At 55.9% G+C, this 49,935-nt stretch carries 65 protein-coding genes; 56 read left to right on the forward strand and 9 right to left on the reverse strand.

Annotated features, from left to right (window positions below; genetic code table 11):
- From Q0650_RS06485 to Q0650_RS06695, 43 genes are all read left to right on the forward strand, one after another.
- On the forward strand, positions 1 to 78 hold a 78-nt coding region (locus tag Q0650_RS06485), incomplete at its 5' end, for a hypothetical protein (protein ID WP_156525324.1).
- Between the two features lie 65 nt (positions 79 to 143).
- Entirely contained in the window at positions 144 to 452 is a 309-nt protein-coding gene (rpsJ, locus tag Q0650_RS06490) for a 30S ribosomal protein S10 (RefSeq protein WP_012258230.1), read from the forward strand.
- Positions 453 to 564: 112 nt separating this feature from the next.
- Positions 565 to 1,197 (forward strand): 50S ribosomal protein L3, encoded by a 633-nt coding sequence (gene rplC / locus Q0650_RS06495; protein ID WP_298817097.1) that lies wholly within the window; start codon positions 565 to 567, stop codon positions 1,195 to 1,197.
- Between the two features lie 12 nt (positions 1,198 to 1,209).
- Positions 1,210 to 1,878, forward strand: coding sequence for a 50S ribosomal protein L4 (rplD, locus tag Q0650_RS06500; protein WP_298817099.1), 669 nt, complete (start codon positions 1,210 to 1,212; stop codon positions 1,876 to 1,878).
- A 3-nt stretch (positions 1,879 to 1,881) separates the two neighbouring features.
- Complete coding sequence (rplW, locus tag Q0650_RS06505; RefSeq protein WP_298817101.1) at positions 1,882 to 2,166, forward strand: 50S ribosomal protein L23; 285 nt, start codon at positions 1,882 to 1,884, stop codon at positions 2,164 to 2,166.
- A 76-nt stretch (positions 2,167 to 2,242) separates the two neighbouring features.
- Complete coding sequence (gene rplB, locus Q0650_RS06510) at positions 2,243 to 3,067, forward strand: 50S ribosomal protein L2 (protein ID WP_298817103.1); 825 nt, start codon at positions 2,243 to 2,245, stop codon at positions 3,065 to 3,067.
- A gap of 54 nt (positions 3,068 to 3,121) precedes the next feature.
- Entirely contained in the window at positions 3,122 to 3,409 is a 288-nt protein-coding gene (rpsS, locus tag Q0650_RS06515; RefSeq protein ID WP_015909214.1) for a 30S ribosomal protein S19, read from the forward strand.
- A gap of 89 nt (positions 3,410 to 3,498) precedes the next feature.
- A complete protein-coding gene (gene rplV, locus Q0650_RS06520; protein ID WP_298817109.1) occupies positions 3,499 to 3,840 on the forward strand; it encodes a 50S ribosomal protein L22 in 342 nt (113 codons plus the stop codon).
- A gap of 15 nt (positions 3,841 to 3,855) precedes the next feature.
- Positions 3,856 to 4,584 carry a 30S ribosomal protein S3 gene (gene rpsC, locus Q0650_RS06525; protein WP_298817111.1) on the forward strand — a complete coding sequence of 243 codons (729 nt, stop codon included), beginning with the start codon at positions 3,856 to 3,858 and terminating at the stop codon, positions 4,582 to 4,584.
- A complete protein-coding gene (gene rplP / locus Q0650_RS06530) occupies positions 4,571 to 5,029 on the forward strand; it encodes a 50S ribosomal protein L16 (RefSeq protein ID WP_298817113.1) in 459 nt (152 codons plus the stop codon). Before rpsC ends, rplP begins: the two co-directional genes overlap by 14 nt.
- Positions 5,016 to 5,222 carry a 50S ribosomal protein L29 gene (rpmC, locus tag Q0650_RS06535; RefSeq protein WP_298817114.1) on the forward strand — a complete coding sequence of 69 codons (207 nt, stop codon included), beginning with the start codon at positions 5,016 to 5,018 and terminating at the stop codon, positions 5,220 to 5,222. The genes rplP and rpmC overlap by 14 nt, the downstream gene beginning before the upstream one ends.
- An 18-nt stretch (positions 5,223 to 5,240) precedes the next feature.
- Complete coding sequence (gene rpsQ / locus Q0650_RS06540; protein ID WP_367280798.1) at positions 5,241 to 5,510, forward strand: 30S ribosomal protein S17; 270 nt, start codon at positions 5,241 to 5,243, stop codon at positions 5,508 to 5,510.
- 2 nt (positions 5,511 to 5,512) lie between these two features.
- On the forward strand, positions 5,513 to 5,881 hold the full coding sequence (rplN, locus tag Q0650_RS06545; RefSeq protein WP_015941728.1) for a 50S ribosomal protein L14: 369 nt from the start codon (positions 5,513 to 5,515) through the stop codon (positions 5,879 to 5,881).
- Positions 5,881 to 6,213 carry a 50S ribosomal protein L24 gene (rplX, locus tag Q0650_RS06550; RefSeq protein WP_298817118.1) on the forward strand — a complete coding sequence of 111 codons (333 nt, stop codon included), beginning with the start codon at positions 5,881 to 5,883 and terminating at the stop codon, positions 6,211 to 6,213. The genes rplN and rplX overlap by 1 nt, the downstream gene beginning before the upstream one ends.
- 54 nt (positions 6,214 to 6,267) lie before the next feature.
- Positions 6,268 to 6,810 (forward strand): 50S ribosomal protein L5, encoded by a 543-nt coding sequence (gene rplE / locus Q0650_RS06555; protein WP_066789250.1) that lies wholly within the window; start codon positions 6,268 to 6,270, stop codon positions 6,808 to 6,810.
- Positions 6,811 to 6,867: 57 nt separating this feature from the next.
- Positions 6,868 to 7,053, forward strand: a complete 186-nt coding sequence (locus tag Q0650_RS06560; protein ID WP_298817123.1) for a type Z 30S ribosomal protein S14 — start codon at positions 6,868 to 6,870, stop codon at positions 7,051 to 7,053.
- A 55-nt stretch (positions 7,054 to 7,108) separates the two neighbouring features.
- Entirely contained in the window at positions 7,109 to 7,510 is a 402-nt protein-coding gene (gene rpsH, locus Q0650_RS06565; protein ID WP_298817125.1) for a 30S ribosomal protein S8, read from the forward strand.
- Between the two features lie 18 nt (positions 7,511 to 7,528).
- Positions 7,529 to 8,092, forward strand: a complete 564-nt coding sequence (gene rplF / locus Q0650_RS06570; RefSeq protein ID WP_298817127.1) for a 50S ribosomal protein L6 — start codon at positions 7,529 to 7,531, stop codon at positions 8,090 to 8,092.
- 236 nt (positions 8,093 to 8,328) lie between these two features.
- Positions 8,329 to 8,691 (forward strand): 50S ribosomal protein L18, encoded by a 363-nt coding sequence (rplR, locus tag Q0650_RS06575; protein WP_298817128.1) that lies wholly within the window; start codon positions 8,329 to 8,331, stop codon positions 8,689 to 8,691.
- A 29-nt stretch (positions 8,692 to 8,720) separates the two neighbouring features.
- On the forward strand, positions 8,721 to 9,257 hold the full coding sequence (gene rpsE, locus Q0650_RS06580; protein WP_298817129.1) for a 30S ribosomal protein S5: 537 nt from the start codon (positions 8,721 to 8,723) through the stop codon (positions 9,255 to 9,257).
- Positions 9,257 to 9,454 (forward strand): 50S ribosomal protein L30, encoded by a 198-nt coding sequence (rpmD, locus tag Q0650_RS06585; protein WP_298817130.1) that lies wholly within the window; start codon positions 9,257 to 9,259, stop codon positions 9,452 to 9,454. The genes rpsE and rpmD overlap by 1 nt, the downstream gene beginning before the upstream one ends.
- Positions 9,451 to 9,966: a 50S ribosomal protein L15 gene (rplO, locus tag Q0650_RS06590; RefSeq protein ID WP_298817131.1), complete on the forward strand. Its 516-nt coding sequence runs from the start codon at positions 9,451 to 9,453 to the stop codon at positions 9,964 to 9,966. The genes rpmD and rplO overlap by 4 nt, the downstream gene beginning before the upstream one ends.
- A gap of 54 nt (positions 9,967 to 10,020) precedes the next feature.
- Entirely contained in the window at positions 10,021 to 11,373 is a 1,353-nt protein-coding gene (gene secY, locus Q0650_RS06595; RefSeq protein ID WP_298817132.1) for a preprotein translocase subunit SecY, read from the forward strand.
- 145 nt (positions 11,374 to 11,518) lie between these two features.
- Positions 11,519 to 12,187, forward strand: a complete 669-nt coding sequence (locus tag Q0650_RS06600; protein ID WP_298817133.1) for an adenylate kinase — start codon at positions 11,519 to 11,521, stop codon at positions 12,185 to 12,187.
- Between the two features lie 12 nt (positions 12,188 to 12,199).
- Positions 12,200 to 12,421 carry a translation initiation factor IF-1 gene (infA, locus tag Q0650_RS06605; protein WP_012258253.1) on the forward strand — a complete coding sequence of 74 codons (222 nt, stop codon included), beginning with the start codon at positions 12,200 to 12,202 and terminating at the stop codon, positions 12,419 to 12,421.
- A 48-nt stretch (positions 12,422 to 12,469) separates the two neighbouring features.
- Positions 12,470 to 12,586, forward strand: a complete 117-nt coding sequence (rpmJ, locus tag Q0650_RS06610; RefSeq protein ID WP_012258254.1) for a 50S ribosomal protein L36 — start codon at positions 12,470 to 12,472, stop codon at positions 12,584 to 12,586.
- A 96-nt stretch (positions 12,587 to 12,682) separates the two neighbouring features.
- Positions 12,683 to 13,063 carry a 30S ribosomal protein S13 gene (gene rpsM / locus Q0650_RS06615; RefSeq protein ID WP_298817134.1) on the forward strand — a complete coding sequence of 127 codons (381 nt, stop codon included), beginning with the start codon at positions 12,683 to 12,685 and terminating at the stop codon, positions 13,061 to 13,063.
- A gap of 19 nt (positions 13,064 to 13,082) precedes the next feature.
- Positions 13,083 to 13,496: a 30S ribosomal protein S11 gene (rpsK, locus tag Q0650_RS06620; RefSeq protein WP_298817136.1), complete on the forward strand. Its 414-nt coding sequence runs from the start codon at positions 13,083 to 13,085 to the stop codon at positions 13,494 to 13,496.
- A gap of 191 nt (positions 13,497 to 13,687) precedes the next feature.
- Positions 13,688 to 14,308 (forward strand): 30S ribosomal protein S4, encoded by a 621-nt coding sequence (gene rpsD / locus Q0650_RS06625; RefSeq protein ID WP_298817138.1) that lies wholly within the window; start codon positions 13,688 to 13,690, stop codon positions 14,306 to 14,308.
- A gap of 44 nt (positions 14,309 to 14,352) precedes the next feature.
- Positions 14,353 to 15,306 carry a DNA-directed RNA polymerase subunit alpha gene (locus Q0650_RS06630; protein WP_298817140.1) on the forward strand — a complete coding sequence of 318 codons (954 nt, stop codon included), beginning with the start codon at positions 14,353 to 14,355 and terminating at the stop codon, positions 15,304 to 15,306.
- A gap of 12 nt (positions 15,307 to 15,318) precedes the next feature.
- Entirely contained in the window at positions 15,319 to 15,669 is a 351-nt protein-coding gene (gene rplQ, locus Q0650_RS06635) for a 50S ribosomal protein L17 (RefSeq protein WP_298817142.1), read from the forward strand.
- On the forward strand, positions 15,669 to 16,505 hold the full coding sequence (truA, locus tag Q0650_RS06640; protein ID WP_298817143.1) for a tRNA pseudouridine(38-40) synthase TruA: 837 nt from the start codon (positions 15,669 to 15,671) through the stop codon (positions 16,503 to 16,505). The genes rplQ and truA overlap by 1 nt, the downstream gene beginning before the upstream one ends.
- Before the next feature lie 5 nt (positions 16,506 to 16,510).
- Entirely contained in the window at positions 16,511 to 16,942 is a 432-nt protein-coding gene (gene rplM / locus Q0650_RS06645; protein ID WP_298817145.1) for a 50S ribosomal protein L13, read from the forward strand.
- Between the two features lie 92 nt (positions 16,943 to 17,034).
- Positions 17,035 to 17,433 (forward strand): 30S ribosomal protein S9, encoded by a 399-nt coding sequence (rpsI, locus tag Q0650_RS06650; protein WP_298817148.1) that lies wholly within the window; start codon positions 17,035 to 17,037, stop codon positions 17,431 to 17,433.
- An 85-nt stretch (positions 17,434 to 17,518) separates the two neighbouring features.
- Positions 17,519 to 18,097 (forward strand): 16S rRNA (guanine(966)-N(2))-methyltransferase RsmD, encoded by a 579-nt coding sequence (rsmD, locus tag Q0650_RS06655; protein WP_298817149.1) that lies wholly within the window; start codon positions 17,519 to 17,521, stop codon positions 18,095 to 18,097.
- A 3-nt stretch (positions 18,098 to 18,100) separates the two neighbouring features.
- Entirely contained in the window at positions 18,101 to 18,586 is a 486-nt protein-coding gene (coaD, locus tag Q0650_RS06660) for a pantetheine-phosphate adenylyltransferase (RefSeq protein ID WP_298817151.1), read from the forward strand.
- Positions 18,583 to 19,020, forward strand: coding sequence for a hypothetical protein (locus Q0650_RS06665; protein WP_298817153.1), 438 nt, complete (start codon positions 18,583 to 18,585; stop codon positions 19,018 to 19,020). Before coaD ends, Q0650_RS06665 begins: the two co-directional genes overlap by 4 nt.
- Positions 19,021 to 19,090: 70 nt before the next feature.
- A complete protein-coding gene (locus Q0650_RS06670; RefSeq protein ID WP_298817155.1) occupies positions 19,091 to 19,624 on the forward strand; it encodes a DUF177 domain-containing protein in 534 nt (177 codons plus the stop codon).
- Between the two features lie 12 nt (positions 19,625 to 19,636).
- Positions 19,637 to 19,822: a 50S ribosomal protein L32 gene (rpmF, locus tag Q0650_RS06675; protein WP_298817157.1), complete on the forward strand. Its 186-nt coding sequence runs from the start codon at positions 19,637 to 19,639 to the stop codon at positions 19,820 to 19,822.
- 113 nt (positions 19,823 to 19,935) lie between these two features.
- Positions 19,936 to 20,940, forward strand: coding sequence for a beta-ketoacyl-ACP synthase III (locus Q0650_RS06680; RefSeq protein ID WP_298817159.1), 1,005 nt, complete (start codon positions 19,936 to 19,938; stop codon positions 20,938 to 20,940).
- A gap of 106 nt (positions 20,941 to 21,046) precedes the next feature.
- Positions 21,047 to 22,009 carry an ACP S-malonyltransferase gene (fabD, locus tag Q0650_RS06685; RefSeq protein ID WP_298817161.1) on the forward strand — a complete coding sequence of 321 codons (963 nt, stop codon included), beginning with the start codon at positions 21,047 to 21,049 and terminating at the stop codon, positions 22,007 to 22,009.
- Positions 22,010 to 22,017: 8 nt separating this feature from the next.
- Entirely contained in the window at positions 22,018 to 22,764 is a 747-nt protein-coding gene (locus Q0650_RS06690) for a 3-oxoacyl-ACP reductase family protein (protein ID WP_298817163.1), read from the forward strand.
- 129 nt (positions 22,765 to 22,893) lie between these two features.
- Entirely contained in the window at positions 22,894 to 23,643 is a 750-nt protein-coding gene (locus tag Q0650_RS06695; RefSeq protein ID WP_298817166.1) for a 3-oxoacyl-ACP reductase family protein, read from the forward strand.
- Between the two features lie 687 nt (positions 23,644 to 24,330).
- Here the strand turns inward: Q0650_RS06695 and Q0650_RS06700 are convergent.
- From Q0650_RS06700 to Q0650_RS06725, 6 genes are all read right to left on the reverse strand, one after another.
- On the reverse strand, positions 24,331 to 25,809 hold the full coding sequence (locus tag Q0650_RS06700) for an NAD(P)/FAD-dependent oxidoreductase (RefSeq protein WP_298817167.1): 1,479 nt from the start codon (positions 25,807 to 25,809) through the stop codon (positions 24,331 to 24,333).
- A gap of 132 nt (positions 25,810 to 25,941) precedes the next feature.
- Positions 25,942 to 27,405 carry a CpaF family protein gene (locus Q0650_RS06705; RefSeq protein WP_298817169.1) on the reverse strand — a complete coding sequence of 488 codons (1,464 nt, stop codon included), beginning with the start codon at positions 27,403 to 27,405 and terminating at the stop codon, positions 25,942 to 25,944.
- Between the two features lie 15 nt (positions 27,406 to 27,420).
- On the reverse strand, positions 27,421 to 28,800 hold the full coding sequence (locus tag Q0650_RS06710) for an AAA family ATPase (protein ID WP_298817171.1): 1,380 nt from the start codon (positions 28,798 to 28,800) through the stop codon (positions 27,421 to 27,423).
- 287 nt (positions 28,801 to 29,087) lie between these two features.
- Positions 29,088 to 29,936 (reverse strand): tetratricopeptide repeat protein, encoded by an 849-nt coding sequence (locus Q0650_RS06715; protein WP_298817173.1) that lies wholly within the window; start codon positions 29,934 to 29,936, stop codon positions 29,088 to 29,090.
- Positions 29,933 to 31,315, reverse strand: coding sequence for a tRNA (N6-isopentenyl adenosine(37)-C2)-methylthiotransferase MiaB (gene miaB, locus Q0650_RS06720; RefSeq protein ID WP_367280799.1), 1,383 nt, complete (start codon positions 31,313 to 31,315; stop codon positions 29,933 to 29,935). Before miaB ends, Q0650_RS06715 begins: the two co-directional genes overlap by 4 nt.
- Positions 31,316 to 31,322: 7 nt before the next feature.
- Complete coding sequence (locus tag Q0650_RS06725) at positions 31,323 to 31,943, reverse strand: hypothetical protein (protein ID WP_298817175.1); 621 nt, start codon at positions 31,941 to 31,943, stop codon at positions 31,323 to 31,325.
- A gap of 160 nt (positions 31,944 to 32,103) precedes the next feature.
- Between Q0650_RS06725 and Q0650_RS06730 the strand changes: the two genes are divergently transcribed.
- Complete coding sequence (locus Q0650_RS06730; protein ID WP_298817177.1) at positions 32,104 to 33,345, forward strand: hypothetical protein; 1,242 nt, start codon at positions 32,104 to 32,106, stop codon at positions 33,343 to 33,345.
- A gap of 70 nt (positions 33,346 to 33,415) precedes the next feature.
- Here the strand turns inward: Q0650_RS06730 and Q0650_RS06735 are convergent, their stop codons facing one another.
- A complete protein-coding gene (locus Q0650_RS06735; protein ID WP_298817179.1) occupies positions 33,416 to 33,739 on the reverse strand; it encodes a DUF4342 domain-containing protein in 324 nt (107 codons plus the stop codon).
- 291 nt (positions 33,740 to 34,030) lie between these two features.
- On the opposite strand from Q0650_RS06735, the gene Q0650_RS06740 reads away from it, so the two are divergent.
- From Q0650_RS06740 to holA, 3 genes are read left to right on the forward strand one after another with little or no spacing between them, the layout of a single operon-like run.
- Complete coding sequence (locus Q0650_RS06740) at positions 34,031 to 35,497, forward strand: NEW3 domain-containing protein (RefSeq protein WP_298817181.1); 1,467 nt, start codon at positions 34,031 to 34,033, stop codon at positions 35,495 to 35,497.
- 15 nt (positions 35,498 to 35,512) lie between these two features.
- A complete protein-coding gene (locus Q0650_RS06745) occupies positions 35,513 to 36,667 on the forward strand; it encodes a hypothetical protein (protein ID WP_298817183.1) in 1,155 nt (384 codons plus the stop codon).
- Positions 36,639 to 37,610 carry a DNA polymerase III subunit delta gene (holA, locus tag Q0650_RS06750; protein WP_298817185.1) on the forward strand — a complete coding sequence of 324 codons (972 nt, stop codon included), beginning with the start codon at positions 36,639 to 36,641 and terminating at the stop codon, positions 37,608 to 37,610. Before Q0650_RS06745 ends, holA begins: the two co-directional genes overlap by 29 nt.
- A 93-nt stretch (positions 37,611 to 37,703) precedes the next feature.
- On the opposite strand, the gene rpsT is transcribed toward holA, so the two are convergent.
- A complete protein-coding gene (gene rpsT, locus Q0650_RS06755; RefSeq protein WP_298817187.1) occupies positions 37,704 to 37,994 on the reverse strand; it encodes a 30S ribosomal protein S20 in 291 nt (96 codons plus the stop codon).
- Positions 37,995 to 38,093: 99 nt separating this feature from the next.
- Here rpsT and murJ point away from each other — a divergent pair, with 99 nt between their 5' ends.
- Positions 38,094 to 39,677: a murein biosynthesis integral membrane protein MurJ gene (gene murJ / locus Q0650_RS06760; protein WP_298817189.1), complete on the forward strand. Its 1,584-nt coding sequence runs from the start codon at positions 38,094 to 38,096 to the stop codon at positions 39,675 to 39,677.
- Between the two features lie 30 nt (positions 39,678 to 39,707).
- On the opposite strand, the gene Q0650_RS06765 is transcribed toward murJ, so the two are convergent.
- The gene (locus tag Q0650_RS06765) at positions 39,708 to 41,189 is read right to left on the reverse strand and encodes a phytoene desaturase (RefSeq protein ID WP_298817191.1); all 1,482 of its coding nucleotides are present in this window, start codon (positions 41,187 to 41,189) and stop codon (positions 39,708 to 39,710) included.
- Positions 41,190 to 41,676: 487 nt separating this feature from the next.
- Here Q0650_RS06765 and Q0650_RS06770 point away from each other — a divergent pair, with 487 nt between their 5' ends.
- From Q0650_RS06770 to Q0650_RS06805, 8 genes are all read left to right on the forward strand, one after another.
- Positions 41,677 to 42,402 carry an SCO family protein gene (locus tag Q0650_RS06770; RefSeq protein WP_298817193.1) on the forward strand — a complete coding sequence of 242 codons (726 nt, stop codon included), beginning with the start codon at positions 41,677 to 41,679 and terminating at the stop codon, positions 42,400 to 42,402.
- A gap of 18 nt (positions 42,403 to 42,420) precedes the next feature.
- Positions 42,421 to 42,588, forward strand: a complete 168-nt coding sequence (locus Q0650_RS06775) for a hypothetical protein (protein WP_298817195.1) — start codon at positions 42,421 to 42,423, stop codon at positions 42,586 to 42,588.
- Positions 42,585 to 43,073, forward strand: coding sequence for a cytochrome c oxidase subunit II (locus Q0650_RS06780; RefSeq protein WP_298817197.1), 489 nt, complete (start codon positions 42,585 to 42,587; stop codon positions 43,071 to 43,073). Before Q0650_RS06775 ends, Q0650_RS06780 begins: the two co-directional genes overlap by 4 nt.
- 37 nt (positions 43,074 to 43,110) lie before the next feature.
- Entirely contained in the window at positions 43,111 to 44,790 is a 1,680-nt protein-coding gene (locus Q0650_RS06785) for a cbb3-type cytochrome c oxidase subunit I (RefSeq protein WP_298817199.1), read from the forward strand.
- Between the two features lie 411 nt (positions 44,791 to 45,201).
- Positions 45,202 to 46,218, forward strand: a complete 1,017-nt coding sequence (locus Q0650_RS06790; RefSeq protein ID WP_298817200.1) for an ABC transporter ATP-binding protein — start codon at positions 45,202 to 45,204, stop codon at positions 46,216 to 46,218.
- 17 nt (positions 46,219 to 46,235) lie between these two features.
- A complete protein-coding gene (locus Q0650_RS06795; protein ID WP_298817202.1) occupies positions 46,236 to 47,336 on the forward strand; it encodes an ABC transporter ATP-binding protein in 1,101 nt (366 codons plus the stop codon).
- A gap of 256 nt (positions 47,337 to 47,592) precedes the next feature.
- A complete protein-coding gene (locus Q0650_RS06800) occupies positions 47,593 to 48,453 on the forward strand; it encodes a DNA adenine methylase (RefSeq protein ID WP_298817204.1) in 861 nt (286 codons plus the stop codon).
- Positions 48,454 to 48,462: 9 nt separating this feature from the next.
- Positions 48,463 to 49,587 (forward strand): DNA methyltransferase, encoded by a 1,125-nt coding sequence (locus Q0650_RS06805; protein WP_298817206.1) that lies wholly within the window; start codon positions 48,463 to 48,465, stop codon positions 49,585 to 49,587.
- The last annotated feature ends 348 nt before the right edge of the window (positions 49,588 to 49,935 follow it).

Consider the following 49,935-nt stretch of genomic DNA (forward strand, 5'->3'; position numbering starts at 1 on the left):
GAAGAAGGCTTGCGCTTCGCCATCCGCGAGGGTGGTCGCACCGTCGGCGCCGGTGTTGTGACCAAGATCCTTGATTAGGCAGCATATAAGCCAGGAACGGGGACGTGGCCTTTCCCCACGTCCCCGTTGATTGGAGAAAAAAGATGGCAAAGCAAAAGGTTCGTATTCGCCTCAAGGCGTATGATCACAAGATCCTCGATCAGTCTGCGCGTCAGATTGTCGAGGCTGCTGAGCGGACGGGCGCGCTCGTCGCCGGTCCGGTTCCGCTCCCGACCAAGATTGAGCGCTACAGCGTCATTCGATCGGGATTCATCGATAAAGATTCGCAAGAGCAGTTTGAGATCCGAACTCATAAGCGATTGATCGATGTGCTCGACCCGAGCCAGCAAACGATTAACGCCTTGATGAAACTCAATCTGCCGGCTGGTGTCGATATTGAGATAAAGCTGTAGAAGAAAACCAGGCGCGCCGCTTCACTGAGACAACTTCGTTCTTGGTCAGCAGTGATCGCGCGTGCCAGAAAGGCAGCCGCTGCGCTCTGACGCATGCTGCGGAGGTGCATCAATGATTCACGGTTTATTAGGACGCAAAATCGGGATGATGCAGTACTTCACCGAGAAGGGAATGGCCATTCCGGTGACGGTCATTTCTGCCGGCCCCTGCATCGTCACCCAGGTTCGCACACCTGAACGCGATGGCTACAGCGCGGTGCAGCTCGGTTACGAAGAGGTTGAACCGCGCAAGCTGACAAAACCACAGCAGGGTCATCTGAAAGCGGCAGGTGGGGCTATGCTGCGCTATCTGCGCGAGTTTAGCGCCGATAATCCGCTGGAACACAAACCCGGCGAGGTCGTGACGGTTGAACTGTTTAAGCCCGGTCAGAAGATCGACATTTCGGGCACATCGAAAGGTCGCGGTTTCGCCGGCGTTGTCAAGCGACACGGCTTCCGTGGCGGGCCAAAGACCCACGGTCAGAGTGACCGCCACCGCGCGCCTGGCTCGATCGGCGCTGGCACAACGCCCGGTCGAGTGTGGAAGGGCCAGCGCATGGCCGGTCGTATGGGCGGGAAACGAGTCACCATCCAGAACCTGGAGGTGGTCGAAGTGCTGCCCGAACAGAATTTGCTACTGGTAAAGGGCTCCGTTCCCGGCGCCCGCAATGGCCTGCTTCAGATCCGCAAAGCGGTGAAGGGCTAGAGGAGTAAAACGATGCAGGCAACACTCTACAATCAGGCCGGCGAACAGGTGGGCGCCATTGAGGTGAGTGATTACATCTTCGGCATTGAGCCAAATGTGCCGGTGATGCATCAATATGTGTTGATGCAACATGCGAATGCCCGCCTCGGCACACACAATACCCGCGGTCGCGGTGAAGTGAAAGGTTCGACGCGCAAACTCTACCGCCAGAAAGGCACCGGTCGCGCGCGCCAGGGTTCGATCCGCGCGCCGCATCACAAGGGCGGTGGTGTTGCTCACGGCCCACATCCGCGCTCGTATCGCGTCGCCATGCCGCGCAAGATGCGTCGGCTCGGTGTGCGCTCGGCGTTGTCGGCAAAGTTTGCGGCTGGTCAGATTCGCTTCATCGATCAACTGACTTTCGCCCAGCCGCGCACCAAAGATTTTGTCGCCTTTCTCAAGGCCCACGGTCTCGCCGACAAGAAGACATTGGTCGTGATTGATAGCAAAAGCCCGGCGAACGAAAATGTTCGCCGATCGGCCAATAATCTGCCACAGGTAAAGACCCTGCTGGCCCACTATCTCAACGTGCGCGATCTGCTGGTCTACGACCACATCGTGATGCCCAAAGCAGCCGTTGAGGTGGTGGAAGGTTATCTCGGCGAACGCTCTCGTCTGGCGGCGCCGGCGCAGGAGGATTAAACCATGCTGACGCCGTATGATATTTTGATCCGCCCGCTGATCACCGAGAAAAATACCAATCTGATGGAACTCAACAAGTATACGTTTGAGGTCCATCGTGAGGCGACCAAGCCGCAGATTAAGCGCGCGGTTGAGACCATCTTTAATGTGAAGGTCACCAAGGTGCATACCATGAACGTGCGCGGCAAACGCCGCCGCCGTGGTCAGTCGGTCGGCTATACCCGCGATTGGAAAAAGGCGATTGTGACGTTGGCCGAAGGCGATCGGATTGAGATCTTCGGCGCTTAACGTCGTTGCTGAACGGAAAGCAGCGACCAGCGCCGGTTCGCATTGAAGAGCCGGCGCTGCACAAGGGAGATAGTGTATGGGAGTACGTATCTACAAGCCAACCTCAGCCGGTCGCCGCAATATGTCGGTCTCGACCTTCGAGGAGATTACCAAGAAGCGGCCTGAGCCAGGCCTGATCGAACCGTTGCGCAAGAAGGCCGGACGCAACAATCAGGGCCGCATTACCGTGCGCCATCGCGGTGGTGGTCATAAGCGCTTCTACCGGATTATCGACTTCAAGCGCAATAAGTTCGGTATTCCGGCTAAAGTTCAGGCCATCGAGTACGATCCTAACCGGAGCGCCCGGATTGCCCTGCTCGCCTACGCTGATGGTGAGAAGCGCTATATCATCGCTCCGCTCGGCCTGAAGGTTGGCGATACCGTGATGAGCGGCCCCGACGCTGAAATTCGGGTTGGGAATGCGCTGCCTATCAGCGCGATCCCGCTCGGTACACAGATCCATAACATCGAGCTGGAAATCGGACGCGGTGGCGTACTGGTACGCTCTGCCGGCACTGCCGCACAGTTGATGGCAAAAGAAGGCGATTATGCCACCGTCCGCATGCCCTCTGGTGAGATGCGCCTGATCCACGTGCGCTGTATGGCCACTATCGGCCAGGTCGGCAATGTCGATCACCAGAACATTCGGATTGGCAAGGCTGGTCGCTCGCGCTGGCTCGGTCGCCGGCCACGAGTGCGTGGCGCCGCAATGAACCCCCGCGACCATCCCCACGGTGGTGGTGAGGGTCGCGCTCCGCGTGGAATGAGCACGCCGAAGACAAAGTGGGGGAAGCCGGCCCGCGGTGTCAAAACCCGCCACAATCCGCGCTTCGATCGCTTTATTGTCCGTCGGCGCAAGTAATGTTGCACCGCCGGGCGGCAACCGGTGTCGCCCGGCACCCTGTGAGGAGGAACTATGTCCCGCTCGTCAAAGAAGGGGCCATACGTCGATATTAAGTTGCTCGATAAGATCGAGGCGATGAACAAGGCCAATGAAAAACGGGTGATCCGCACCTGGTCGCGCGACTCGACCATCTTCCCGCAAATGATTGGCCACACCATCGCCGTTCACGATGGTCGCCGCCACGTGCCGGTCTACATTACTGAAAATATGGTGGGACACAAGCTAGGCGAATTCGCCCCCACCCGCTTCTTCCGCGGCCACGGCGGCAAGAAGGCCGATAAGCGCGGGAAAGTGAAGTAGCTCCCGCTTAGGTCCGATGGCATCATGCCAAAAACGTGGTAGAATAGCACGCTTGTAATGATGCGTCGGGTAGCAATACGAGAAGAGCAATGGAAGCAAAAGCTGTTACCCGCTATGTGCGAATCTCGCCGCTAAAGGTTCGCCTGGTGATGGATGTTGTGCGCGGAATGCCGGTTGACCGCGCGCTGGCGACTCTGCGCTATATGCCGCAAAAAGCGGCGCGTGAAGTGGCCCGCACGCTGAAGTCAGCGATCGCGAATGCCGAGCACAACTTTGATATGGATCGCGAAAACCTGTACATCAAGACCATTTATGCCGACCAGGGCCCGGTCTTGAAACGGTTTATGCCGCGGGCACGCGGAATGGCAAATCGCATCCGCAAACCGACCACCCACATCACTGTGGTGGTGGCCGATAAGTCGGAGTACTAGAAGAGGGAGGCTCGCTTGGGGCGCAAAGTACATCCGATTGGCTTCCGGCTCGGTTATATCAAGGATTGGCAGTCGAAGTGGTTCGCTACCGGCGAAGAGTATACCCGCCAACTCCACGAAGATATCGAGCTGCGCAAGCTGATTAGCAAAGAATTGCAGAGCGCTGGTGTGTCGCGGATCGAGATTGAGCGCTCGGCCAATAAGATCGAGATTTCGGTCTACACGGCCAAGCCCGGTATCGTTATCGGCAAGCGTGGTACGAATGTCGATACGCTGAAGAGCGCGCTGGAACGCAAGACGGGCAAGAAGATCAAGCTGAATATTAAAGAGATTAATCAGCCAGAACTTGATGCCCAGTTGGTGGCCGAGAGCATCGGTGAGCAGATCACCAGGCGCGTAAGCTATAAGCGCGCAATGAAACAGGCCGTCCAGCGCGCTATGCGGCTAGGGGCGCAAGGCGTGAAGGTGCGCTGTTCGGGTCGCCTCGGTGGCGCCGAGATGTCGCGCGTTCACGAAGAGGCCGAAGGCCGCGTGCCGCGCCATACGCTTCGCGCCGATATTGATTATGCGCAGGTGCATGCCCATACGACCTATGGCCGCATCGGGGTGAAGGTCTGGATTTACAAGGGTGATGTCTTCCCCAATCAGCCCTCCCGAGCACAGGTCGAACAGCCGGCGGCGGTAGCGCCCACACCTGAACGGCGTGAACGCCAGTCGAGGAGGAATAGCAATGCTTCTGCCTAAGCGCACGAAGTACCGCAAAATGCAGAAAGGGCGTAGCCCCGGCCTCTCGTACCGCGGCAATAATGTCGTGTTCGGTGAGTATGGCCTGATGGCGCTCGAACCGAGCTGGATCTCGAGCCGCCAGATTGAGGCCGCCCGTCGTGCCATCACAAATTATGTTAAGCGTGGTGGCAAGGTCTGGATCCGAATCTTTCCAGACAAACCGGTCACACGGAAACCAGCCGAAACCCGTATGGGTGGCGGTAAGGGTTCGGTCGATCACTGGGTCGCCGTGGTTAAACCCGGTCGGATTATGTTTGAACTGGCCGGCGTGCGCGAAGAGATCGCCCAAGAGGCACTGCGCCGCGCAGCCCAAAAGCTGCCCGTCAAGTGCAAGGTGATCGACCGCGAAGAGCAGGGAACAATGGCAGCAACTACCGGGGAGGTGAGCAGTGAAAGCGAGTGAACTGCGCGCCCTCGATGATGCGCAATTGCGCGCAAAGTTGGCCGAGTACAAGATCGAGTTGTTTAATCTGCGCTTTCAGAAGGCAACCGGTAAGCTGACCAATACCGCTCGGCCACATCAGGTCAGGAAGGAGATTGCTCGCATCCTGACTATTTTGCGCGAACGTGAACTGGCGCAGGCTGAGCTCGGCTAACGGATTATGGAGCAGAGCATGATGACCGTAGAGCAAAAGCGCAGGACGACTAAGGTTGGTCGTGTCGTCAGCGACAAGATGGATAAGACGGTGGTGGTGGCGGTTGATTACCTCAAGCCCCATCCGCTCTATCGCAAGATTATTCGACGGACGAAGAAGTTCCACGCCCACGATGAGGAGAATGCCTGCAAAGTGGGTGATGTGGTTCGGATCGAAGAGACCCGCCCGTTGAGCCGTACCAAACGCTGGCGGGTAGTGGAAATTGTTAAGCGTGGCGAGGAGGCGTAGCCATGATCCAGCCTCAAACTCGGCTAAAGGTCGCCGATAATACCGGGGCCAAAGAGATCATGTGCATCCGGGTCCTCGGTGGTTCGCGGGTGCGCTATGGTCGGGTCGGCGATATTATTGTCGCATCGGTGAAAGAAGCAACGCCCGGCGGTCAGGTTAAGAAGGGTGATGTCGTCAAGGCGGTTATTATCCGCACAGCTAAAGAGTATGGTCGGCCAGACGGCTCGCACATCCGCTTCGATGATAACGCTGCGGTGTTGATCGGGAAAGAGAATAACCCACGCGGCACCCGTATCTTTGGCCCGGTGGCCCGTGAGTTGCGCGAGAAGCAGTTTATGCGGATCGTGTCGCTCGCCCCGGAGGTGCTGTGATGCATGTCAAGACTGGTGATGAAGTGCTGGTGATCGCCGGCAAAGACAAGGGGCGCCGCGGTAAGATTAAGCGCGCGCTGCCTGCTGTAAACCGGGTGGTGGTGGAAGGCTTGAATATCGTCAAGCGCCACCAGAAACCCCGCGGTCCCGGTCGTCCCGGCGGTATTATCGAAATGGAAGCGCCAATCCACGCCTCAAATGTGATGCTGATTTGCCCCAGTTGCGGGCGGGCGTCACGCACCGGCAAGCGCTTCCTGGAAGAGACTGATCACAAGGGCCGCCCGCGCAAGGTGCGCTATTGCAAGGCCTGTGACGCCATTATCGATAAGTAGTCTGTTCAGGGCCGGCGCGGCGCGGGCTGACGCCAAGCCCCTGGAGAAAGAGCCATGACCGTTCGATTACGTGAAAAATATCAAAAAGAGGTCGTTCCTGCTCTGATGGAGGAGTTTAAGTTCAAGTCCATCATGCAGGTGCCGCGCCTTGTCAAGATTGTCGTCAATGTCGGCGTCGGCGAGGCTGTGCAGAATGCCAAGGCAATTGAAGCTGCTGTCAATGACCTCGCCACGATTACCGGCCAAAAGCCGGTGGTGACGCGGGCCAAAAAGTCGGTGGCTTCGTTCAAGCTCCGCGCCGGGATGCCGATCGGCGCAATGGTAACGCTGCGCGGTGATCGGATGTACGATTTCCTCGATCGGCTCTGTTCGCTGGCGCTGCCGCGCATTCGCGATTTTCGTGGCGTGAGCCGCAGCTCGTTTGATGGCCGCGGAAATTATAGCCTTGGCCTGCGTGAGCAGATTGTCTTCCCGGACATCGACTACGATAAGATTGATAAAATCCGTGGTTTAGAGGTGGCAATCGTCACCAGCGCGCCAAATGATGAGCAGGCTTATTCACTGCTCAAGCGACTCGGCATGCCATTTCGTGATTAGTTTGAACTAAGAGCGCGCATAGCGCTAACTGGTTCAACGCTTTGAGGAGGTATTCCGTTGGCAAAGAAGTCGTTGATCGTAAAAGCTCAGCGGCCACCAAAGTTTAAGGTGCGAGCTTATCATCGCTGCAAGATCTGCGGTCGACCGCGAGCTTATATCCGCAAGTTCGGGATGTGCCGTATCTGCTTCCGCGAGCATGCGTTGAAGGGCCTCATTCCGGGCGTCGTCAAGTCGAGCTGGTGAGTGCTGTGCGACAATCGGAATTCTTTTTGACGCCCGACTTGTGAGGAGGCATACCGTGAGTGTGAATGATCCTATCGGCGATATGCTGACACGCATCCGCAATGCGTGCATGGCCCGCCATACAACGGTGACAATACCGGCATCGAAGATGAAGATTGCGATTGCCGATATTCTCAAGCGCGAAGGCTTTATTCGCGATTACACAGTGATCGACGAAGGGAAACCAACGAAAACTATCTCGATCACCCTGAAGTATATGCCCGACCGCCGACCGGCCATTACCGGTCTGCGCCGGGTCAGCAAGCCAGGGCTGCGCATCTACACCAAGCGCGCTGACATTCCGCGGGTGCGCGGCGGCCTTGGGCTGAGTATTCTGTCGACGCCTAAGGGTGTGCTCGCCGATCACGAGGCCTGGCGCGAGCGCGTTGGCGGCGAAGTGCTCTGCTACGTTTGGTAACGCGCGCGGAGGAGTATCATGTCGCGAATTGGGAAACGACCGATTACCGTGCCAAAGGGCGTTCAGGTTACCATCAGCGAGCAGAACCTCGTGACGGTGAAAGGCCCTAAGGGTACGCTGTCTCAACAATTGCACCCCGATATGCTGATTAAGCAGGAAGGGGATGTCATTACCGTTCAACGCCCTTCAGATGAGAAGCTGCACCGCGCTCTCCACGGCCTGACCCGCACCCTGATCCATAACATGATCGTCGGCGTGACGCAGGGCTGGAAGCGGGATCTTGAGATCAATGGCGTCGGCTACCGCGCGCAGCTCGAAGGGAAGACGCTGGTGCTCAACCTTGGCTTTTCGCATCCGGTACGGATCGAACCGCCGCCAGACATTAGCTATGTCGTCGGTGAGCGTAAGTCGGCCAACGATCCGCTGGCGCTGTCGGTGCTCGGTATCGATAAGCAGAAGGTCGGCGAAGAAGCGGCTCGTATCCGTGGCCTCCGTCCACCAGAACCGTATAAGGGGAAGGGCATCAAGTACGTTGAAGAGAAGATTCGCCGCAAGGCCGGTAAGGCTGGTAAGGCGAAGTAGTCGAGTGGGCTGCGGTTGTAGCCGTCAGCCCTCTCGCCAGCACATCCGCAGACAGCGTGAGTTAGTATTGACGCCTGCGACCTCTCCAGGCATGAGTGTGTTTAACAATGCCATAGGTCAGTTGCGCAGGCGATGCCTGGTCAATGATTGGCTTCGGCTCGCGTCTGTCTGCTCCGAACGGAAACAAGCGAGCGACGGGGGATGGTATCTCCGTTGCGACAGTATTTGAGGATTGTATGGGAAAGCGAACACCACGTGAACTCCGGCTTCGCCGGCATAAGCGTATCCGTAAGCGCGTCTCGGGCACTCCCGAACGGCCGCGGTTGAATGTCTTCCGCAGCCATGCCCATATTTACGCGCAGGTGATTGATGATACCATTGGTCATACGCTCGTTGCTGCTTCCACCATTGAAAAAGGGTGGAGTGGTAGTCCAGAGCTGACTAAAACCCAGGAGGCCGCGCTGGTCGGTAAGCTGATCGCCGAACGAGCGTTGCAGGCCGGGATTACGAAGGTGGTCTTCGATCGCGGCGGCTATAAGTATCATGGACGGGTGAAAGCGCTGGCCGAAGCGGCCCGCGAAGCTGGTCTGAACTTCTAGTTGCCCAAGGGCAGCGTAGCGGAGGAACTGTGAAACGAGAACGTATCAACCCCGACACGCTGGAGCTCGAGGAGCGAGTCGTCCAGATCAACCGCGTGTCAAAGGTCGTGAAGGGCGGCCGCCGCTTCAGCTTCAGCACGGTCGTTGTGGTCGGTGATGGAAAAGGTCACGTCGGTATTGGGATGGGGAAGGCAGCCGAAGTGCCGGATGCCATCCGCAAAGGGGCTGAGGCTGCCAAGCGGAATCTGATTCGCGTCCCATTGGTGCACGCAACCGTTCCCCACGAAGTGGTGACGAAGTTTGGGGCCACTAAGGTGATGTTGCGACCTGCCGCGCCCGGTACTGGCGTTATCGCCGGACGTGGTGTGCGTCCGGTCGTCGAGGCTGCCGGGATCAAAGACTTGCTCTCGAAAGTTTATGGGAGCAACAACCCGGTAAATGTAGTCAAAGCAACGTTCAAGGCCCTGAGCGAGATGACCTCGCTGCAAGAGATGGCGCGCCGGCGTGATCTAACGCCGCAAGAGCTGATGGAACGCCGGACGCGGCGCGAAACGGAGGCAGCGTGATGGGTAAGCTGCGCGTCACATATGTCAAGAGCGCCATTGGCTATGCGCGTGACCAGAAAGCAACTCTGGCTGCGCTTGGCTTGCGCCGCTTGAATCAGAGTGTACTCAAACCAGATAATCCATCGGTGCGCGGGATGCTGTTTAAAATTCAGCACCTCGTAAAGGTGGAAGAGGTTGGGGACGAGGTGCAAGCATGAAACTTCACGATTTACGCCCCGCCGAGGGTTCGCGCCGCAAGCGAAAGCGGATCGGTCGCGGCCACGGTTCGGGTAAGGTCAAGACCGGCGGTAAAGGCATGATGGGGCAGAAAGCGCGAAGCGGCCCCGGTCCTTACCGCACCTTTGAAGGCGGACAGAACCGGCTGGTGAAGCGAATGCCGTTTAAGCGTGGCTTCACCAATAAGTTCCGTGTCGAATATGAAGTGGTGAATGTCGGCAGTCTGGTTGATTGGCCGGCTGAACTTGAAGTGACCCCCGAGTCACTGCTGGCGCGCCGGCTGGTGCGCCGCAAGCGCCTGCCGGTAAAGATCCTTGGTGATGGTGAACTGAACCAGCCGCTGGTGATCAAGGCGCATAAGTTTTCGGCCAGCGCCCGCCAAAAGATCGAGGCAGCCGGGGGTAAGGCGATCGATCTGACCTGGGTGGTTGAACGCCACTCGCGTTCGCGTGGGCCAAATCCGAGCATGCGCAACGCGCGCCAATCGTCGTAATTGGTCAGTGCGGCGAGAACGAATGTGTTCTCGCCGCTCATAGGAAGCATCAACATGCTGCAGGCTGTCCTTCGCGCTATTCAATTGCCCGATCTTCGGCGTCGCATCCTCTTTACCCTGGGGATGCTGTTCCTGTTTCGCCTGATCGCGCATATTCCGGTGCCAAATATCAATCCGGTAACCCTTGAACAGTTGCGCCAGGCCCTTGCTACAAATCAGTTGGCGCAATTGCTGAATCTGTTTGCCGGTGGCGCACTCGAGAATTTCTCGGTTGCGGCAATGGGAGTGTATCCATATATCACCGCTCAGATTATCATGCAGTTGCTGCAACCGCTGATTCCAGCCCTGCAAGAGCTGCAAAAAGAGGGTGAACAGGGGCGCTTGCGCCTTAATCGCTACCAGTTGTGGCTGACCGTTCCGCTGGCCTATTTGCAAGCCTACGGTCAGACCCTGACCCTCGAGCGTACTATCAATCCAAATAACGATCCGTTGCAATCGTTGTTCCGCACACCCTTCGATCTTGGCGCAAATTTCTTGCCTACCTTTACTGTGCTGACGACGATGGTCGCCGGCACAATGCTGTTGATCTGGCTCGGTGAACAGATCAACGAGCGCGGTATCGGCAACGGTATCTCTATCATTATCTTTGGCGGTATCGTCTCGCGGTTGCCCGGTTTGATCATTCAGGGCTTCCAGATCAGCCAGGCCGGTGACTTTAGCACCATTCTCGGCCTGATCGGTTTCATAGCAATTGCGCTGCTCACTATCGTCGGCATTGTCCTGATCCAGGAAGGTCAGCGCCGCATTCGGGTGCAGTATGCGCGTCGAGTGCGCGGCAATAAGGTCTACGGCGGTCAGAGCAGCTTCATTCCGCTGAAGGTTAATTCAGCCGGTATGATTCCGCTGATCTTTGCCCAAAGCATTATCATCTTCCCCGGCATCGTTGCGTCGTGGTTCTATCGACCGGGCGCCGAGGGTATTGGCAATGCTATCGCCGGCTTCTTTTATAACACGTTCAATCCAACCGGGCAGGGTGGCGGTATCGTCTATATGACCTTGCTGTTCCTGTTGACCGTTGGCTTCACCTACTTTTATACAGTCGTTATCTTTACGCAACAGGATCTGGCTGAGAATCTCCAACGCAATGGCGGGTTTATTCCCGGCATTCGTCCCGGCAAAAAGACGGAAGAGTATCTGATGAAGGTGCTTAACCGGATTACACTCGCTGGCGCCCTCTTCCTTGGCCTGATTGCAGTGTTGCCTTTCCTTACCCAGTCGATCACCGGTGTGCAGATTGGATTAGGTAGCACTGCCTTGTTGATTGTGGTCGGTGTTGCGGTTGATACGATGCGCCAACTCGAGGCACAGTTGATTATGCGCGACTACGAGGGCTTTTTGACCCGGTAGACGTTGCGCACAAACGCTGAAAGTTGTAGTACAATACAAGTCGTTGCTCGCCGGCATTGCCGGTTGGGCAGCGTCTTTGTGAGACAGGCAGATGGTCTACTGCACCAGGTAGAGTGCGGTTTTGAAAACGAGCGAGCGCCGAGTCATGACCAACGTTATCTTGTTAGGGCCACCAGGAGCTGGCAAAGGTACGCAGGCAAAAACTCTCGCCGATCGAACAGGCTTGACCCACGTCGCCAGCGGCGATCTCTTTCGCGCAGCTTTGCGTGAAGGAACGGAATTAGGCATGCTGGCGAAGTCTTATATGGATCGCGGTGAACTGGTACCCGATGAGGTCGTGATTCGTATGATCCTGGAGCGTATTCGTCAACCCGATTGCGCGTCAGGGGTCATCTTCGATGGTTTTCCGCGCACTCAGGATCAAGCGCGGGCACTAGAAGAGGCGCTCGCCAGGGATGGAACCCGCATCGATGCAGTGCTCTTCCTGGCCGTGCCACAAGATGTGCTGCTGCGCCGCATTGCAGGCCGGCAGACGTGCCGCACCTGCGGCGCGATCTTTAATATCTATTATTTCCCGTCGCATCGGCCAGATATTTGCGATGCCTGCGGCGGCAAACTCTATCAACGCAGCGATGATTCGATTGAGACGGCGCAGCACCGTCTGGATGTCTATTTCGCGCAGACAATGCCACTGATCGAATACTACCAACGTCAGGGTATCTTGCACGAAATTGATGGGCAACGTGAGATCGCGCTCGTGACGGAGGCAATGCTCAAGGCGCTGAGTCCTTATTTGACCCCAGCGCAGCCGTAGGTTAGGAGGGGTATGTCGAAAAAGAAGGACGTTATCGAGATGGAGGGTACCATCACGGAACCATTGCCGAATGCAATGTTCCGGGTACAGCTCGACAACGGGCACGAAGTGCTGGCTCACATCTCGGGTAAGATGCGGATGAATTATATCCGTATCTTGAAAGGTGACCGGGTGCTGGTCGAACTGTCGCCGTATGACCTGACCCGGGGACGGATTACCTATCGCTACAAGTAGGGGGCGCGACGCGGCACGGCGGCGTCCGCCGCCGCAAGGAGGCTAATCATGAAAGTGCGAGCGTCGGTAAAGCCGCGCTGCGAGTATTGCAAGGTGATTAAGCGCAAGGGTGTGATCCGGGTGATCTGCTCGCGCACACCAAAGCATAAACAGCGGCAAGGATAACGGATACTTGCGATATCCGCATATTACGGGCTAGGAGAGAGATTCTGTCTGGTCGCTTCAGGCTGGCAGAACGTTACAGCAACAAAGAGGACAGGCATGGCACGTATCGCCGGGGTTGACATTCCCCGCAATAAAAAGATCGAAATTGCGATCACCTATATCTATGGGATCGGTCGCTCAAACGGCATGGAGATTCTGCAAAAAGCTAACGTGAATCCCGAACGCCGGGTGCGCGACCTGACCGAAGAGGAACTTGGCCGGATTCGCGAGATTGTTGATCGCGAATATCGGGTGGAAGGCGATCTGCGCCGTGAGGTGCAACTGAATATCAAGCGCCTGATGGATATTGGCTGCTACCGGGGTCTGCGCCATCGGCGCGGTATGCCGGTGCGTGGTCAGCGCACGCGCACCAATGCGCGCACCCGCCGCGGACGCCGCGGTCAGGCGATTGGCATCAAGAAGAAGACGAAGAAGTAGTTGCGATAAGGAGTAAGGCATGCCCGCAAAGGGAAAAACCACTGCCACGACTACCCGCCAGCGCGGTAAGCGCCGCGAACGCAAAAATGTGCCGCGGGGTCAGGCGCATATTCAAAGCACTTTTAATAACACGATTGTCACCATTACCGATCCGCAGGGAGCAGTGGTGTGCTGGGCTAGCGCCGGCCAAAGTGGCTTCAAAGGGTCGCGCAAGAGCACACCCTACGCTGCGCAGGTGGCGGCTGAAAATGCCGCTCGCAAGGCAATGGAAAACGGTATGCGCTCGGTTGAGGTGTTTGTGAAGGGGCCCGGCGCCGGTCGCGAGGCCGCTATTCGCGCTTTGCAGGCCGCCGGTTTGCAGATTACGGCGATTACTGATGTGACGCCGATTCCGCACAATGGCTGTCGCCCTCCCAAACGCCGCCGGGTGTAGACCGCTGGCTGGAATTGTCGTTTGTTCTGCCTTGTGAGACGACCGCAACTGGAACCGGAGGGCATTGTTCCCGGACGCCCACTGCGGTGGCGCATTGATCAACTGCGCCAGCGCCCATCTCACAGGGTTGGGAAAAGAAGCGCACCTTGTCGTTGTGCGCGTTAGTTTGATAGTATGAGGATAAGGAACCTATGGCGCGATATATTGGTCCAGTCGGTAAGGTAAGCCGACGTTTGGGAGTAGGTATCACAGAAAAAGGGCAGCGGATTCTTAATAAACGGCCAGATCCGCCGGGTCAGCACGGCGCTGCTGCGCGCCGCCGACAGTCGTCGGATTACGGCACACAGTTGCTCGAAAAGCAAAAGGCAAAATTTATCTATGGTGTCCTTGAGCGCCAGTTTCGCCGTCTGTTCGAGCAAGCATCACGCCGCAGTGGCGTCACCGGTGAGTATTTGCTGAGCTTACTTGAACGTCGGCTCGATAATGTGGTCTATCGACTTGGTTTTGCTACCACTCGCGCTCAAGCGCGCCAACTCGTGAATCACGGCCATATCGTTGTCGATGGTCGGAAGACAAATATCCCGTCGTACACGGTGAAGGTTGGGCAGGTAATTGCCGTGCGTCCACAGAGCCGCAGCCGCACCTACTTCAAGAACCTGGTCGATAGTGGCGTTTTGAACAAGCATCGCGCTCCTGAATGGTTGCGCCTTAACCCCGCTGAACTGTCGGGGACGGTAGTGTCGCTGCCGCGGCGTGAAGATGCTGAGGCCAATATCAACGAACAGTTGATTGTCGAGTTCTATAGCCGGTAGAAGCTCCCACCTGCGGGACGCAAACGAAGAAATGGGAGGCAGCAGTGCTCGATATCGCTCAACCAAAGATCGAGGTTGTTGAAACGACTGAGACCTTTGGGCGCTTCAAAATCGAGCCGCTTGATCCGGGCTATGGACACACGCTCGGCAACGCGCTGCGGCGCGTCTTGCTGACAGCTATTCCCGGATCGGCGATTACCCACGCGCGCATTGCCGGTGTCTATCGGGAGACCGATACCATTCCCGGCGTGACCGAGGATGTGGTTGAGATTATTTTAAACCTGAAAGGCATCCATCTGCGCGGTCGCCATGAGGGAACAGCAATCGCGACAATCCGGAAACAAGGGCCAGGCATAGTGACTGCGGCTGATCTGGTCTTGCCTGAAGGACTGGCAGTCGTTGAACCTGATCACTATATTTGCACCCTCGAGCACGCTCAGGCTCAGTTTGAGCTGACCGCAACGATCGAACGCGGTCGCGGTTATCTGTCAGCCGACCAGCGTGGGATCCTGCCACTGGGTGAAATCCCGATCGACGCCATCTTTACGCCGGTGCCGCGGGTCAACTACGTGGTCGAAAATACGCGTATTGGTCAGGCAACTGACTTCGACCGCCTGATTATTGAGGTGTGGACCAACGGTACTGTGCGACCAGTCGATGCGCTCGATTATGCGGCTCGAGTCCTGGTGCATTACAACACCACTATCGCGAATTTCAACCGGATGGTCGCCGAACCGGAAGCTCAACCGGAAGCCAATGGTCTGGAGATTCCAGCCAGCATCTACGATACCTCGATTGAGACGCTGGAACTTTCGACTCGCACGTATAACTGCCTGAAGCGGGCTGAAATTACCAAGATCGGTCAGGTATTGCAGATGGATGAAAAAGCGCTCTTGTCGGTGCGCAATCTTGGCCAGAAGTCAATGGAAGAGATTCGCGACAAACTTATCGAACGGGGTTACATTCCGCGATTGCCCGCTAATGGGGCATCGCGCTAAAAGGATACGACCATGCGACATCGACATGCCGGAAAATTGCTGGGGCGATCGTATGAGCATCGCAAGGCGCTCTACCGCAACCTGATGATCGCCCTGATCGAACACAAAAAGATCAAGACGACGCTCGCCAAAGCGCGCGCTGTTCAGCCCGAGATTGAACATCTGCTCTCGATTGCGCGCGAAGATACGCCGCACGCGCGCCGAATGGCGCTCTCGAAGCTTGCCAGCAAGGTCGCGATGCGCAAGTTGTTTGCGTTTGCGCCGACCACATATGGCGGACGCAACGGTGGCTATACCCGGATTACCAAGCTCGGCCCTCGCCGTGGTGATGGCGCCGAGATGGCCCTGATTGAGTTGATCTGATGCGCACCATTGCGCTGTTGCTGGCATACGACGGAGCCGATTTTGCTGGCTCGCAGTGGCAGACCGATATTCGCACGGTGCAGGGAGCGCTGGAAACCGCATGGGAAGCGCTCACTCAGGAGCAGCGCCGGATTGTGCTGGCAGGTCGAACTGATGCCGGAGTTCATGCCGTTGGGCAGGTAGCGCACGTGCAAACAGCGACCAGTCACTCTTTGGCTACCATCTGGCGCGGGTTGAATGCCCACCTGCCTGTCGATCTGACAGTGCAGAATGTGGGGGAAGCGCGTAGTGATTTTCATGCGCGCTTTAGCGCAACACAACGTGAATATCGCTACCTGATGGATTGCGCGCCGGTTCCGTTGCCGCAACTCCGCCATCAGGCATTGCATCATCCGGGAATGCTGGATGTGCCGGCAATGACCGCAGCGCTCAAATGTCTGGAAGGGACGCATGACTTTGCCGCCTTTACAACGGCAACACCAGCGCAGCGATCAACAGTTCGCGCGATATACTGGACCCGTATCAGCGAACAGGAATGGTTTGACCGGCGCTTGCTGGCGATTGACATAGCAGCCAATGCGTTCCTCCAGCATATGGTACGGATGATCGTCGGTACGCTGTTGCTTGTCGGACGTCAGCGGATGACGGTCGATCAGTTTAGAGAGGTGTTAGTCAGCCGTGATCGCCGGTTGGCCGGCCCTACCGCTCCGGCGCATGGCTTAACCTTGACAGCAGTGCGCTATCCACCCGGCTTGATTCGCTGGGTTGAACCATTAGAACGGCAAATTGGTCCGACGAAGCTTTCACAGCCTTCGTCCTACGCACAAGAGGAATAGGTGCCGTGAAGACCTATCATCAGAAACCATCAGAGGTACAGCGCGACTGGTATGTCATCGATGCCAGCGGCAAAGTGCTTGGCCGGTTGGCGACCCAAATCAGTACGCTGCTGCGCGGAAAACACAAGCCGACCTATACCCCGTCAATTGACGGTGGTGATTTCGTCATTGTGGTGAATGCTGAGAAGATTGTCTTGACCGGGCGTAAGCCGGATCAAAAGATCTACTATCGCCATACCGGTTATCCGGGTGGGTTGAAGGCCACGCCGTACAAGATGATGCTGGCCAAACATCCGGATCGCATTCTGCGCCTGGCGGTGAAACGGATGCTGCCGAAGAACCGCATCGGACGCCGATTGCTGAGCAAGCTGCGCATCTATGCCGGGCCGAACCACCCGCACGCGGCGCAGCAACCCAAGCCTTTTATCCCACGTTAGCGTAGCGTGGGTGAGTGACTGCAAAGCGTGTACGCTCCCGCGCAGGTAAGACAACGCGCCAAACCCGGCGCATAAGGTGGTGAGGAACAGGAATGGAAGGCAAACGCTACTATCAGGGCACCGGTCGCCGCAAGACAGCGGTTGCGCGAGTGCGCCTCTTCCCCGGCAATGGGGATTTTATCGTCAACGGCAAGAAGCCGGAAGAGTATTTCGGCAATCGCGACCAGTTTCAGCGCGATCTGCGGCTGCCACTGGTCTTGACCAATCACCTGAATACGTTCAATGTGCTGGTGAAGGTTAAGGGTGGCGGTATCTCAGGGCAGGTCGGCGCGGTGCGCCACGGTATTGCTCGCGCCCTGCTTGATTACGATAGCGAATTGCGCCCTACGCTTAAGCAGGCCGGTCTGTTGACCCGCGACCCACGAGCTAAGGAGCGCAAGAAGGTTGGTCTCAAGCGAGCGCGCAAGGCGCCTCAGTACACCAAGCGCTAGTCAGACCATCGCTGACAGCGATACATTACGGCAGACGGTCGCAATTTGGGCCGTCTGCTATCCGTTATCGTTGCGGTGAGTGCCAATGCGAGTGATCACAGGAAAAGCTAAAGGACACCGGCTGAAAGCCCCCAAAGGCCTCGGCACCCGACCAATGCTCGATCGGGTGAAAGAGGCGCTGTTTTCAGTGCTCGAAGGGTACGGACCGATCCGCGGCAACGTGCTCGATCTCTACGCTGGAACCGGATCGCTCGGTATTGAATGCCTCTCGCGCGGCGCAGATAGCGCCGATTTTGTCGAGCGTAATGCTCACGTCTGCTCAATTATTGCCGATAACCTGCGCCATACCCGCTTTGATCAGCAGGCGCGCATTCACCAGATGCCTGTGGATCGCTTTTTGCGCTGGCAGCGCGGTGTTGGACGCTATGATATAATTATCATGGATCCACCATATGCCGATCCAGGGATCGAGGCGACCATGCAGCTTGTCGCGAGCAGTGGTGTAGGCAAAACGGGGAGTCTATTGATCGTCGGTCACTCGCCGCGGGTTGAACTGGCCGACTCATATCCTGGTCTACACCGGATTAAATATCGCCGGCTCGGAGATTCGTGCTTTTCAATCTACGAACTCACAACTACGGCCCCACCAGCATCAGAAGAGTGAGGTATGCGCATCGCCATCTATCCCGGTAGTTTCGATCCGGTTACTTACGCTCACCTTGACATCGCTCGTCGCGCTACCCGCATCTTTGATCGGGTGATTATGGCCGTATTTGATCGACCACAGAAGCGCTTACTCTTTTCGACCGAAGAGCGATTGCAATTATTACGCGCTACCACTGCCGATCTCCCCAATGTTGAAGCGGCAAGCTACAATATTCTGACAGTCGAATTTGCTCGCCAGGTTGGCGCGTGCGCTATGGTGCGCGGTTTGCGTGCCGGTAGCGACTTTGAAGCCGAGTTCCAGATGGCTCAGGTCAATCAGACGATTGATCCCGATATCGAAGTTGTCGTGCTGATGGCTGGCCGCCAGTTCGCCCATATTAGCTCGACCGCCGTGCGCGAAATGGCCAGTCTCGGTCGCGATCCGGTGGAATTTGCGCCGCCGGTAGTGGTGGCTGCGTTACGCGAAAAATTCGCGCAGAGGGGGTGATCGCCATCGAGCTGGATGATTTAATCGATGATCTGGAAGAGGTGATTGCTGCCGGGGTTCGTCTGCCGCTTAGCGGAGGCCGCACACTGATTGATGAAGGCCGCGCGCTCGAAATTATCGACCAAATGCGCGCAGCTATTCCGGAAGAGATCCGGCGCGCGCGCCGAATTATCGCCGAACAAGAACAGTTGCTCGCCGCCGCGCAGGCGCGGGTGCAAGAGGTGTTGAGCGAACGCGGCTTGCTGGCGGCAGTTGAAGCCGAACGCGCTCGCCTGCTCCAACAGGCCGAGCAAGAAGCCGCTGAAGTGCGCGCTGGCGCTGATGCGTATGCCCGGCAAGTGCTGGAAGAACTCGATGAACGGCTGAGCAAACTGCTCACAAGTGTGCGCAACGGGTTACACGCGCTCGATGAACAGCGACAATCGGGCGCTTGACAATCTCCCGCCCTCTCGCCTATAATTTGGCGCTTGTGGCGGGGCCAATGGCGCGCCACAGGTGAATGCTATGACTGCTTTACGGTTTAATCTCGCACAACTGCTGCGCGAAGAGATGGGGGCGCGGCGCGATATTGCGTTTACCGAGCCAGCGCTGCGACTCGATGACGAGTTGACGCTGCGTAACATCAGTGGACGCTTGCGGTTGACGCGCACGGCGGCTGGCGTGTATGCCCAGGTGACCGTTCACGGAATCGTGACGCTTACCTGTGTGCGCTCGCTTGAACCGTTTGATTACGAGCTTGACCTCGATTTCAGCGATCAGTTTTACGCGGTGGTTGATGTGGTGAATGGTCACCGGCTGCCGCAACCAGGTGAAGATGATCCCTTTATGCTCGATGAGCTGCACCATATCGATATCGGTGAAGCGATTCGCAGCTATGCGCTGATCAATCTGCCGATGAATCCGGTGGCGCCGGCTTACCGTGACCAGCTGGTGAACTATACGGTCGAGTCGGAAGGATTTGAGGACGACGACACTCTAGTCGATGAGCGTTTCGCCGCACTGCGTGAATGGGCAGAAAGGCAACGCAACCAACACTGAGGAGTAACCATTATGGGTGCAGTACCAAAGCGAAAAGTCTCGCGCCATCGGCGCGGTAACCGGCGACGGCATCTGGCGCTGACGCCGCCGGTTCTGGTAAATTGCCCGCGCTGCGGCGAATTGATGCGGGCACATCGTGTGTGCCTGTCTTGTGGATACTACAAGGGCCGGCAGGTGCTCAACATTGACGCCAATTGATCGAGCGTGTGTGAGCCAGGGCCATGAACGAGGGAAGACGGGCATAGAGCTGCCTGCCGAGACAATCGGTGCGGCAGCTCTTCGAATATAGCAGATGTAGAAAGGTCGTGAGGGTGAGCAGGGAACGTTACGCGGCAGTCATCGGCTGGGGTATGGCCGTGCCTTCTCGGTTGGTCACAAACGACGAACTGGCGCAACGGATTGACACCTCTGATGAATGGATTCGCACCCGCACCGGTATTCGCGAGCGCCGGGTTGCCGCTCCTGGTGAGAGCACCTCAACGTTCGCGACTGCCGCCGGACGCGAAGCTCTGGCAATGGCAGGGATTGCGCCGACGACGATTGATACCGTGATCGTAGCAACCTGCACGCCTGACCGACCTTTTCCGGCTACCGCCTGCACAGTGCAGGCAAACCTGCAAATTCCACGCGCAACTGCGTTTGATCTGGCAGCAGCCTGTAGTGGCTTTGTCTATGGCCTGACGGTTGCTACCAGCCTGATTAAGAGCGGTTTTAGTCGTCGCCTGCTCTTGATCGGAGCCGATATTTTCACCCACTATATCAACTGGAATGATCGCAATACCTGTGTGCTGTTTGGCGATGGCGCCGGCGCAGTCGTGCTCGAAGCTACAGAGGAGCCGCTTGGGCTGATTGCGTCAAATCTGAGTGCCGATGGCAGGCTCGAAGATTTAATGGCAGTTGATGCTGGCGGTACCCGCATGCCACTCACTGCTGAGCTGATCGACGCAGGCCGACAGTATGTGTATATGAATGGGCGTGAAATCTTTAAACACGCCGTGCGTGAGATGAGCGATTCGGCAATGCAGGTTGTGCAGGAAGCTGGATTGACTATCGATGATATTGCCCTGGTCATTCCACATCAGGCTAATGTGCGGATTATTGACGCCGTTGCGCGTCGGCTCGAAATTCCGCCGGAACGAGTGATGATCAATCTCGACCGATATGGCAATACCTCGGCGGCATCGATCCCGATTGCACTCTACGAAGCCGCCCAGCAGGATCGAATCAAGGCAGGAGATTATGTCCTGCTAACCGCATTTGGTGGCGGATTAACCTGGGGATCAGGGGTGGTGCGTTGGGGAAAACCGGCACAATAGCCGGTGGTCGAACACGGTGAGGCAAAGCAGAGACAGGTGGAATGCCGGCACTGTGCGTATGGGGGGCGTAACCTGCGCCGGCAAAGAATGAAAAGGCGGTCGAACCATGAGTATTGCCTGGGTATTTCCGGGGCAGGGATCGCAAATCGTCGGGATGGGCCGCGATCTGATCAATGTATCAGCAGCGGCGCGTCAAATCTTTGCCCTGGCGGATGAAACACTTGATTTCGGCCTGAGTGAAATGTGCTTTAGCGGTCCGGAAGCTGACCTTACTGCCACTGAGAATGCCCAGCCGGCGCTGCTGACGACCAGTATGGCCTTGCTGGCAACGATGCGCGAGCTGGTTGGCGATCGACTCGAACCACCGATTGTGGTTGCCGGCCACAGTCTAGGTGAATATTCGGCGCTGGTAGCCGGTGGTGCCCTCGACTTTACCACAGCGCTTCGCCTGGTGCGTCGGCGCGGCGAACTCATGGCTGCCGCCCACGAAGGCAGTATGGCCGCAGTGATCGGCCTCGAAGCCGGTATCCTGGAACAAATCTGCCAGGAAGTTAGCGCCGCACTTCAGCATCATAATCACATGCACGGCACCGTTGTCATCGCCAATTACAACGCTCCCGACCAATTGGTGATCAGTGGCAGTGTTGTCGCTGTGGAACATGCCAGCTTGCTGGCAAAGAGCCGTGGCGCCAAACGAGTCATTCCCCTTAAAGTCAGCGCAGCGTTCCATTCGCCCTTGATGGTTGCCGCTGCCGAAGGTATGTCCCAGGCCATAGCTACTGCCACCGTGCGCGATCTTGATATTCCACTAGTCGCCAACGTCACTGCCGAACCATTGCACAATGCCGAGGATGTGCGGCGCGAAATCGTGGCTCAGGTGGTGGCTCCGGTGCGCTGGATTGCATCGGTGCAACGTATGGTCGCCATGGGTGTCGAGACCTTTATCGAGATTGGGCCGGGCAAAGTGTTAACCGGCCTGATCCGTCGCATTGCGCCAACCGCGCGCCTGATCAATGTAGCCACGTTTGAAGATGTGCGGACACTTACCACTGCCATGCAGCCGGTGTAGAGGCGGTTATGGAATTGCAAGGTCAGGTCGCCATCATTACCGGTGGATCGCGCGGGATTGGCCGCGCAACAACCATCGAACTGGCCACTGCCGGAGCGCATGTGCTGATTAACTACCAGCGTAGCGCGACGGCAGCCATAGCGCTGGCGGAAGAGATCTGTGCCGGTGGTGGTGATGCGCTTGCGTTCCAGGCTGATGTTGCCGATGAGCAGGCTGTGCAACGCATGGTGAGTGCAGCAATGGAACGCTGGGGCCGAATCGATATCCTTGTTAACAATGCCGGTATCACTGCCGATGCGCCGCTGGCCCGCTTGCGCCCAGAACAGTGGCAACAGGTCATCGAGACCGATCTGACTTCAGTCTTTCTCTGTTGTCGCGCGGTAGTACCGATCATGCAGGCTGCCGGTTATGGCCGCATCATTTCGGTCAGTTCACTGGCGGCGTTAGCCGGCAATGTCGGTCAGACCAATTATGCGGCAGCTAAAGCCGGGATTATTGGCCTTAGCCGCTCACTCGCGCGTGAAGTTGCCCGCGATGGCATCACTGTCAATGTCGTTGCCCCCGGTTATATTGAAACCGATATGGTCGAAACGGTGCCAGAAACGCTGCGGGCCTGGGCGCTGCAAGCGATTGCGCTGGGTCGGTTTGGTCGCCCCGAAGAGGTTGCTGCCGCAATCCGGTTTCTCGTCTCACCCCGCGCATCGTATATTACCGGCCACGTGCTCACCATCGACGGTGGTTGGGTGATGCCATAACCACATGGCAGATTTTTGAGAGATCCCGAACAAGAATCGCGCAGGATCGCCAACCAAAAACGTTTTGCAAATCTGTTACCATGACCATCGCTCTGGCAAAAAATACACGCCCTGCACACGGACGCAACCATGATCGACTTTAGTGGACAGGTAGCAATTGTTACCGGCGGTTCGGGCGGGATCGGGCAGGCCATCACGCGCGGATTGGCGCGTCACGGCGCAAGTGTGCTGATCGGGTATCACCACGATGAAGCCGAGGCCGCAGCGGTTGTTGCAGCCGCTCAAGCGCTAGGCGGCGAAGCAATGGCAGTGGCGGTAGATGTGCGTGAAACCGATAGCGGCAATACGCTGGTAAACGCAGCATTAGAGCGCTGGGGTAGACTGGACATCTTGATCAACAGCGCCGGTATTGCCGACTACGGCCCACTAAGTGCTATGAGCAGCGAGCGCTGGCGACAAACAATACAGACCAACCTGACCGGCGTATACCACACCTGCCGCGCCGCGCTGCGCCCAATGATGCAACAACGCTACGGTCGGATTATCAATCTGGCTGCATTGTACGGCACTTCCGGCTTTCCGGGTCAGGCCGACTTCGCCGCTGCTGCCGGAGGGATTATCGGCCTGACCCGCGCCCTGGCCCGCGAAGCGGCGCCATGGCAGATTACAGTCAATGCCGTCGCACCCGGTATGATCGAAACCGAATTAACCCAGGTTATCCCCTCTGAGATTCGACAATGGAGCGTCGGTATCATCGCGCTCCGTCGGTTGGGCAAACCGGAAGAGGTCGCTGCCGCAGTGCTCTTCCTCGCCTCGTCGGCAGCATCATACATTACCGGGCAGACACTCGCAGTTGATGGTGGTTGGACGATGGCTTGACAAAGCGAATGACCGGTCATGAAAAACGCAGATGCGGCAGTTGCCTGCCGCATCGCGACTAAATAACCCTGACTTCCTAATTACCCGCCTACGACCTTAGCAAAACCAACCGCCTCGAGAGTAGATCAGAGCTACAAGAAGATTTCAAACCACCTTACCCGCACAGTTCCTTTAGCTGCTCTGCCTTCAGCAAATTATGCGCCGGGCCAGCTTTTGCTATTGGATTTTCCTCACCATCCAGCGTGGGACAGCAGCTCCTTCTTACCCAACGCGGTGAGTTTGTTTGGGAAGCAACCGGTATCGCTCGCACAGCATCCGATTACTCAGCAGTAATCCGGCGCTTGTCTGTTCGTCTCCCCGCCACTCATCGACCATACTTTACACATTTACGATGAGGGCGTTTCCCCGAACTTACGCATCACCTCTCCATTCACCCACACTTAACTCTTTACACTATAGAGGTGATACGCTTGCGTACCGGTTGCATGTTAGTGGTCGAAACCTCCTTTGCTTTCTGATGTTCTCTCGAGGCTACGGCCTAATCATAGCACCTTAAAGGCAAAGAATCAAGAGATTCATCGTAACTTAACGATGATAAACCGCAACTTAACCTGCTATCGACTATAAAAACGTTAAGAACAGATTAACTTTCGCCGAGCTATCATGGCCTCTGTGTAAAGCTTTTTGCTACAACGGCTGATCAGCCACGATACGCGCAGTGACTGCCTGACCGGAAAGCAACACCAGTGGAATACCGCCGCCAGGATGGGTGCCACCACCGACGAAGTAGAGACCGCGCACACGCCTGACCCGCAATGGCGGGCGGGCAAACGCAGACAATGGAGAATTAGAACTCAGGCCGTAGATAGCGCCAAACGCAGCGTTGTAGCGCCGCGCCAGGTCGCGCGGTGTCCAGTGATGACTGTAGCGAATCGACTGCCGTAAACCGCTCAAACCCATCATTTCGAGCCGGGCAATGATGTGATCACGATAGGCCGGTATCACTGCCTCCCAATCGATCCGGCCATCATCAGCCGGCGCGTTGACCAGCACAAACAGGTTCATATGCCCGGGGGGAGCGTGGGCCGGATCCGAGCGACAGGTAGCGGCAACGTAGATTGTTGGCTCTAACGCGGGCTGCCGTTCGTGGACGATAGCTCGAAACTCAGCCGAATAATCGGCGCTGAAGAAGATGTTGTGGTGCGCCAGTTGCGGAAAGTCGCCTTCAACTCCGAGGAAGAGCACCACCCCACTATACGATGGGTCAAACCGGGCTAGCCGGTTCGCTTCCCGTTGAAAGCCGGGAATGAGTCGTTCGCAGGCATACAGCGGATCGGCATTGATCACGACCGCCGCTGCGGGTAACAGGCACCCGTCGGCCAGACGCACACCACAGGCCAAACCACGCTCGACGATGACCTCAGTCACCGGAGCGCGCACACGGAGTTCGACTCCTAGCTCGGTCGCCAGCCGGGCCAGTGCCACGGCCAACTGGTACATGCCACCGCGCACATACCAGCCGCCCTCGGCAAGCTCGATATAGGCGATCAGATTGAAGGTTGCCGGAGAAAGGTAAGGTGATGAACCATTGTAGGTTGCGTAGCGATTGAAGAGCTGGCGCAAATACGGACTGCGAAAGAATGAACGCACCGCCGCATCAACACTGCGTAGCGCATCAATTCGCAGCGCATGGCGAACCATTGTCGGTGTGATCAATTCTCGCAGACCATCGAATGGTCGCAACAGAAAAGGGCCGGCTACTGCGTCGTAGATGCGCGCAGTGTGAGCCATGAAGCGAAAGAAGTTAGGGACATCAGCCGGACTGATCCGCTCGATCTCCTGGATCAATTGAGGTAACCGTTGCCAGGCATCAAAGCGTGTGCCATCAGGCCAAAAGTAACGGCAGGTTGGCTCGACCTGTTCTAAACAGAGGTAATCTTCCATCCGTCTTCCGGCCACCGCAAACAGATCGCGGATCACCCAGGGCATCGTCAGCAGCGATGGCCCGGTATCGAAAGTATAGCCGTCGGCCTGGTGCAGATTAAGCTTGCCACCCACCCGCTCATTTTGCTCACAGAGGATCACGCGGCGGCCTTGCGCTGCCAGCCGGACAGCGGTGGCCAGACCACCCAAACCGCCACCGACAATGATGACTGGAAGTTGCATCGTTTTTTGCGCCATTGTACGAGATACAACAAAACACCAGGATGCGTGAGCACCCCTGCAACGGAGGCTTGAACGCGCGCAGACTATACATTCCAGCGCGCGCGATGCATCCTGGCAATAACGATCAACCGGTTAGAACCGTCCGCGCTGACCTGGAATCTGGGCGCCAAAGATACTCGGCGGCAACTTGAAGCCATGCGCTTCGAGGCGTGGCGTAAACTTTGGCCGCACACCGGTGGGGCGCAATTCAGAAATGATCTTGCCCTCACCGGTTTTACCCAGGATCTCTAGCTTGAAAATATCTTGCAGCACAACGGTATCGCCTTCCATACCCTGCACTTCGGTAATGTATGCAACTTTGCGCGAACCGTCTTCCAAACGAGTTTGCTGCACAATCAGATCAATGGCTGAAGCGATCTGCTCGCGGATCACCTTCAACGGCATTTCCATACCGGCCATCAACGCCATCGTCTCCATACGAGCCAGCGCATCGCGCGGCGTATTGGCGTGCAGCGTGGTCAGCGACCCGTCGTGACCGGTATTCATCGCCTGCAACATGTCGAGTGTCTCGCCGCCGCGGCACTCACCGATCACGATCCGCTCAGGGCGCATACGCAGTGAGTTAATCACCAGATCGCGGATTGTCACCCGACCGGTGCCGTCGATCTCCGGTGGTTTGGCTTCCAGCCGAACCACGTGCTCCTGCGCGAGTTGCAATTCGGCGCTATCCTCAATGGTTACGATCCGCTCATCTTCGGGAATAAAGTTCGAGAGCACGTTGAGCAAGGTCGTCTTACCGGAACCGGTACCACCGGCCACGACGATATTCAAGCGCGACACGACGCAGGCCCGCAAAAACTCGGCCATTTCAGCGGTCATCGAACCGAAGCGGATCAAGTCATCGACCTTGAGCTTATTTTTCGAGAACTTGCGAATAGTAATCGTTGAGCCGTCGATGGCGCAGGGCGGAATAATTGCGTTGACACGCGAGCCATCGGGCAGGCGCGCGTCTACCATTGGCCACTTGCGGTCGATGCGACGACCAAGCGGACGAATAATACGGTCGATGATCTTCATTACGTGTTCATCGGAAGCAAACCGCACATCTGATAGTTTGAGCTTACCCTTCTGCTCGATGTAGACCTTGTATGGCCCGTTGACCATGATCTCAGAAATGCTATCATCGTCGAGCAAGGGTTGAATTGGCCCGAAACCAAACAGCTCATCGCACACCATGGCGAAGAGCTTTTTCACATCTTGATCGGACAAATTGACATTTGCCTGCTGATAGATACGCGCAAAGCGTTCTTGCAATAGACGCTCTGTCTCAGGAGAGCGCTTCAATTCAGTTTGATTGCCAAGCGAAGCCTGGATACGGTCAACAATCCAGAGCGACAACTCGAGCATGCGTTTCTGGTCATTGACCGGCGTCGCATCTTGTGTTACAGGCCGCGCCGGAGCAGGAGCGGCAGGGGCGGGGGTTGGCGCCGGCGGAGGCGGCGCGGGCACAACTGCTGCCGCGGGCGGAGGGGGCGTGGCAACAGCCGGAGCAGGCTCGGGCTGGGGCGAATTACCAAGACGTTTGAGCAGCGACATAGTGACACAACCTCCTTAGCCGAGCTTGACGAAATAGGCCTCGCAGGCACGATCGATCAACTCACGCGACATTGCCGGCGGAATGCCACGGTATTTCGCTTCGTCCAGGATCTGATCGCACAAATCACGCGGGTGGCAGGCGCGCAGATCGCGCCCAACTTTCATGTAGTGCTCTTGAATCAGATAGCGCAAGCCATCATCGCTATACGGGATACGTTTGCTCTTGCACACAAGCTGGAAAATAGCGCGAAACTCAGTGGGCGTTGGGTTAGGCACTTCGATCTTGTGGCGAATCCGGCGCAAGAAGGCATCATCGACCAGGTCCCTGGGATTAAGGTTGGTAGAGAAGACAATCAGGACGTCAAACGGCACCTGAATCTTCTTGCCGGTTTGCAAAGCCAGAAAATCGACCTTCTTTTCAAGCGGCACAATCCAGCGATTGAGCAGATCTTGGGGCCGACACTTTTGGCGACCAAAGTCATCGATCAAGAACAGGCCACCATTCGCTTTCATCTGGAACGGCGCTTCATACACCTTCGAGATCGGATCGAAGATCAGCTCGAGCTGAGCAAGTTCAAGTTCACCGCCAACCATCACCCGCGGTCGCTTACAGACCACCCAGCGCGCATCGGGATAGGTCGTAGTGGGCGCAGCGACCGGCCCGCCAAACGGCGATGGCGGTGGCAGTTCGGCGTGACCAACCTCGTTGACTTGCACGACCTGGTGATTCAGCGGATCGAAGACCTTGATAATTTGCCCATCGACTTCTACGGCATAAGGAATGATGACCAGACCGCCGAGCAGATTGGCGATACCTTCGGCGATTGTTGTCTTGCCATTACCGGGTGGACCGTAGAGGAAGAGCGAGCGAGCCGAGTTGGCAGCCGGACCAATCTTATCGAGCATCTTCTCGCTGACCACCAGATGGCTAAACGCCTTGCGGATGGTTGCCTGATCGATCACCAGCTCACCGATGCTCTGGCGCAGCGTGATCTCGACGTACTGTTGCAAGGGCACCGGGGCTGGACCGGCATACTGATTGCGATCAATGACTTCGTGGACTTTATTGCGCCCCTTACCGGTGATAACGTATTGAAACGACCGCTCGCTAAAACCGCCTTCTGCGCCGATAATATCGACATATTCCTCTAGCTTGAGGAATTCGAGTACCTTATCGATCACGCCGAGAAACGGTAACTTGATCGTTTCTTCCAGCTTTTGGCCGGTAATCGCGCCAGAAAAATAGATCACCTTCAAGATGTGATCGGTCAAAAATCCCATCGACAGGCCGGTTTCCGCAATATTCGTCGGCTGTGGCGGGATTGCAGGCATCTGTTGCGCTGGCGCGCCGGGCGACACTGTCGCTGGATTGATTTCATGCAGACGGAAGCTCATAGTCTACCCTTTCTGCAACAGTACACCGGGAATGGATCGCGCGCCTCTAGCCTGGCTCGAGAGCATCATGCCGCGACCGGGCAGGCGCAACATTGATTTGTAGATGGCAAAGAGTGCATCCAATCGCACAACGCAATAAGCTGTCACCGTTGCACTGTGATCAGGTATCAACCAGCCAGATTGGATACAGCACAACACGCACTAAAGGTAGTATAGCGAGCTGCAAGGCGGATCGCAAGGGGAAACCGGCACGAGCGCAGGTTAGTGCGCTCATACCGGCGCAACTATCATTCTTCGAGGTTGTCATCATCATCGGCGATATCCTGATCGATCTCGTCGAGACCAATCTCTTCTTCATCATCACCGCCGATGAAATCGTCTTCGATTGTCTCTGGTTCTTCAACCAGCTCTTCCTCGTCGAGCACATCCTCATATTCGTCAAAGCGCAACGAGGAGAGCACCGTCGCGCCTTCACCCAACTTGCCGGGGAAGGAGACCCGACCGCGCTGGCTTGGATCCTGATAGATTTCGCGAATGAGAATCCGCACATTGCGCGAGTCTGACTGCACAACTGCGGCCAGATAGCGATTGCCGCCATTCATCAACTCGACGAGACGATGGCTCAGTTTCGGCTCAACGCGGCCAATCAGATTCCCATCAAGATCGAACACATACACCATCCGGCCATCGACGCGCAACTCAACCTTTTCACCGGTAATCAGCGCATCAACTGCCGGACCACGCTGCACATCGACCAGGGTCGTGAGGGCCGTGCGGCCAGTCTCGGTAATAAACATGCGCATATCAACCTGCTGACGGGTCGAGCGAGTGACCGGCGCTTCGGTAATGCCACGCGCCAGCAGCGCTTCGAGGCGAGCGACATTTTTGCGCGCAATCGGATTGGAAGCATTGATACGTAGCGCATTCTGATACGCGCGATGGCTTTCGGCATACTTGCCCAGCTCAAACAATGCTTTGCCCAGCCGATTGTAGGTTTCTGCATCTTCGCTCACTCGCAGCAACTGCTGATTTAAATCAACTGCCTCCTGCCAGCGATTCAAGGCAGCCAATTCAATCGCTTTCTCTTGCAAGCGGCGGCGAATCCGCATCTTTTCATCTTGTTTTGACAAGGTCATTCTCCTTGCGTTAAGCACTGAGACCACTGATCGAGTTGAGGCACACCCTGCAATGACCACGGACTGGTGGCAGTGATCTTAACCGGCACCAATTGACCGGTTAGATCGGCAGGATGGCTAAAGAAGACCAGCCGGTTGCCGGGAGTGCGGCCACGCCACTTCCCTTTGCTCTCACCCTCGACCAGCACCTCAACTGTCTGACCGAGGAAGCGAGCCATTCGTTCGGTTGCAATCCGCTCTTGCAACTGCTCGAGACGGCGACGGCGCTCTTCTTTGACCTCCGGCGGCACAGCCAGCGCTGGATCCTGCTCTTGTTCGGCGGCGCGGGTGCCAGGACGAGCAGAGAAAGCTGCGATATGCACCTTATCAAAACCGATTTCGGCGCACAGTTCCATCGTCTGGCGAAAATCGTCTTCGGTTTCACCCGGATGGCCAACGATGATGTCTGTCGTCAACGAAATATCAGGGATTGCGGCACGGATTTTCGCAATCAACGCCTTGTAGCGGGCAACGGTGTAGCCGCGACGCATCAGTTTAAGCACGCGATCAGAGCCGGCCTGCACCGGCAAGTTCATCTCAGGCTGGCAACGCGGCAAGCGGGCAACCGTCTCGATCAGGCGATCGGTCATCCAGGCCGGATGTGAAGTCAGGAAACGCAGGCGGAGCAAGCCAGGGGTTGGATCAACCGCCTCGAGGAGATCGGCCAGTTCGGGACGACCGGGAAGATCATGCCCCCATGAGTCCACAATTTGACCGAGCAGTGTGATCTCCTTTGCGCCACGGGCAACAATCCGCTGCACCTCTTCGACAATTTCAGGCAGCGGGCGCGAACGCTCGCGGCCACGGCGCAGCGGGATCACACAATACGAACAGGTCATATTGCAGCCGTACTGAATGGGCACATGTACCGAGACTGGCGGATGGCTCCAGTCACGCACCGGCAAGGCCGGCTCGTCGAGGGTATAGATCGGATTGGGGGCTAGCGCTACCACTTCATCGACTGCCGAAGGCGAAACAAAATGGTCAACCATCGGCAGTTGTTCGGCGAAGATGGAGCGGTTATTGGGGCCGACCATACAACCCCAAAGCACGATCCGCGTATCGGGATGCGCGCGCTTGACGCGCACCAGCTCACCGAGCTTGCCGAGGATCCGCTCTTCTGCCGACGCGCGGACGCTACACGAATTGAGCACAATAAAGCTGGCATCTTCAGGGCGAGCAGCGGGGCTATACCCAACCCCCTGCAACGCCGCTTCGAGCCGCTCTGAGTCAGAAATATTCATCTGGCACCCCACCGTCCAGACGTAATAGCGCCGATCACGCGGCGTCTGATCACGGTCGGACTGCGGGCGCCGATCGAAAAAGATCACGTCCTGCATGGAAGCATTACCACACGATAACCGGCAAACCGCATTCTACGCTCTGGCGAGCGGCTTCGCGCAGCGACTCAAGACAACGGAAAGCGTCAGAACGCGGTGAAACGCCAGCCTTGATCAACTGCGGCGCCAGTTCAGACAATTCGCGCAGCAACTGCACTGACGATCCAAAGAAGGCCTGATCCTCCTCGCCATCGTCATTTTCAAACGGCAGGTAGACCGGATCGGCAAAATCAACCGGCAGGTAATAGCTATTGATCCCCTGCAAATTGATCAGATGCCGGTAACGACTGGGAACCAGCTCATCCCAAACATCGGTCACTGCGCGGTCGAGATCGTCATCGAGCACCGGACCATCGGCAATGATGGGAGCCAGATCATTGCCGCGCTCCAGATGGGCGGCCATGCGCGCCAACTGATACAATGCGCCCATCGTCTCAATAGATCCCTCCCAGACCTCAACGCCGGGCTGGCTGAGCAGATCGATATCAATACCGGCCTCGCGCAGTTGATCCTGCACGGCTGCGACACTCTCGTACTGTTCTTCATACTCGGCGCGATCCTCATCGGGTCGCACCATAATCAACGATGCAACCGCCAGATCGAGTTCGGCGGGAGCCTGAGCAGACATAGCATTTCTCCTCACTGAGCGCTCGTTGCGCACATAATAGTATACCATATTGAGCAAGTTTGATCACCAAACCAGAATGAGGAGTGATCGATAAGAAGCCTATAGTATGAGAGCATTAAGACACAAATGAGACGGTTCAGTGACGCTACGGTAATATGCCATGAAGACAAAGCTCCAATCATCGATGAACCCGATGCAACGGTCCACCGGCCTGCATCATCAGCGCGGGCAGCGCATCTTTGCGCTCCTCATCTTTGGGCTGGTTTGTGGGGTATTCTTCGCCCAAATCTATTATGGTATCAGACATTGGTCAAACGCAACACCACCAGACGAGTGGCACATCGGTGAATGGCTGATCAACTATCAGGGTGGATTCACGCGACGGGGATTGCCGGGTGAAATCATCTTGCAACTCAGTCGCTGGTTGATGATAAACCCGGCGCATCTGACAATCCTGATCCAAACAGGAGTCTTTACACTGTTTTTACTGCTTGCTTATATCTTGCTGCGCAACACAGAACGATCAGTTATCGCCTTTACGCTGCTGTTTTCACCGGCTTTTCTGCTCTTCCCGCTACTGGAGTGGCCACGTGTTGGAGTGCGCAAAGAAGTTTTCCTGTTTATCATGTTCATCATTCAATTGCTCTGGCTGCGCTCTGCCAGATTATACACACCAGTTTTGCTGTTGTTCATTGGCGTCGGCGCGCTCTTCGCCGTCTTATCGCACGAAATGCTGGTCATCTTCCTGCCCTATTTGGTGATTGCCACTATCTGCGCTGAACAACGGTTTGGGCGGTTGTCTCTGGCTACCATCATCGCCTTGATACCGGCAATTGTTGCCGCTATCATCATTTTTCGCAATCCCCAGACAACGACTGCCGCCATTGACGCCATCTGCGCTTCTCTTGGGTCAAGCGCGCCCTACGATTGCCTGCATCAAAACGAACGACTCGGCGCCATCACGTTTCTTGCCCAATCGACCGGGTATGGCATCGCATTCACGCGGCACTTCACAACGACTGAAACAACTCTAGTCTACCTGATAACCGGCTCACTTAGTCTGATCCCGCTCTTGCTTGCCATTGCCGGGTATCGATTGTGGCAATACTTGCCACCAGGAACGATCATCTGGATCGGAGGGGTGTGGGGATTGTCGATTGTGGCAACAATACCATTATTTGTAGTCGCTGCCGATTATGGTCGATTCATCAATATCCATATCACCTGTAGCACGTTACTTCTTGCGTGGCTGATCCAGGCTCGACAGGCCAGACCGATCTTTGCCAGCGCGACAGCAGGATGGTGGATTGCGGCAATCTTATTTGCTGGCAGTTGGCGCTTACCAATGTGGTTATCGTTTGCCACTTACACTCACGCTTTCTCCTGGTTATCACTGTTCTGACGCAACAATCAGGCGGCGATTGCGGATTGCGCAATCGCCGCCAGTGAGGCCACTTACTCAGATACCCGACTCAATACCGCTCAAACACCGGCTCAACGATATCAATCGCGCGATCAAACTCCTCGTCCGTCTCTGACTCGCCCACTGCCCGCGCCTGTTCGGAACCGCGCGCAATCTCGATCGTCACCCGCGGCATCTCGTCGGCAATCGCCTTGACGGCAGCCAGTACTGGTCGCGTCGTCGCGCCAGCAAGCATAGCGGGAACCCTGATCTCGATCAGGTCTTCACCGTCCTCATTGCGAATGATCAACCGTTGGACGCCCGGCTCATTGATCAGCTCACGCACCCGAGCGAGCAAGCGCCAGCCATGAACGAATTCAATGGTGATGTCCATGGTTCCCTCCTGCGCCGTGCTGGCGCCTGATAGCGATATACTCCGCTATAGTACAGTGTAAATGTAACCTGTCACTTTTCGTGAAACGAACTCTTTACTCAAAGTATAGATGTTTTAATTATAGATATTTGATATATTAATCATATATATTTTCTCTTGTTCTGATATTCTTGCCGCCGACCCACACCAGTTAGCGTTCACGCCTCACAAAAGGTTTGACACCTTTCCTATCAACGAATTATAATGAGCGCGGATCCACCAATCTGTATGCCCAGGGAGCCAGCAGGCAACATGATAGTCGCTGTCCGTACCCGCAATATCATCCTGGCGCTGTGCTCAACACTGCTCATTATCCTTCTGGCACTCCAGCAGTTTCCTGTGATCGCTGCGCCACTTGCCCAGCTCAATTTCATCTGGAATCCTACTTCAACCAATTCTTCCGGGACACCCGGCCAGGTTTCAATAGCTGTGACTGCAACCCTCACCAATCAAGGACCTGCCGACACGTTCAATATCGTTGCCACGCCACCGGCTACCTGGCCGGCAGTCACGATTGCGCCAAGTTCTTCTATTACCATTAACGCCAACAGCAGCCAGAGCTTTACCTTCTTCTACAACATTCCAGCCACAGCCGCTCCCGGCACGTATGTGATTGATATTACGGCTTCTCGCGCCAGCGCGCCCGGCACGACAGCGCTATTTCGGATCGTAGTGCAGGTTAATGCACCGACACCAACGCCGACTCTGTCACCCACAATCACACCAACTCCTGCCGGGATCTGTTCCGATGGCTTCGAGCCTGACAACTTCCCTGCCCAGGCTAAACGAATCGATGTGCAGATCCCGCAAGAACACGTCATCTGTCCCACCGGCGATGAGGACTGGTTGTATTTTGGTGGCGTTGCCGGCAAGGTGTACACGATTGATGTGCCGGTCATGCGACCTGGTATCGATCTGTCGCTCGAATTACTCGATAGTAATTTCAATCGGGTAGCTTTCAATGATGATTTTTATAACCGTGATCCGGCGAATCCCAATCCCGGCGATACCCGACCAAGAATTACCTTCCGCAGCCCGGCAGATGAAAGTTACTATATCAAGGTGCGCGATACTGCCGGGCGCGGTGGCACTGATTACTCGTATGTGATCGTGTTGCTCGATGAGAGCAATGGCCCTACGCCAGCGCCGGCTGAGTCGGTCTGTCTTGACATCTTTGAGCCGGATGGTTTGCCTGAACAAGCCCGGCTGATCACTTCGAACGAAGTGCAGGAGAATCGCCGACTCTGCCCTAGCGGTGACGCTGACTGGGTGACCTTCTTTGCCAAAGCAGGTAAGCGCTACGTGATTTACACCGACACGCGCCGATACCGCGGATCCAATACGGTGAACAATGACACCGTAGCTGGCGCTGACACAGTGCTGGTACTGACCGACCGCGACGGTGTAAGCATTCTTGACCTCAATGATGACATGCCGGGTGGAAATACGCTTGATTCGCAGATTGAGTTTACGCCCAAAGTAGATGGCTTCTATTTCGCGCAGGTAAAGAACGTCGGTGATATTGGCAATCAGTTCATTCGGTACGATCTGGTGTTGCTGCTTTGTCTGCCTGGTCAGACCGATTGTCGGCGTCCAGATGCGCCATTGCCCGGCTTGCCGGAGAATCCGGCCACGTTGCCGGCAACGTCAACGCCGATCAGGGCGCCGATTGTGACCGATCCAACTGCAACGCCATTACCGCCGACACCAACACCGTAGACAAGCAGAGCAGCAATGCCGGTTCGTATACCAGATGGCGCTGAAGTTCTGTCTGAACTGACTGCACAATTCGGACAGCGGTTGCCAACTTCAGCGGCAGAGGCGATGGCAGCAGCCCAGATCAATGCCCGCCTGCGTCAGGCGGGCTTCAGTGTTGATACGCGCCCATTGCCAACAGTCGCCCATCCCGGCGCCAGATTTGCGTCGGTTGCGGTCGCGCTGCTGGTAGCAATCGCCTTAGCCGTCTGGCATCCGGTTAGTGGGATCATCATTGGGCTGGGGCTGATGGCATGTTTGATGGTTGATGCACTCTACACCCCATTGCCAGTCTGGCGGCAATCACATTTGAGTCAGAACATTATCGCGGCCCGCCCGATCGAAGGCGCAACTGCCGAACGTCCCGGTCAACCGCGCTGGCGCATGGTATTGCTCGCTCCGCTGGACACTCCGCCAGTCTGGCGCGGCATAACCCGTTTGATCGCGCCGACCCGCGAAGGTCTCTTTGCTCGTCTGACTCTGTGTAGTCTACCGATAGCTATTGCGGTGAGTGCCACTTCGTGGCCGGTCTTGCGCTGGATGCTCGCATCAGGAGCGCTGATCGGCGCGCTGGTGTTACTCTGGACTACTCGCCGGCCCGTGCCGCTTATGCAACCTGATGGCGGTCTGGCGGCGCTGGCGACCTTACTGGTCGCGGCACAACAACTATCTGGCCTGCGCCACGTTGAAGTGTGGCCTGTCGCCATTGGCGCTGCCCATTGTAGCCAGAATGGGATCAGCGACCTGATCAAGCGTTACCCGTTTGAACGCGAACAGACAGTAATGATTGGATTGGGACCGCTCACCGCCGGTCAGCTTACAATTATGAGTCGCGAAGGTGTCTTTCGGCACGAGCAGGCGGATCCGTTGCTGATCCGTCTGGCAATGGCGGCAGATCGCGCCGATCCGGTCATTGACCTCGAACCACGCGCGCAAGCCGTCCGGAATGAATTGCTATCACCCTTGCAGCAACGCGGCTTTCGCGTGTTGGGTATCCGCGCAGCGGCGAACGGGGTAACCTCACTTGATCCCCAACTGGTAGAACGCGCCGCGCGATTGATCGTCGCGATTGCCCACACCCTTGAGATTGAGTCTGAGACGAACGATGATCTATCTGCTTTACGGACCAAATGAACTGGCGCGCAGCGAGGCGCTGGCCGAATTACGCGCCCACTTGCCGGCAGAGGTAGCCGACCTCAATATAAGCGTGCTTGATGGTCGTAAATTGACCATCGAGCAACTGGTAGCCGCCTGTGAAGCGCATCCTTTTCTGGCTGAACGGCGACTGGTGATCGTCTATGATGCGCTGAAACATAGCAAAGCCGGCAAAGCGCGCGAAGAGCTGCGCGATTATTGCGAGCGTGTGCCGGCGACCTGTGATCTTGTCTTTGTTGAGCAGGAAGAGGTCGATCGCCGTCACTTGCTGTTTACTTACCTGAGCAAACGCGGCGTGGTACGCGAATTTCCACTGCTCAGCGGGCAAGAGCTGCTGCGCTGGATCGAGCGCAGAGCCAGGCTCCTCGAAGTAACGATTGAACCGGCTGCCGCGCAGCGATTAGTCGATCTGGCCGGTAACGAGAGTCGCTTGCTGGCAAACGAGCTGGCAAAACTGGCGAATTACGCTGGCAAAGGGGGGCGGATCGATCTGGCGGCGGTTGAACGGCTGGTTACCGATCAGCAAGAGCAGAATCTCTTTACCTTTCTTGACGATCTGAGCGGGCGCCGCCTGGGGTCGGCGCTCCGTGGCGCGCGCGCTTTAATCGAAGATGGCGAAGCGCCTTCCTATGTGTTGTTTATGCTGGCGCGTCAGATACGGATTCTGCTGCATGTGAAGCAACTACTCGGGCAGCGGAAACGATCCGATGACATTGCCAGCGCGCTAGGCCTAAAGCCGTTTGTGGCGCGGAAAGCAGCCGATCAGGCACGAAACTTCACTGCCACTGAACTCATAGCGGCTCACGACCGCCTGCTGGAACTCGACCACGCCATCAAGACCGGGAAGATTCAGGCCGAAACGGCGCTGGAACTCTTCGTGGTCGAGATGTGTCAGACACAACCGGCGCGCGCCGAGCGGTAGTCCGGCAACAAACGAAGGCCTGACCCCTTGCGGTCAGGCCCTGCCGGGCAATGTTGAGCACAAACGATCAGGACTTTGCCTGAACCGAATTCACTAAGCTGCCGAACCGGTCTGCGCTGCCGCAGCCAATGCTACCTTCTTGGCTTTCTGAGCCAGACGCGACTTGCGGCGAGCGGCGTTATTCTTATGAATGATGCCCTTAACTGCGGCTTTATCGAGCGTACTGTAAGCCAGCCGCAGCGCAGCTTCATCTACCACACCGCTAGCCAGCGCTTGCTCGGCCTTCTTAATCATCGTCTTGACGCGCGAGCGATACGATTGATTGCGCAAGTGCTTGCGTGCATCGCTGCGAATTCGTTTCTTTGCCGACTTTGTGTTCGCCAAGGTCAAACTCCTCGGATATAATTGGCGCGTTATGTGACACATGAAGCGGCGAGCTTGCTCGCCGCGCTAGTCCTAAAGTATAGCATAGGAATACCAGCCGTGCAACTGCGCGCCGTCTTGCGCCGTCTCAGCACTCAGCGCAACAGCCTGATCGTGATGGGAGGCTTCGTCTTAAGCCGTCTGACCGGTCTGCTCCGCGACATTGTCGCCTCGTATTACTTCGGTACCTCCGCCGATATGGCAGCTTACAGCGCTGCTATCAGCACGGTCGATCTGCTTTACCTGGTTATCATCGGTGGAGCGCTCGGCAGCAGCTTTATTCCGGTCTTTATCGAGCTGTGGGAGCGCGAACAACCAGAACGGGCCTGGGAACTGGCCGGCGCCGTGGTTACGTGGGCGTTGATCGCGCTGGCGATCGCCAGCGTTGCGCTCTTTGCGGCTGCGCCGTGGATTGTTCCGTTCCTCTATGGCGGACAGGGCTTTACGCCCGCGACTCTCGACCTGATCGTTGCCCTGACCCGACTTTTCCTGCTCTCACCGCTTTTGCTTGGCCTGGGTGGATTGGCGATGGCGGCGCTCAATGCCCGTGATCGTTTTACAATGCCCTCACTGGCACCCAGCATCTACAACATCGGCATCATCGGTGGGGCCTTGCTGGCGCCGTGGCTCGGTATCTGGGGTATGGCCTGGGGGGTTGTGATCGGTGCGCTCGGCTACCTGCTCATTCAGTTGCCGGCCCTGGTTGCAATCGGGATGCGGCTCCAGCTTCATTTAGGCCGCAACCTGCCCGAACTAACCCGAGTGGCGCGAGCAATGGGGCCGCGAGTTGTCGGACAAGCCGCCGCGCATCTGAGCATTGTCGCCACTCTGGCGCTTGCGGCCCGGTTACCTGACGGTGACGCGAAGCTAGCCGGATTACGCTGGGCCTATCAGTTGATGCTCTTGCCCTACGGCATCTTTGCGCTCAGCCTGAGCACCGTTGCCTTTCCACGCCTTGCGCGCCTGGTAGCGGAAGGTCAGCTCAATATATTGATTGATGAAGTGCGAACAACGCTAGAACGCATCCTCTGGCTGACGTTGCCGGCCACGGCAGGGTTGCTCACTCTTGGCCCTGCCCTGGCCCGCGCCCTGTTTGAACGCGGCGCATTCGACACCCTCTCGCTCAACTACACAGCCGGCGCGCTGACCGGCTACGCCTTCGCACTACCGGCCTTTGCTGCCTCTGAGATCATGATTCGCACATTCTACGCCATGCAGCGCACCTGGCCGCCGGTGCTGATTGGAATAGGACAGGTCACGCTCAATCTCGGCCTGGGCGTCACTCTGCTGATTGCCGGCGCCGATGTGAGTGGGCTGGCAATCGCGTTCAGTATCGCCAATTCGATCGAAGCACTGGCGCTGGCGCTGCTATTGGGGCCGGTGTTGCCAGGTCTCTGGCGCAACCCGGCTCTGTGGCGACGATTGCTGACAGCTTTGATCGCCAGTCTGGTCGCAGGGCTATTCTGGTGGAGCACACGTGAGCTTATTCCCGGCGGCACACCAGCGGCGCCCTACAACTGGACAAACGATCTGCCGGGACTGGTGGTTGGATTAGTCGTAGCAGGAACAGGTGGAGCCGCGCTCTACATCGGGCTGACCCTCAACATGATTCGATCAACAAAACACCAGGGTACGCCGGGCTAAAACGGCCCGCAGCGTCCCCGGCCTTCACTATCATGCCTCTTCGGCAACCAGATTGGCCACAATCGCGCCCGAGGCAATCACGCCGGGCAAACCGGCGCCAGGATGAGTGCCGGCGCCGACAAGGTAGAGATTCTCAATGTCTTCCGAACGGTTATGAGGTCGGAACCAGGCCGACTGGGTTAAGATGGGTTGAATCGAAAAACCGGCGCCGAGATAGCTATTGAGCGCATCGCGATAGTAGCGCGGATCGACCATGTGCTCAACCACGATATGGCGGCGGAGATCCGGCAGATAGTGCTCTTCGAGGAACGTCAGGATCGCCTCACGCAACCGTGGCCCGGCGACAGTCCAATCGATTGATGCAGCCAGATTGGGCACCGGTGTCAACACATAGAGCGCTTCGTGGCCAGGAGGCGCCAGGGTAGGATCGTTGTGCGAAGGTCGATGCAGGTAGAGCGAGAAATCATCGGCTAACTGCTTGCGGTTGAAGATGTCGTCAAGCAGCCCTTTGTAGCGTTCGCTAAAGATGATATTGTGCTGCACCAAACGACCATCGTCGTAGCGGCGATTGATTCCGAGATAAATGACTGCCAGCGACATACTGTAGCGCAAGCGCTGCAACCGACGATCGGTCTGCACTTTGCGGTAGCGGGGCGGAATGAGGCGCATATAGGTTTGCGGCACATCAGCATTTGAAACCACGATCTCGGCTGGGAAGAGGCGGCCATCCTGCACGCGGACTGCGCGCGCGCGGCGACCATCGATCACAATCTCAACCGCTTTAGCATTCAATTCGAGGCGACCGCCGAGTTCGGTAAAGAGCCGCACCATTGCATTGACGATGGCGCCGGTACCGCCGCGAGCATGGTAGACACCCCACTTGCGTTCGAGGTAATGCACCATGGCATAGATTGAGGTTGCGTCGAACGGGTTCCCGCCGATGAAGAGCGGATGGAACGAAAAACAGCGACGCAGAAAATCATCCTGGAAAAATTGGGAAACAAACTGATAGACACTCTGATACGACTTCAGGCGAATCAGGTCGGGCGCAACCCGCAACATATCGCCAAAATGGAGAAAGGGCTTATCAATAAGGCTAAATCCCTTCTCAAAAATTGGGCGAGTGCTGGCAATGAAGCGTTTGTAACCTTCAACATCAGCCGGATTCCACCAGCGAATCTGCTCGATCAAAGCCTGTTCATCATCACCGTATTCGAGGTAACGCCCCTCGTGATTAAACAGGCGATAATAGGGCTGACATGGTTCAAGGGTAAAATAGTCTTCTCGTCGCTTGCCGGCCAACTGCCAGAGTTCATCAAACATAAACGGGGCTGTAATCACGGTAGGGCCGCTATCGAACGTATAGCCTCTGGTCTGATAAACATAGGCGCGGCCACCGGGTCGATCGCGCTGCTCGAGGATCGTCACAGCATGACCCTGTGCAGCCAACCGGATTGCGGCACTGAGGCCGCCAAAACCACTGCCAATCACCACAATTTGCTTTTGTGCCATACCACAATGACCTTGCATTATCTAACTGCGGCGCGCCGAAACGCCGTCTGGAAACCGGCCATGCCGATTGTAACGAGGAAAAACCGCCAGAACAGAGAGAGTTTATCGGCGTGGAGTAAAGGATTGATAACCGGAAGGTAGCGATATTTGCCATACCATCAGCGTTGACAACTAAACGACCAAACCCGATGTTGAACACGGTTCGTTAACGGTGGCAACGCCTGATAAATTTATCGGTTGCAAGGCCGATCCGCAAGCGACCAGTTATGAGCAACACTAACAATTCCATGTAGCGGCCATTGCAGGTAAAGCAGGAATTATTTGTATATCGCGACATTATTCTTTGTATATCGTGGCATTATTCACTGTGAATAGACTGGCAAACAGTTGCAAGACCGCAACTGCTTGTTATAACCGCTTTACTCCGCTACGACCGATCGCTAGGTATACTCGCCTTGCAAGCGAGTATAGCTAGACGGATCGCAAGATGCGGCCAGGAATAGCCATCAGGTCAACCACAACTCAGCTCAGTGATCGAGCCGCAATCGCCCCACGTCTTTTGATCAGGTCGGGTATCGTCCTGTTCATCGTTCTACTGGCGATCTTCTTATGGTTCGTGATCGCCCGTCCGGTTAAAGTACTGCCACGCGGCGAACAGTTTCCACCCTTTGCGCTGACCGATCAGCGTGGCACGCGCTTGCTCGACAGCGACTTACGGGGACGAATAGTATTCGTCAGCCTGATGCACAGCCGCTGCGGCGATGCATGCGCCGAGCAAACGAGGCGCTTACTTGAACTACGCCAGGCCCTCCAAACCAGCGGACGATTGGGCAGCGAGGTTATCTTTCTGACCATCACCCTCGATCCGATACACGACACCCCTGCCGATCTATCGGCGCTGGCCGGTCAACTTGGGGTTGATCCGCAGAGCTGGCGCTTTGTCACTGGCGATCCACGTGAGGTCAAGCAGGTGGTTGGCGGTGGATTAGGTGTTTACTACACCGAAGCTGACGAAACGGGCAACCTCTATGCAGAACGACGAACTTTTCTCATCGATCCCAGCGGGATGATCCGCACCTCGTACCCGGCTGAAGGACCGCCACTTGCCATTGCGCTCCGTGACATCGACCTGCTCAGTCGCGAGATGGCCAGTAGTGGCGCGATGCGGTTCGTGTACGAAGCGTCTCATCTATTTGTGTGTTATCCAGAGTAGTCTTCAAGGAGGAAAAGGATGTCAAGCTACCGCCGCCCATCGGACGACGAACACGAGCATGACGACGATCATGAGCCGCCGCGCGGCGCGCTCTTCATCACGTTAGGGTTCTTGCTCGCCCTCAGCATCTTGTGGATGCAAGTTTACCTGACTTTGCTGAATAACGGAGGGATACCGGCGTCATGAGAGACAAGAAATTTATCAGCTATCTGTTTGAGGTTGCCTGGATCTTGCCCAGCGTCGCGATCCCAGTCTCGATGCTGGTCGCAATCCTGGTCACCGCCTTCGCGGTTGGCGTGCGGGTACCAACAACCGCCGGACGGGTCAGCGTGAGCGCCGTAGCTGCTGGCGTCGATGCCACCTTCAGCCAGACCGGTCTGCGTGAACTTGCGCCTGGCCGGTATGAAGCTATCATCACGGCCCAAACATTTATGTTTACGCCTAATACGATTGAGATACCGGCTGGCTCGAAGGTTACTTTCATCCTCACCAGCAAAGATGTGATCCATGGTTTCAAGATCGAAGGCGCGCCGATCAACGTGATGGTGATTCCCGGCCAGATTTCTCGGGTCACTGCTACCTTTGATCGACCGGGAGAATACCTGATCGTCTGCCACGAATATTGCGGCGCCGGTCACCACGTTATGTTCGGCAAAGTGATTGTGAACTGAGCGGAGCCATTGCTCGGCTGGAGAAGGAGAGGATTGCATGGCCAGTATTGCAGCACGCGCTCGCCCAATGGCGGTGAGCTCAGACCTGAGTGTCGAGCACAAGCTCGCAGGCATCAATATTTTCATTGCCTTTGCGGCGCTTGCCGTCGGGGGATTGATGGGGATCTTGCAGATCTTGCGCTACAACGGCCTTGATTTGTACACCCCGGCCAAGCCCGTTCTACCTGGCGGCTACTATCAAGGTTTGACCGTTCACGGTGTGCTCAATGTGCTCGTTTTTACAACGTTTTACATCATCGGATTTTTGACTTTTATTTTCGCCAAAGCGCTCAACCGACCACTGGCCAGCAGTCGGTTGGCCTGGGCCACGCTCTGGGTCATGGTGACCGGTTTGCTGTTAGCAGCATTCCCGCTGCTGACGAATAACGCTACGGTGATGTTCACCTTTTATCCACCGCTGAAGGCCGATGCCCTCTTCTATATCGGTCTGACCCTGGTGGTTGCCGGCACCTGGCTTTTGCTGGTCAACATGATCATCACGCGCAACGCCTGGCTGGCCGATAACCCCGGTCAGCGCACGCCGCTGCCGGCATTTATGGCCATTGTGACAATGTTGATGTGGACAATTTCCACCATCGGCGTGGCCAGCGAAATGCTGTTCCTGGTCATTCCGTGGTCGTTGGGGCTGGTCGGCGGAACCGATCCCGTTCTTGCGCGCACGCTGTTCTGGTTTACCGGTCACCCGATTGTCTACTTCTGGCTATTGCCTGCTTACATTTCGTGGTACACACTGGTACCCGTCCATCTCAACGGCAAGCTCTTCAGCGACCCCATGGCGCGGGTGTCGTTCATCCTCTTCCTGATCCTGTCACTCCCGATCGGGATGCACCATCAGGTCACCGACCCGGGTATTTCCGAAATGTGGAAGCTCGTCCACGCCATCTTTACCTTTGGCGTCTTCTTCCCCAGCCTGCTCACCTTCTTCAACGTGGTAGCATCACTGGAGTACGCCGGTCGCAAACACGGCGGCGAGGGCTGGCTTGCCTGGATCTTCAACCTGCCATGGGGTAAGCCGGAAGTATCGGCCCAACTGGTGGCGATGATGCTGTTCGCGTTCGGTGGCATCAGCGGTCTGGTTAATGCTTCGTACAACATCAACCTGGTGGTACACAATACTGCCTGGATCTCGGGGCATTTCCATCTGACAGTGGGCACTGCGGTTGCGCTCAGCTTTATGGGTATCACTTACTGGCTGGTGCCGTATCTGACCGGACGAAAGCTGTGGAGTCGCGGGCTGGGTGTGGCGCAGGCATGGCTCTGGTTCGCAGGCATGGGTCTTTTCTCACACTTCATGCACGAACTGGGTCTGCGAGGCATGCCGCGACGCACTGACATCGGCGGCGCGCCCTACGTGCAGGACGAGTGGCGCTTCTTCCTCTTCTTTGCCATGATTGGTGGTCTGATCATGTTCGTGAGCGCTATCTTCTACTACCTCAACATGATTATGACTATCACCCGCGGCAAGAAGCTGGAGAGTGTGCCGGAAGTGACCTTCGCCAAAGCCCTCTCCGGCCCCGAAGACGCGCCCAGAATTCTCGACCGACTGCTGGTGTGGGTGGTCGTTGCAGCAGTTCTGCTCTTGATCAACTACCTGCCGACGATCCTGGACATCCTCAGCACAGCAACCTTCGACATACCAGGACGAAGAGTCTGGTAAGAGACAAGATACTGTAACGGCAATCAACCACGCGTGAATGACACTGAGCGAGCCGCAGTCAGAGCGGCTCGCTTCATCTTCGACTCTATCGCCTGTGGATCTACCGCAGAGGCCGCAGAGACCGCAGAGAGCCTGTCGCCTATCAGCTATCCCCTATCGCCTATCGGCTATTGAACCGCAGAGGCCGCAGAGAGAGGGTAGAGACGTTGCAATGCAACGTCTCTACCATTTCACGCAAATCGCCCATCGCCTATCAGCTATCGTCTATCGCCTATCACCTATCGCTATAATCCTTGACATGCAGCGGTTTTCTGTGGTACTATCCCCAATATCCGCACCGGAACAGGTAAACATAACAATGTAACGGCCATGCCTGGCTTAAGGTCAGGGCAACATCACAGAGGACTCCGTATGGCCCCCTTGCTGGAAGTTCGTGATTTACGCACCTATTTTCAGACCCAAGACGGCATCGTCAAAGCAGTTGACGGTGTCTCTTTTTATGTTAATCGAGGCGAAACCCTCGGTATCGTCGGCGAGTCGGGTTGTGGCAAATCGGTTACCTCCCTCTCAATTATGCGGCTGATTCCTACCCCGCCGGGCAAGATTGTCAGCGGTCAAATTTTATTTGACGGTGACGATCTGTTGCAGGCCAGCGAAGAAGAGATGCGCCACATTCGCGGTAATCGGATCGCCATGATCTTTCAAGATCCGATGACTTCCCTTAATCCGGTGCTCACGATTGGCCGGCAAATCACCGAATCGCTTGAACTACACCTGAAGTTGACGAAAAAAGAGGCCCGTGATCGCGCGATCGAGCTACTCGATATGGTCGGCATCCCATCAGCCAGTAAGCGGCTCGATAACTATCCCCACCAGTTTTCGGGTGGGATGCGCCAGCGCGTGATGATTGCGATGGCCCTCTCGTGCAACCCCGAATTACTGATTGCCGATGAGCCAACTACCGCGCTCGATGTGACCATCCAGGCCCAGATTCTTGAATTGATTAACCGGCTGCGCGAAGAATTGGGCACGGCAGTTATTTTGATCACCCACGATCTCGGTGTGGTGGCCGGGATGACCGACCGGGTAACAGTGATGTACGCCGGCAAAGTAGTTGAAGAGGGGCCTACTCACGAGATCTTTGCCAACCCGCGCATGCCCTACACGATAGGACTGCTGCGCTCAATCCCCCGGCTCGACGAAGAACGGGGTCGTCGCCTGAAACCAATTCGCGGCCTGCCGCCAAATCTGATCGATCTGCCGCCGATCTGCCCCTTCAGCCCACGCTGTGATTATGCGCGCGAGGAATGTCTGACCAGTGCCCCGGAGCTGCGCAGCGTCGGCGCCGATCATCGCGCAGCATGCCACTTTGACATCACGATAGAAACACCTATCCCCCAGCAAACGACTACCGATATTGCAGCTTGAACAGGCGAGGCAGAGATATGGCAACGTTGGCGCAACGCTCTCACGAGCTATTGATTGAAGTAAAAGATTTGCGCATGCATTTTCCGGTCACGCGCGGGATTATTTTTCAGCGGCGCGTGGGTACCGTAAAAGCGGTTGATGGCGTCAGTTTTTCGATTAAGCGTGGCGAGACCCTCGGCCTGGTCGGCGAGTCGGGTTGTGGCAAGAGCACGACCGGACGCGCAATTTTGCAACTCTACCGGCCTACCGGCGGGCAGGTGTTGTTCCGGGGAACCGATCTGACCAGACTGCGTGGCAACGAATTGCGCCAGATGCGCCGCCACGTGCAGATGATTTTTCAAGATCCGTATGCCTCACTCAATCCGCGGATGACGGTCGGCGACATTATCGCCGAACCGATCCGGGTTCATAAATTGCGCACCGGACGGGCAATCCGCGAGCGAGTCGAGGAGCTATTGCAATTGGTTGGTCTCAACCCGGCCTTTGCCAATCGCTACCCCCACGAATTTTCCGGCGGTCAGCGCCAGCGCATCGGTATCGCGCGCGCGCTGGCGGTTGAACCGGATTTTGTGGTGTGCGATGAGCCGGTCTCGGCGCTTGATGTGTCGATCCAGGCTCAGGTCGTTAATCTGCTTGAAGAGTTGCAAGACAAGCTGGGATTGACCTACCTCTTCATTGCGCACGATTTGAGCGTCGTCAATCACATCTCCGATCGGGTAGCGGTGATGTATTTGGGCAAAGTCGTCGAGCTGGCCGAAGGACCGAAACTCTACTCGATGCCATTGCACCCTTATACCCAGGCCTTGCTGTCGGCAGTGCCGATCCCCGATCCGAAGGTGGAACAGCAGCGACGACGGATCATTCTCGAAGGTGATGTTCCCAGTCCGCTCAACCCGCCGTCGGGATGCCACTTCCATACTCGTTGCCCGATTGCCATTCAGAAGTGCAAAGAAGAGGAGCCGCCGTTTGTTGATTACGGTAATGGCCATTTTGCCGCGTGCTGGCGCGCTCGTGAGAGCGCGACGCTGATGCCGGAAGTAGCGCGCAAGCAGGCCGAGGCAATGGCGGCCCGGATTGCGGCTGACATTGGGCGAGTGAAGAGCATTGAGCATGAGTAATGTTCGGATAGTTACTCATGTTCCCTGTTCAAGAAAGCAAACAATCCTGCTCAGGCGATCTGCGTATCGAGCATCATCTGCCAGAATAGATATAACAGGTAATAGCTTCGCATAAACAGGCGGTCTGCGCTCTACTTCGCTAGCGTAACTTGATGTGAACGAACACAACAAATGCATCGCATGATCGTGTACTTGTGCGTGCATGCTCACCATAACTGTCAAGTTTTAGACGATGAAAACCTGCGCAAGGAATGCTATGTCATCACCTATCATAAAACAACACAGAAGGCGAGTTATAGCCTTCGGCTGGTACGGAGGTAAATACTCTCACCTTGATTGGCTATTGCCGTTATTGCCGCCTTGCCACCACTACTGTGAGCCATTTGGCGGCTCAGCAGCCGTTTTATTGAATCGTGAACCGTCACCCGTAGAGACGTATAACGATGTCGATGGAGAGGTGGTTAACTTTTTCCGAGTGTTGCGAGATAAGCCTGATCAACTTATGCAAATGATTGGTCTTACGCCGTTTTCACGTGAAGAGTTTGCAATCGCTTGCGAAATTGACCCTGATGTAGATCCCATAGAACGAGCGAGAAGATTTTATGTGCGCGCTCGACAAGTGCGCACCGGACTTGCTCAATCTGCAACTCTGGGACGTTGGGCAAACTGTAAAAACACAAGTCGATCGGGCATGGCAGGCGCTGTTTCGCGTTGGCTTGGTGCCATTGAAGACTTACCAGAAATAGCCTTGCGCTTGCTGCGTGTCCAAATTGAGAACAGACCTGCCATCGAAGTCATACGTCTGTACGATTCGCCAGAAACACTTTTCTACTGTGATCCTCCATATGTTCATGAGACACGCGGTGATAAGCAAGCTTATGCGTATGAAATGAGTGATGAAGAGCATCGCGAATTAGCGCTGGTGTTAAATTCAGTTCAAGGGCTTGTCGCTGTCTCTGGATACGATTGCGCATTGATGCAAGAACTTTATCCCTCGCCAAAGTGGCATAAACATATTGCGCCAACAAGAACGATACACTCAACGAAAGATGCCAGAACCGAGATCGTATGGACAAATTATGATCCGAACGAAATCAGATCAGGGAGACTTTTTTAGGACAAGATTATGAAAACACCTGATGAAATTCTTAACGATATTTTGCGGCAAGCCTCGAACAATATTGAGCGATCGTTTATTGACAATGATGACATTCGCTCACGAGTTGAGCATGTTTGTCGCGAGAAAAGCAATCGAGCTTGCGCGAGACTCATTATGGCCTGTATGTTAGCAAAGATACACAAACCCAGCGTTGATCCCCGAAAACCGTACACTGAAATTGGGACGAACGACTCCTTTTCCGGACGATCCTACGATGAAGATTACATCACACGTTTCATCCATGAGAATCGATTGCCTTTAAACCCTACCACAGCTTTTCTGACCCCTGCCTTCCGCAATTTAAACCGCGAACTTAAAACAGGCCTAAAACTTTCCGGAAGGCCTTCTAGTATCTACGAAGACACCTTACAACTCCTTGATGATGTACATCAAAACAAAGTAACAGCAGACAATTTGTTAACTGAAATGGTGCGCGTTTTACTGCTGATGCAAAAACAACATCAAGACCGATTAAATTCGCTGTTGGCGGAGCTTTCTACAGAAAATACCCTCCCTTTATCAGCCGAAGAGATTGTTGCCTTAATTGAACAACATCTCAAATGTAAAAATTCGAGTAGATTGCCTGTTTTAATTGTCGCCGCAGCCTATAACTCTGTGGAGGATAAACTCGGAGAACGCATCTTGCCATTACAGAGCCACAACGCTGCTGATAAACAAACAGGCTCGCTTGGAGATGTTGAAGTATGCCTTGAAAACGATAAACGTGTTGTAACAGTGTACGAAATGAAGATGAAGAAGGTTACGATTGACGACATCAATCGCGCTATTGAAAAGATTTCATCAACTTCCGAGAGAATACACAACTATATCTTCATTACTACCGACGTCATTAGTGATGACGTTAAATTATATGCCGAGAAATGTTATGAAAAAACTGAAGGTACAGAATTTCACATTTTTGATTGTATAAGTTTTTTGAGACATTTTTTACACTTTTTTCATCGATCACGCGAACGCTTTCTAGATGCTTATCAGAACCTCGTACTAGGCGAACCTGATAGCGCAGTGAGCCAACCCTTGAAAGAAGTATTTTTGGCACTACGATTGGTAGCTCAAAGCAGAGGGGAATAAGAGAAGAGATTAGTCGCAATTTGCCTCATTTATTCCAAATTTACAACTTTGCTTTATCCTGCGAGATTCTAATTAGTAAAATAACTACCTTGGACAGACCAAACTGGAAAATGCACTACTTTTACTATCTAAACAATAGTATTACCGAGCATGGAGTCGAATAGTGTTTTGTGACCGTTTTGTGACTACGAAATAGCTTTGTCTTCCTGATAGATTTGTCTGCTCTTGTTGAGACCCTATACACCAGATCGCTCACCGCACGCAAAGCACCCTTACACCACCCGTGTCTCTGTTTCACGCCCGGTCAAGGCATTGCGCACTTCCGCAATTGCCTCCAGCAAACGCCGC

It is taken from the genome of uncultured Chloroflexus sp. (assembly GCF_937129525.1).
GTDB lineage: Bacteria > Chloroflexota > Chloroflexia > Chloroflexales > Chloroflexaceae > Chloroflexus.

Bases quoted from the DNA above. Each gene is read 5' to 3' on its own strand.
- rpsJ (WP_012258230.1), top strand. From the start codon at position 144: ATGGCAAAGCAAAAGGTTCGTATTCGCCTCAAGGCGTATGATCACAAG.
- rplC (WP_298817097.1), top strand. From the start codon at position 565: ATGATTCACGGTTTATTAGGACGCAAAATCGGGATGATGCAGTACTTC.
- rplD (WP_298817099.1), top strand. From the start codon at position 1,210: ATGCAGGCAACACTCTACAATCAGGCCGGCGAACAGGTGGGCGCCATT.
- rplW (WP_298817101.1), top strand. From the start codon at position 1,882: ATGCTGACGCCGTATGATATTTTGATCCGCCCGCTGATCACCGAGAAA.
- rplB (WP_298817103.1), top strand. From the start codon at position 2,243: ATGGGAGTACGTATCTACAAGCCAACCTCAGCCGGTCGCCGCAATATG.
- rpsS (WP_015909214.1), top strand. From the start codon at position 3,122: ATGTCCCGCTCGTCAAAGAAGGGGCCATACGTCGATATTAAGTTGCTC.
- rplV (WP_298817109.1), top strand. From the start codon at position 3,499: ATGGAAGCAAAAGCTGTTACCCGCTATGTGCGAATCTCGCCGCTAAAG.
- rplP (WP_298817113.1), top strand. From the start codon at position 4,571: ATGCTTCTGCCTAAGCGCACGAAGTACCGCAAAATGCAGAAAGGGCGT.
- rpsQ (WP_367280798.1), top strand. From the start codon at position 5,241: ATGATGACCGTAGAGCAAAAGCGCAGGACGACTAAGGTTGGTCGTGTC.
- rplN (WP_015941728.1), top strand. From the start codon at position 5,513: ATGATCCAGCCTCAAACTCGGCTAAAGGTCGCCGATAATACCGGGGCC.
- rplX (WP_298817118.1), top strand. From the start codon at position 5,881: ATGCATGTCAAGACTGGTGATGAAGTGCTGGTGATCGCCGGCAAAGAC.
- rplE (WP_066789250.1), top strand. From the start codon at position 6,268: ATGACCGTTCGATTACGTGAAAAATATCAAAAAGAGGTCGTTCCTGCT.
- rplF (WP_298817127.1), top strand. From the start codon at position 7,529: ATGTCGCGAATTGGGAAACGACCGATTACCGTGCCAAAGGGCGTTCAG.
- rplR (WP_298817128.1), top strand. From the start codon at position 8,329: ATGGGAAAGCGAACACCACGTGAACTCCGGCTTCGCCGGCATAAGCGT.
- rpmD (WP_298817130.1), top strand. From the start codon at position 9,257: ATGGGTAAGCTGCGCGTCACATATGTCAAGAGCGCCATTGGCTATGCG.
- rplO (WP_298817131.1), top strand. From the start codon at position 9,451: ATGAAACTTCACGATTTACGCCCCGCCGAGGGTTCGCGCCGCAAGCGA.
- secY (WP_298817132.1), top strand. From the start codon at position 10,021: ATGCTGCAGGCTGTCCTTCGCGCTATTCAATTGCCCGATCTTCGGCGT.
- Q0650_RS06600 (WP_298817133.1), top strand. From the start codon at position 11,519: ATGACCAACGTTATCTTGTTAGGGCCACCAGGAGCTGGCAAAGGTACG.
- infA (WP_012258253.1), top strand. From the start codon at position 12,200: ATGTCGAAAAAGAAGGACGTTATCGAGATGGAGGGTACCATCACGGAA.
- rpmJ (WP_012258254.1), top strand. From the start codon at position 12,470: ATGAAAGTGCGAGCGTCGGTAAAGCCGCGCTGCGAGTATTGCAAGGTG.
- rpsM (WP_298817134.1), top strand. From the start codon at position 12,683: ATGGCACGTATCGCCGGGGTTGACATTCCCCGCAATAAAAAGATCGAA.
- rpsK (WP_298817136.1), top strand. From the start codon at position 13,083: ATGCCCGCAAAGGGAAAAACCACTGCCACGACTACCCGCCAGCGCGGT.
- rpsD (WP_298817138.1), top strand. From the start codon at position 13,688: ATGGCGCGATATATTGGTCCAGTCGGTAAGGTAAGCCGACGTTTGGGA.
- rplQ (WP_298817142.1), top strand. From the start codon at position 15,319: ATGCGACATCGACATGCCGGAAAATTGCTGGGGCGATCGTATGAGCAT.
- truA (WP_298817143.1), top strand. From the start codon at position 15,669: ATGCGCACCATTGCGCTGTTGCTGGCATACGACGGAGCCGATTTTGCT.
- rpsI (WP_298817148.1), top strand. From the start codon at position 17,035: ATGGAAGGCAAACGCTACTATCAGGGCACCGGTCGCCGCAAGACAGCG.
- rsmD (WP_298817149.1), top strand. From the start codon at position 17,519: ATGCGAGTGATCACAGGAAAAGCTAAAGGACACCGGCTGAAAGCCCCC.
- coaD (WP_298817151.1), top strand. From the start codon at position 18,101: ATGCGCATCGCCATCTATCCCGGTAGTTTCGATCCGGTTACTTACGCT.
- Q0650_RS06670 (WP_298817155.1), top strand. From the start codon at position 19,091: ATGACTGCTTTACGGTTTAATCTCGCACAACTGCTGCGCGAAGAGATG.
- rpmF (WP_298817157.1), top strand. From the start codon at position 19,637: ATGGGTGCAGTACCAAAGCGAAAAGTCTCGCGCCATCGGCGCGGTAAC.
- fabD (WP_298817161.1), top strand. From the start codon at position 21,047: ATGAGTATTGCCTGGGTATTTCCGGGGCAGGGATCGCAAATCGTCGGG.
- Q0650_RS06690 (WP_298817163.1), top strand. From the start codon at position 22,018: ATGGAATTGCAAGGTCAGGTCGCCATCATTACCGGTGGATCGCGCGGG.
- Q0650_RS06695 (WP_298817166.1), top strand. From the start codon at position 22,894: ATGATCGACTTTAGTGGACAGGTAGCAATTGTTACCGGCGGTTCGGGC.
- Q0650_RS06700 (WP_298817167.1), bottom strand. From the start codon at position 25,809: ATGCAACTTCCAGTCATCATTGTCGGTGGCGGTTTGGGTGGTCTGGCC.
- Q0650_RS06705 (WP_298817169.1), bottom strand. From the start codon at position 27,405: ATGTCGCTGCTCAAACGTCTTGGTAATTCGCCCCAGCCCGAGCCTGCT.
- Q0650_RS06710 (WP_298817171.1), bottom strand. From the start codon at position 28,800: ATGAGCTTCCGTCTGCATGAAATCAATCCAGCGACAGTGTCGCCCGGC.
- Q0650_RS06715 (WP_298817173.1), bottom strand. From the start codon at position 29,936: ATGACCTTGTCAAAACAAGATGAAAAGATGCGGATTCGCCGCCGCTTG.
- miaB (WP_367280799.1), bottom strand. From the start codon at position 31,315: ATGCAGGACGTGATCTTTTTCGATCGGCGCCCGCAGTCCGACCGTGAT.
- Q0650_RS06725 (WP_298817175.1), bottom strand. From the start codon at position 31,943: ATGTCTGCTCAGGCTCCCGCCGAACTCGATCTGGCGGTTGCATCGTTG.
- Q0650_RS06730 (WP_298817177.1), top strand. From the start codon at position 32,104: ATGAAGACAAAGCTCCAATCATCGATGAACCCGATGCAACGGTCCACC.
- Q0650_RS06735 (WP_298817179.1), bottom strand. From the start codon at position 33,739: ATGGACATCACCATTGAATTCGTTCATGGCTGGCGCTTGCTCGCTCGG.
- Q0650_RS06740 (WP_298817181.1), top strand. From the start codon at position 34,031: ATGATAGTCGCTGTCCGTACCCGCAATATCATCCTGGCGCTGTGCTCA.
- Q0650_RS06745 (WP_298817183.1), top strand. From the start codon at position 35,513: ATGCCGGTTCGTATACCAGATGGCGCTGAAGTTCTGTCTGAACTGACT.
- holA (WP_298817185.1), top strand. From the start codon at position 36,639: ATGATCTATCTGCTTTACGGACCAAATGAACTGGCGCGCAGCGAGGCG.
- Q0650_RS06765 (WP_298817191.1), bottom strand. From the start codon at position 41,189: ATGGCACAAAAGCAAATTGTGGTGATTGGCAGTGGTTTTGGCGGCCTC.
- Q0650_RS06770 (WP_298817193.1), top strand. From the start codon at position 41,677: ATGCGGCCAGGAATAGCCATCAGGTCAACCACAACTCAGCTCAGTGAT.
- Q0650_RS06775 (WP_298817195.1), top strand. From the start codon at position 42,421: ATGTCAAGCTACCGCCGCCCATCGGACGACGAACACGAGCATGACGAC.
- Q0650_RS06780 (WP_298817197.1), top strand. From the start codon at position 42,585: ATGAGAGACAAGAAATTTATCAGCTATCTGTTTGAGGTTGCCTGGATC.
- Q0650_RS06785 (WP_298817199.1), top strand. From the start codon at position 43,111: ATGGCCAGTATTGCAGCACGCGCTCGCCCAATGGCGGTGAGCTCAGAC.
- Q0650_RS06790 (WP_298817200.1), top strand. From the start codon at position 45,202: ATGGCCCCCTTGCTGGAAGTTCGTGATTTACGCACCTATTTTCAGACC.
- Q0650_RS06795 (WP_298817202.1), top strand. From the start codon at position 46,236: ATGGCAACGTTGGCGCAACGCTCTCACGAGCTATTGATTGAAGTAAAA.
- Q0650_RS06800 (WP_298817204.1), top strand. From the start codon at position 47,593: ATGTCATCACCTATCATAAAACAACACAGAAGGCGAGTTATAGCCTTC.
- Q0650_RS06805 (WP_298817206.1), top strand. From the start codon at position 48,463: ATGAAAACACCTGATGAAATTCTTAACGATATTTTGCGGCAAGCCTCG.